Raw genomic sequence first — 49010 nt, 5'->3', positions numbered from 1 at the left:
ACGAGCAGCGGCCCCACCTGTCCCTAGAATACAAAACGCCCGATGCGGTGCACCGGGCGTCTCTTGCAAGCCAATTACGGCTAGGGTTCAGTCCCGCATAGGTGTCAACCTATTCCAGGACGGGTCATCACCTGCTACCTGCGCTACGTCATCGACCCCCACCAGCTCGCCGAATTCGAGCACTACGGCAAGCTCTGGATCCCGCTGGTGGAGAAATTCGGCGGCCAGCACCACGGCTATTTCCTGCCGTCCGAAGGCGCGAACAACATCGCGCTGGCGCTGTTCACCTTTCCCTCGCTGGCGGCGTACGAGACCTACCGCGCGCAGTCGATGCAGGACCCGGAATGCCTCGCCGCCTTCCGCTACGCGCAGGAAACGCGCTGCATCCTGAGCTACGAGCGCAGCTTCTTCCGGCCCGTTTTCGAATGATGGGTACGGAGCTTGATATTTAGTTACGTCATCTTGCAATTTTGAAGGCTGCGTGCATCCGAACCTCTTTATATTTCGTTCCGCTTGACAGAATTCAAACGCATTCAAAAAGGAGGTTCTCCATGTCCAATCCCGTTGCCAAGGGCGACGCTGCCGACAAATCGCAGGATGAACTCAGAGCGATGATCGAATCGTTCTTCCGGTTCGCCCATGTCCAAGTGCCGTGGGACGGCACCGTGAACGACAGCGTGGCCCTCGTGTTCCACCAGATGCTGTTGGAAACCGCCAAATGTTCTAAGGCCATGTCTTTCGTTCCCCGCCCCGCAGGCGGGCCGCCTTCCGTGCTGTGGCTTGCTACGCAGTTGGCGACCACAGGCTATCGGAACATCGAAAACAAATTCACCGTTTCCTGCGCCAAGAAAGTCATTGGCAATTTCCGCTCCCCTTTCGAACTGGCAGCCACGGGCATCGCGGCCCTGAGGTTCATGCCATGCGCCTGAAGCCGCTGCTTTTCTGCGCCCTGCTGCACGCATCGCTGGTAGGCTCCGCCTTCGCCGGCGAGAAGGGCATGCTGGAAAACCGCGATTGGCCGCCGTACCAGCGTTGCTCCGGATGCGTGGCCTTGCAGTACGGCTGGTTGGAACTGAAAGTCCCCCGGCATCTGGTGGGCAAGTTCTTCGTGCCGCCAGGGGGGGATCCCTTCGTCATCCTCGCGCCCACCGAGAACAACATGCCCGACGGCCTCGTGGACGGCCCCATTATTCAACTGAAGGATTTCGCCAAGCTGCAAGAGCTTTACCAAAAGCTCGGCGTGCTGGAAAAGCATGGCATCCAGACGCCGCTGGCGTTCTACGAGTTGCTGGGGCAGGCCAATTTGGGCGATCCCGTGATCGACCGGGCCCGCAAGGTCGAGGGCATTGCGAATTCGGTGCACTACGAGAAATTCTCCAAGGGCCCCTTCACCGCCATCCGCATCCAGGACATAGAGCCCAGCCGGGATCTTCTGTACATCTTCACCCCCGATCCCGAGCACTACTACATGGTGTCCGGGCGCCTGTCGCCCGCGCTGTTCAGGCAACTGATGTCGCATCTGAAATTGGTCAAGTTCTGACCCGCAGCCGTGCATGCTGCACATCCCGACGCGGGCACTGCACTCACCCAGCGAACACCAGTCGCACGCAAAGGCCTTCGCCCTGCGGCCCAGGCTCCAGCGCCAGGCGCACGCCCAGCAGTTCGGCGTAGCGCGCCACGATGGCGAGGCCCAGGCCCGCGCCCTGCCCCAGGCGCTCGCCCTCACGGCCCTGGGCCCAGCGCTGCAGCAGGTCCGTGCGCTGCGCGGCCGACAGGCCCGGGCCGTTGTCGACCACGGCCAGTACGGTCGCTTCGCGGCCATCGACCGTGGCCTCGCGCGAGATTTCCACGGTCACGCGGGGCCGCGTGCCGGCGCCCGGGCGGCCGTAGCGCAGGGCGTTGTCGATCAGGTTGCCCAGCACCCCTTCGATGAGCAGCGGCTGGCCCTGCACGACCACGGGCTGGTCCAGGCCGGTGGCGCCCAGGTCCACGCCCGCCGCATCGGCGCGGGGCAGAAAGCGCAGCACGGCGTCGCGCGCCAGCTCGTCCAGGGCCACGGGCTGGCGGGGCATGGCGCCGCGGGCCTCGTCGGCCAGGGCCAGCGCGAGCAGCTGGTCCACCAGGTGGCTGGCGCGGGCCTCGCTGTCGGCAATGCCGGCCAGCTGCTCGCGCCACACGGCGGGGTCCCTGTGGGCCAGGCCGTAGCCCGCCAGCGCGCGGATGCCCGCCAGCGGGGTGCGCAGTTCATGCGCCACGTTGCCGGCGAACTCGCGCTGCGCGCGCACCCCCTGCGCCACGCGCGCGAGCAGGTCGTTCACCGCGGCGCCCAGGTGCTGCACGTCGCGGGTGGAGGCCTCCACGGGCACGGGCGCCAGGTCGCGCGCGTCGCGGCGGTCCAGCGCCTGCTGGAACGCGGCCAGGGGCTGCAGGTCGCGCTGGATGGCGCGGCGCAGCCACACGGCCAGCGCCACCAGCAGCAGCAGTTGCGACACGCCCGAATACAGCAGCACGCTGCGCAGCATGGCGCTGCGGCTGTGCACGGTCTGCGCGGTGACGACCTCGAACGGCAGGGGCTCTCGCACATCGAGCCGCACCGCGCGCAGCGCCCGGCCATGGAACTGGATGTCGGAGAACCGGTAGGCCTCGTCGCCGCGCGGCGGCGGCACCGGCATGCCGCCGGCATTGCCCGCCAGCATGGAGCCATCGGGCCGCAGCACCGCGAAGTACACCGTCTCCACCTGGTCGAACAGCACGGCCTTGACCTCGCGCGAGGTGAGCGCGAAATCGAGCCCATCACCCTTGGCGCGCACGTTGGCGGCCACCGCGTAGGCATCGTCGAGCAGCGAGCGGTCGAACGCGCGCTGGGTGAAGGCATTGGCCAGCAGCACCGAGCCGGCCGTGCCCACCAGCCACGTGAGGCCCAGCGGCACCAGCACGTGGCGCAGCAGCCGCGCCTGCAGCGAGCGGGGCTCGCGCTGCGCAGGCGCCGGCGGGAGCGAGGGGGGATGGGTGGCGGTCATGGCGCGCCGGGCCCGCCCGCCTCGGGCTCCACCATGTAGCCCAGGCCGCGCAGCGTGCGGATGCCCGCGCCGCTGCCCTGCAGCTTCTTGCGCAGGCGGGAGATGAAGGCCTCCAGCGCGTTGTCGCCCAGCGCCTCGTCGAAGTCGGAGAGCTTGTCCGACAGGGTGCGCTTGCTCACCACGCGCCCGGGCGGCGTCATCAGCTCCCACAGCACCTCGAATTCGCGCGCGGGCAGTTCGGCCGGCGCGCCGTGCAGGGTGAAGCGGCGCGCCCGGCGGTCCAGCACCAGGGCGCCGACGGCGGCACGGTCGTCCGCGCCCAGCGTGCGCCGGGCCAGGGCCCGCAGGCGGGCCTCCACCTCGGCCAGATCGAAGGGCTTGCCCAGGTAGTCGTCGGCGCCGGCGTCCAGGCCGGCGATGCGCTCCTCGGTGCGGTCGCGCGCGGTGAGCACCAGCACCGGCGTGCGGTCGCCCCGGGCCCGCGCCGCGCGCAGCACCGTGAGGCCGCTGGCCGTTGCGCTGGCGAGGGCGCCGCCTGGCGGGCCGCCCTGCGGCAGGTTCAGGTCCAGCAGCACGGCATCGAAGGGCTGCACGCTCCAGAAGTGGTGCGCCTCGGCCACGCTGGCGGCGGCATCCACGCGGTGGCCCGCATCGGTCAGGCTGCGCAGCATCACGCCGCGCAGCACGTCATCGTCTTCCACGACCAGGATTCGCATGGGTTGGGGCTGGGTTGTTGGGCGGCTGTGCGGTGCGCCGGGGCGAGGGGTACGCAGTTTCCGCAGTCCCGAGGTCAGGTAGCGGTCAGGCACCCCCGCCGATAAACGCGGCATGAGCATACGACACCCCTGCATCCTCCTTTGCGCCCTGGCCTGCGCACTGCCGGGCTGGAGCCAGACCCGCGCCTCCGACAGCCCCGCGGCACCCGTCGCCACGGTCCCTGCCGCTGCCCCCCTGGCGCCGCAGTGGACGCTGGCGCAGGCCCTGGCCGCCGCCCGCGACAACAGCGACGTGATCCAGTCCCGCCAGGCCCTGGCCGCGGCGCGCGCCGACGTGCTGAGCGCCGACCATGCCCCCTTGCCGGTGTTCAGCTCCAAGGCCACCTCCATGGACCTGCAGCACGGCCTGGGGCCCGGCAACGTGCTCACGCGCAAGCGCATCGACAAGTCGGTGGGCATCGACTGGACCTGGGAGCGCGGCAACAAGCGCGAGCTGCGAACGCAGGCCGCCCAGCGCGCCGCCGATGCGGCCCAGGCGGATGTGGAAGACACGCAGACCCAGCAACTGCAGGCCGCACTGGCCGCCTACTACGACCTGCTGGCCGCGCAAGAGCGCGTGCGCGAAACCGCCGAGATCGAGCGCAGCGTGGCCGAGCTGGCCCGCCTGGCCGACCGCCGTGTGAAGGCGGGCGACCTGTCCGCGCAGGACGCGTCGCGCACCCGCATCGAGGCCGAGCGCGCCCGCGCCGACACGCAGGCCGCCACCCAACTGCAGGAGCAGGCCGCGCTGGCGCTGGCGCAGGTCACGGCCAGCAGCCTGGCGGTGCAGGCCGGCGGCACCGACTGGCCGGCCCTGCCCCCGGCCGCCGCCCTGGGCGCGGCCCCCGGCAGCGGCCCGCTGGACGGCGGCGGCGATCTGGGCGCCTGGGCCGAAGCCCGGGCCGACGTGCGCGCCGCCATCGCACGCGTGCAATCCGCCCAGGCGGCGCTGGACAACGCCAGTGCCCTGCGCAAGTCCGACTGGACGGTGGGTGCCTCGGTGGACCACTATCCCGGCACCTCCAACCGCCTGCTGGAAGTGCGCGTGCAGATCCCACTGCAATGGGGCTACCAGTTCCAGGGCGAGATCGGCCGCGCCCAGGCCGAGCTGACCCGCGCGCAGGACGCACTGGACAACACGCGCCGCCTGGCCCTTTTGGACCTGCAGCACCTGCAGCAGGCCGCGCTGAGCGCCGCGCGCCGCGCCGCCAGCTACGACGAAGGCGTGCTGCCGCGCGCCCGCCAGGTGGCGCAGAGCGCCGAGCTGGCGTACCGCAAGGGCGCCATGCCGCTGACCGACCTGCTGGATGCCCAGCGCACCCTGCGCGCCACGGCGCTGGAGGCGCTCTCGGCCCGTGCCGACTATGCCAAGGCCCAGGGCGCCTGGCTGCTGCGCACGCAGCCGCAAACCCTGCTGGGCAGCCTGCCCTGAACGCCCCCGCCCCAAGTCCAGCCACGCCAATCCATGCCCCGCCGTTCCCCTTCCACCTCTCGTATCGCGAAGTCCACCATGGTGCACCCTGCCCTCTCCCTACCGCGCCTGACCACCTGCGGCCTGCTTGTCCTCGCCCTGGGCGGTGGCGCGCTGCTGCAAGGCTGCAGCAAGGCCGCCGAACCCGCCGCGGCGCCGGAAGCCGCACCCCCCATCGCCCAGTCGGGGCAGCTGCGCTTTCCGCCCGGCCATCCGCAGCTGGCGCTGCTGACCGTGGCCGCCGCGCGCGCCAGCAAGGACATCGCCGTCGACCTGCCCGCACGCCTGGTGTGGAACGAGGAACGCACCCAGCGCGTGTACCCCGCGTTCGCCGGCCGCGTCACGGCCATCCGCGCCGACCTGGGCCAGTCGGTCAAGGCGGGCGCGCCGCTGGCGCTGCTGGCCTCGCCCGACTTCGGCCAGGCCCAGGCGGACACGGCCAAGGCCCGCGCCGACCAGTCGTTCGCCCAGCAGGGCCTGCGCCGCCAGCGGGAACTGTTCGAAGCCGGCATCGTGGCCCGCAAGGACCTGGAGCAGGCCGAGGCCGACGCCGCGCGCGCCCAGGCCGAAGTGGCCCGCGCCGCCGCGCGCACCAGCCTCTACGGCGGCGGCAACGCCGTGAACCAGCAGCTCGCGCTCACGGCCGGCATGGCGGGCGTGGTGGTGGAGCGCAACCTCAATCCCGGCCAGGAGGTGCGGCCCGACCAGTCCGGCCCCGGCAACCCGGCGCTGTTCGTGGTGACCGACCCCGCCTCGCTGTGGGTGCAGATCGACGCGCGCGAGGGCGACCTGGCCTCGCTGCGCCCCGGCGACAGCTTCACGCTGCAGGTGCCGGCCTACCCCGAGGCCACCTTCACCGGCCGCGTGACCGCCGCGGCCGACGCGATCGATCCCGGCACGCGCACGCTCAAGGTGCGCGGCGTGGTGCCCAATGCCGACCGGCGCCTGAAGGCCGAGATGCTGGCCACCGTGCACGTGCAGGAAAGCCGCGAGAGTGGGGTCGTCATCCCCGCCGCCGCCGTCACCCTGAATGGCACGCAGCACACCGTGTACGTGCAGCGCGAGCCCGGCGTGTTCGAGCCGCGCAAGGTGGTGCTGGGCTACGAAGGCCCGCGCGAGGTGGTCGTCTCCCGCGGGCTGGAAGCCGGCGAGAAGGTGGTGGCCGAGAACGTGCTGCTGCTGGCCCGCCAGTTCCAGGCCGCCGAGGAAGACGCGCCCGCACCGGTACCCGGCGCGCCCGCCAGCCCGGCGGGCGGCAAGGCGGAAGGGACGGCCAAGCCATGAGGCGCCTCATCCACTACGCGCTGCACCAGCCGCTGTTCATCGTGCTGGGCACGGTGCTGTTCGCCCTGGCGGGATTCATCTCGTTCAAGAACCTGTCCGTCGAGGCCTTTCCCGACGTGACGGACACCCAGGTGACGGTGATCGCCCTGTACCCGGGCCGCGCGCCCGAGGAAGTCGAAAAGCAGGTCACCCTGCCCATCGAGACGGCCCTGGCGGGCCTGCCCAATTCGATCCGCGTGTTCTCGCACACGCAGTTCGGCCTCTCGTTCAGCGTGGTCACATACGACGACGCGGCCAACACGAACATCGTGCGCCAGCAGGTGGCCGAGCGGCTGTCCAGCATCGACCTGCCGCCCGGCGTGCAGGCCGAGATCGCGCCCAACGCCACACCGGTGGGCGAGATCATGCGCTACCGCCTCAAGGGCGACGGCCTGTCGACCACCGACATCCGCACCGTGGAGGACTGGACGGTGGAGCGCGCGCTGCGCCAGGTGCCCGGCGTGGCCGACGTGGTGGCCATGGGCGGCTCGATCAAGCAGTACGAGGTGCAGCCCGACATGGACCGGCTGCGCGCGTACAAGGTCACGTTCCAGAACCTGCTGGACGCGCTGGGCCGGGGCAACGCCAACGCCGGCGGCAGCTACGTCGCGCAGGGCGCGCAGCAGTACACCATCCGCGGGCTGGGCCTGCTGCGCTCGGCCGACGACATCGGCCGCATCGTGGTGGCCTCGCGCAACGGCACGCCCGTGCTGATCCGCGACATCGGCCAGGTCAAGATCGGCGCCGTGCCGCGCCTGGGCGTGGTCGGCCAGGACCTGGACGACGACGTGGTCACCGGCATCGTCGTGATGCGCAAGGGCGAGAACCCGAGCGTGGTGCTCAAGGGCGTGAAGGACCGCATCGCCGAACTGAACGCGCGCGGCCTGCCGCCGGGCGTGCAGATCGTGCCGTTCTACGACCGCACCTGGCTCATGGACAAGACGCTCACCACCGTGTTCCACAACCTCGTGGAAGGCGCGCTGCTGGTGGCGCTGGTGCTGTACATCTTCCTGTCCAACCTGCGCGCCAGCCTGGCCGTGGTGGTGGTCATTCCGCTGGCCCTGCTCTCGACTTTCATGGGCCTCAAGATCATGGGCGTGCCGGCCAACCTGCTGAGCCTGGGCGCCATGGACTTCGGCATCATCGTGGACGGCGCGGTGATCGTGATCGAGAACATCATGCACCGCCTGGCCGAGCGCGGCGAGGACATGGACGACCGCGACCGGCGCGACACCATCATCGAGGCCGCCGGCGAAGTGGGCCGGCCCACGCTGTTTTCGATGCTCATCATCATCGCGGCGCACATCCCCATCTTCGCGCTGCAGCGCCACGAAGGCCGCATCTTCCAGCCCATGGCGCTGTCGGTCTCGGCCGCGCTCGTCGGCTCGCTGATCTTCTCGCTCACCCTGGTGCCGCTGCTGGCCTACTGGATGCTGCGCAGGAAGCTGCCGCACGGCGACAACCGCGTGGTCACCCTCGCCAAGCGCGCCTACGCCCCGGTGCTGGACTGGGCCCTGGCCCGCCGCCGCACGGTGGTGGTGATCGCGCTGGCCGTGTTCGGCCTGGCGCTGGTGGCCGCCTCGCGCCTGGGCTCGGAATTCCTGCCCGAGCTGGACGAGGGCACCACCTGGGTCAACTTCACCCTCTCGCCCAACGTCTCCACCGACGAGGCGGCGCGCGTGCTGCGCATGGCCCGCAAGGCCCTGCTGAGCGTGCCCGAGGTGCGCACCACGGTCTCCAAGGCCGGCCAGCCCGAGGACGGCACCGACCCCAAGACCATCTCCATGGCCGAGATCTTCGTGGACGTGAAGCCCGAGGACCAATGGCGCCCCGGCATGACGCGCGAGAAGATCACCGAGGAGATGGGCCGCGCGCTGTCGGCCATTCCCGGCATCGACCCCGCGTTCTCGCAGCCCATCCGCGACAACGTGCTGGAGTCGATCTCGCAGATCAAGGGCCAGATCGTCATCAAGCTCGCGGGCGACGACCTGGTGGAGATGAAGCGCATCACCGACGAGATCGCACGCGAGATCAAGCAGGTGCAGGGCGTGGCCCGCGCCGAGATCGACCGCGACGGCCAGGTGCCGCAGCTGCTGCTGGACATCGACCGCGACCGCGCCGCGCGCTACGGCCTGAACGTGGGCGACATCCAGGACGTGATCGAGGCCGCCCTCGCCGGCAAGGCCGCCACCAGCCTGTGGGAGGGCGAGCGCAAGTTCGCCGTGGCCGTGCGCCTGCCCAAGGACGAACGCGTGATCTCCAACCTGCCGCGCACCCCCATCGCCACGCCCGACGGCGGCTACGTGCAGCTGGGCGACGTGGTGCACATCCGCGAGGGCACGGGCGCCATGAACATCGCCCGCGAGGCCGGACGCCGCACCACGGCCATCGGCATCTTCATCGCGGGCCGCGACATGGGCTCGGTGGTGGCCGACATGAAGGCCCGCGTGGAAAAGAACGTCAAGATCCCGTCCAACTACCAGGTCAACTGGTCAGGCGAGTTCGAGAACCAGGAGCGCGCGATGAAGCGCCTGTCGGTGGTGGTGCCCATCTCGCTGCTGCTGATCTTCGTGCTGCTGTTCGACGCCTTCAAGTCGTTCAAGATGGCCTCGCTGATCCTCATCAACGTGCCGCTGGCGCTCATCGGCGGGTTCATCGCGCTGTGGGTGTTCGGCATCCCGCTGTCGGTGTCGGCCGCCATCGGCTTCATCGCGCTGTCGGGCCAGGCGGTGCTCAACGGCGTGGTGATGCTCTCGGTGTTCCAGCAGCTGCAGTCGGGCGGCATGGCCGTGGTCGATGCCGTGCGCCAGGGCTCCATGCAGCGCCTGCGCACGGTGCTGATGACCGCCATGCTCGCCATGCTGGGCCTCTTGCCCATGGCCCTGTCGCACGAGATCGGCTCGGAGACGCAGCGGCCCCTGGCCATCGTGGTGATCGGCGGGCTGGTGACGGCGACGCTGCTGACGCTGGTGGTGCTGCCGGCGCTGTATGTGGCGTGGTTCGGGCCGCGCAAGGGCCGTGCCGGTGAACCCTCGCCCGGCGGCGAGCCCCCCAAGGCGTTGACCTGAAAGCCCCCCGGCCCGCGCCGCCACGGCGCCGGTCGGGGAAACAGGGAACAGGAAAGGCAGGGAGAACCGGCCCTCCCGCCGGGTCAGCCCCCGGTGAGCTGCGGCCGCACCGGGCCGCTGGAGGCAGGCAGGCCCTGCAGCGCCGCACCAGCTTGCACGGACGCGTAGGCCTGCCCGTCGGCCAGATGGAACTGCTGCACCACCTGCGACAGGCGCGCGGCCTGCTCGCGCAGCGATTCGGCGGCGGCGGCGGATTGCTCCACCAGCGCGGCGTTCTGCTGCGTCATGCGGTCGATCTCGCCCACCGAGCCGTTGACCTGGCCGATGCCGGTGGTCTGCTCGGCCGAGGCGGAATTGATCTCGCCGATGATGTCCGACACGCGCTGCACGCTGTCCACGATTTCCTTCATGGCCGCGCCGGCATCCTCGACATGGCGCACGCCGCCGTCCACCGCGGTCACGCTGGAGCTGATCAGCGCCTTGATTTCCTTGGCCGCTTCGGCCGAGCGCTGGGCCAGGCTGCGCACCTCGCCGGCCACCACCGCGAAGCCGCGGCCCTGTTCGCCCGCGCGGGCCGCTTCCACGGCCGCGTTCAGCGCCAGGATGTTGGTCTGGAAGGCGATGCCGTCGATCACGCCGATGATGTCGCTGATCTTGCGGCTGGAGCTGGAGATCTCGTGCATGCTGGCCACGGCCTGCTGCACCACGCTGCCGCCGCGCGTGGCGATGCCCGAGGCGGACGACGCCAATTGGTTGGCCACCTGCGAGGACGATGCCGTCTGCTGCACCGTGGTGGTGAGCTCCGCCAGCGAGGCCACGGCCTCCTGGGCGTTGCTGGCCGTCTGCTCGGTGCGGCCGGACAGGTCCTGGTTGCCGGTGGCGATTTCGGCACTGGCGGTGGCGATGCTGCCGCTCGCATCGCGCACCTGCGAGACCAGCGCCCCCAGGCCCTGCTGCATGTCGTCCAGCGCGCGCTGCAGGTCGGCCACTTCGTCGCGGCCCTCCACCTGCACCCGCTGCGAGAGGTCGCCGCCGGCAATGGCCTGCGCCATGCGCTGGGCCTCGGCCAGCGGACGGCAGATGGACACCATGTTGAGCAAGGTCAGCGGCACCACCACCACGATGGTGATGAGCACCGCCAGCACGAACAGCCACTGGGTTTCGCCGGACACCTGCTTTTGCCGGGCGGCCACCTCGGCCACCTCGTTGCGCAGGCTGGTATCGAGCTGGACCATGAGCTTGTCGGCCTCGGCGAACTCGGCCACGGCCTTGCCGCTCATGCGGTTGGCGATGGTGGCCGTGTCGTAGCCGCCGGCCTCCAGCTGCCGCGCCACGTGCGCGAACTGTTCGCGGTAGCTGTCCAGCCGCTTGACGATGTCGCGCACCAGGGCGTTGTCCGGGTCTTCGGGGCCTTCGAGGAAGCGGGCCGCGACCTTCTTGGCGCGGTCCAGGCTGGCCAGCCAGGCCGTGTGCGCCTGCTTGACGCCCTCGGGCTTCTCGTACTGGATGATCATGTCCTTCTCGAACTGGCGGATGGCTCCCATCTCGCCGCGCAGCTCGGCCATGTAGCCCACCTCGGAGAAGGAATTCGCCATGAATTCCTCGCTCATCGCGTGGATGCGGAACATGCCCAGCATGCCTGCGCCCCCCAGCAATCCCAGCAAACCCAGCACCACGCCGATCGCACCCAGCATGCGTACCCGGATGGAAAAACCCCGCATGAGCGAAAAGAAATTCATAGTTGTCGTCCTCTAATCTCTTCGGTGACCAGCAAAAGGATGCCCACCATATGCAACCAAACGTTGCAGTGTGCCAGACCTGCCGACTTTTAACCGAATGTAACTATCAAACGCGCCAGCGCTTCAATAGCAAAGCGTTCGCCATCACACTCACCGAGCTGAGGGCCATGGCCGCGCCCGCCACCACGGGGCTCAGGTAGCCCAGTGCGGCCAGGGGAATGCCGGCCACGTTGTAGGCAAACGCCCAGAACAGGTTCTGCCGGATCTTGGCGACCGTGCGGTGCGAAATGTCCAGCGCCGCGGTCACCAGGCGGGGGTCGCCGCGCATCAGGGTGATGCCCGCGGCCTGCATGGCCACATCGGTGCCGTTGCCCATGGCCATGCCCACGTCGGCGGCGGCCAGGGCCGGCGCGTCGTTCACGCCGTCGCCCACCATGGCCACCGCGTGGCGTGCCGGGCGGTGAGCGCCCGGCCCCGCCGCGGCCTCGGACCGCAGGCGCGCCACGCATGCCGCCTTGTCGCCGGGCAGCACCTCGGCCATCACCTCGCCGGCATCCGGGTCCAGCCCCAGGCGGCGCGCCATGGCCTCGGCCGCGCCCCGGTGGTCGCCCGACACCATCACCACGCGCAGGCCGCGCGCCCGCAGCGCCGCCAGGGCCTCGCGCGCGCCGGGCTTGGGCTCGTCGCCGAAGGCCAGCAGCGCCCGCAGCACCCACGCCGGGCCGGCCGTACCCTCGCCCGTTGGCACTTCGCCCGGCGGTGCCTCGGCCACCGCCGACACGGTGGCACCGGCCGATTGCAGCGCGGCGGCGGGTGCGGCCAGGGCGCCCAGCGGCACGCCCAGTTCCTCCATCCAGCGCAGGCTGCCCACGCGAAAATGGCGCCCGGCCGCCGTGCCCTCGGTGCCCCGGCCCGGCACGGCGCTCACGGCCTGCGGCGCGGGCACACCCAAGCCGCGGCGGCGGGCCTCCTGCACCACGGCGCGGGCCAGCGGGTGTTCGCTGCCGCCCTGCACGCCGGCCACCGCCGCGAGCAACGCGTCACCGTCCTGCCCGGGCGCCACCTCGAAGGCGGTCAGCCGGGGCTGGCCCACCGTCAGCGTGCCCGTCTTGTCGAAGGCGACCGTGCCCACGCGGTGCGCGCGCTCCAGCGCCTCGGCGTCCCGGATCAGGATGCCGTGCCGGGCCGCCACGCCCGTGCCCGCCATGATGGCCGCCGGCGTCGCCAGGCCCAAAGCGCAGGGGCAGGCGATCACCAGCACCGCCACGGCGTGGATCACCGCCGCCTCGCCGCCGGCGCCCACCCAGAGCCAGCCCAGCAGCGTGGCCAGCGCGATGCCCAGCACCACCGGCACGAACACCGCCGACACCCGGTCCACCAGCCGCTGGATCGGCGCCTTGCCGGCCTGCGCGTCTTCCACCAGCCGGATGATGCGGGCCAGCACCGTCTCGGCCCCCACGGCCGACACCTGCACCACCACCCGCCCGTCGCCGTTGATCGAGCCGCCCGTGAGCGCCTCGCCCGCGGTGCGCGGCACCGGCAGCGGCTCGCCGGTCAGCATGGATTCATCCACCTGCGTGTGCCCCTCCAGCACCGTGCCGTCCACGGGAATGCGCTCGCCCGGGCGCACCACGATCCGGTCGCCGGCCATCACCTCGGCCACGGGCACGTCCACCTCGCCATCGGCACCCACCAGGTGCGCCACGTCGGGCCGCAGGGCGTGCAGCGCCCGGATGGCCGCCGTGGTCTGGCGCTTGGCCCGCGCCTCCAGCCACTTGCCCAGCAGCACCAGCGTGATCACCACGGCCGAGGCCTCGAAGTACAGGTGCGGGGCGTGGCCGGCGGGCGCGGTCAGCCACAGCCAGAGCGACAGCCCGTAGCCCGCGCTGGTGCCGATCGCCACCAGCAGGTCCATGTTGCCGGAGCGCGCCTTGAGGGCGTGCCACCCCGCCTTGTAAAAGCGCGCGCCCAGCAAGAACTGCACGGGCGTCGCCAGCAGCCACTGCAGCCATGCCGGCAGCATGCCGTGCGGGCCGAGCAGCGCGCCGAAGCGCTCCGGTAACAGGCCCAGCAGCATCGGCAGCACCAGCGGCGCCGACAGCGCCAGTCCCAGGGCCACCGGCCCGAAGCCCGCCCAGGGCGACTGGCCGCGCGCCTCGGCGTCCTGCGCCTGCGGGGCGCGGGGCTCGTAGCCCGCGTTGCGCACCGCCCGGCGCAGCTGCGCCTCCATCGCCGCGCCCCCACCGGCCACACCAGCCACATCGGCAGCACTGGCCGCATAGACCACATGGGCCCGCTCGGTCGCCAGGTTGACCGTGGCCTCCTGCACACCCGGCACCTTGCGCAGTGCGCGCTCCACGCGGCCCGAGCAGCTCGCGCAGGTCATGCCGCCGATGCCCAGGTCGAGCGTGCCCGGGGCGGAATCGGAGGGGGATGGCGGGGCGGTGGGTGTCGGGTTCATGGTGGGCACCTTAAACCTTGACGCGATGGCAAGGTCAAGCGCCCCGCGGAAAGCACGGGGCCGCTTGACTCTGCCACCATGTCAGGGTTCATGATGCTGGCACCCATTGTTCTTCCACCCTTTCCCGAACGGAGCACCCCATGCAACACCATCTCCAAGTCACCGGCATGACCTGCGGCCACTGCGAACGCGCCGTCGTCCACGCCGTCCGCCAGGTCGATCCCGACGCCACCGTGCAGGTGGATCTGGCCCAGGGCAAGGTAGTGGTCGAGAGCGACCGGGCGCGCGACGCGCTGGCCGCCGCGATCACCGAAGAGGGCTACACGGTCGCCGCATGAGCGCCACGGCCGCACCGCAGGGCGGGCCGGTGCCCATCGGCACCGCGGCCGAGCGGGCCGGGGTCTCGCCGCGCATGGTGCGCCACTACGAGGCCCTGGGCCTGCTGGCCGGCGTGGCGCGCACCGGCAGCGGCTACCGCCAGTACACCGAGGCCGACGTGCACACCCTGCGCTTCATCCGCCGCAGCCGCGACCTGGGGTTCTCGATGCAGGAGATCGCCACCCTGCTCGGCCTGTGGCAGGACAAGCGCCGCGCCAGCGCCCACGTCAAGCAGATCGCCCAAGCCCACATCGACGATCTGGCCCAGCGCATCGCCGCCATGCAGGCCATGCAGCGCACGCTGCAGTCGCTGGTGGGCTGCTGCCAGGGGGACGAGCGGCCGGACTGCCCGATCCTGGACGATCTGGCAGGTCCAACTGCAAGTTAGCTCATCTTTTGATAGCTAACTGCGCTAGGTGGATATGCGCTGAAGGCAAAACCAGGCCGAATTTTTTAGGAGCACGCAACGGCATCCCGTGGCAGACTTGCCACTTTGCTTGCAACGCCCCGCGCGCAGTCCGATGCTCACCGGTGAATGGAGGAACAAGGTCGATCCGGTGGAACGTCCTCAATCCGCAGGCATCACTCGAGGCACGCCAATGCCACTGAAATCTTCAGCCTCACCGCACCCCATCCACTGCCATGCCCACTTCCGTCGCCCAGCTTGAACAATGGTTGCTTGAACCCGAAGGCCAGCGCCTGGAGTTCAAAGAGGCCAAGCAGCGCTACGATTTTGAAAAGCTGCTCAAGTACTGCGTGGCCCTGGCCAACGAAGGCGGCGGCACCATGGTTCTGGGCGTGACGGACAAGCGGCCTCGGCGCATCGTCGGTTCGCTGGCCTTTGATGCGCCAGAGCGCACGGAGGCGGGCTTGCACCAGCGGCTAGGACATCGCATCCCGGTCGAAGAGCTCCGTCTGCCTGAGGGACGGGTGGTGATCGTGCATGTCCCTGCCCGGCTACCGGGCACGGCGTGGGAGATCGACGGCCAATACTTCAAACGCGCAGGCGACGACCTCGCAGCATTGAGCAGCCAGGAACTGCGCGACATCTTTGCCGAGACTGGCCCGGACTTTTCTGCCCAGCCCTGTCCTGGCGCCACGCTGGCGGATCTGGACTCTGAATCCATAGCGCTCTTTCGCGAGCGCTGGGCGCGCAAGAGCGGCGACATCCGCAGGCACGACTTGAGTGACCAGCAAACCCTGCGCGATGCCGAGCTGTTGGTGGATGGCGACCGTGTGAGCTATGCGGCGCTCATCCTGTTTGGCACGCGCGCGGGCCTTACACGGTGGCTGGCCCAGGCTGAGCTGGTGTTTGAATACCGCTCATCCGAAGCCGCTGGCCCGGCTGCGGACAGGGAGGAATACCGCGCAGGCTTTTTTGCTTGGCAAGACGCACTATGGAAAAAGATCAACCTGCGCAACGACCGCCAAAGCTACCAGGATGACTTCTTTCGCATGGACCTGCCCACCTTCGCTGAAGTGCCGGTGCGTGAAGCCATTTTGAACGCGGTCGCCCACCGCGACTACAGGTTGGGTGGATCGATCTTCATCCGGCAGTTTGCCAAACGCCTGGAAGTAGTGAGTCCTGGCGGTCTGCCTCCAGGCATTACTCCGGAAAACATCATCGATCAGCAATACCCACGCAATCGCCGCTTGGCAGAAGCCTTGGGACGTTGCGGCCTGATCGAGCGCTCTGGACAAGGTCTGAACCTGATGATGGAAAGCGCCGTGCGCCAGGGCAAGCCGCTGCCTAGCTTTGCGGGCACGGCCACGCATGAAGTTCGGCTGACGCTGGAGGGCGGAGTGCGCAACCCGGCGTTTGTGCGGTTCATGGAGCGGCTGGGCGAAGAGACGCTGCGCGGTTTTTCAACGCTGGACTATCTGGCACTCGAGAGGTTGGAACAAGGCCGTTCGCTCACCCCCGAAATTCAGGAGCGCCTGCCCGCGCTGGCAGAGGTCGGCGCGGTGGAAATGATGGGCCGTGGCAAAACCGCGAAATACATGCTGGCTGCCGCCTTGTATGCGACGCTGGGAAACAAAGGCACCTATACCCGCAAGCGGGGCCTGGATCACGGCACCAACAAGGCCCTGTTGCTGCAACACCTCAAAGACCAGGGGGAAGCGGGTGCACCGCTCAGCGAGTTCCGCCAAGTGTTGCCGTCGCTGCCCATGAAGGCAGTGCAGAAACTGCTCGACGAGTTACGCAATGAGGGTTTGATCGGTGTTGTTGGCCAGCGGCGGTGGGCCCGCTGGTATCTTGCAGATACGTCGGTCTTTAAGCCAACAGGCGATAAAAAAGTTAAAGCAGCCCTTTGACCGATCAGGCATTTCATATAAATCAACGACTTATAAAACCCGACATCTGTTGAGAAGACACGATAGCGGGTTAAACAACGCATGCCCATGCTGGAGAAAGCATGGCAACTTGGTCGCTTTCGCAGCAAAACCAAGGTGGTTTTGCTTGCTCACGAAGCAGGCTCACCTTGCACAGGAGACAACGATGCCGCAGCCACCCACACCCGACGCCGCCAGCCCGCCCCTCGTTTTCCACCGCGAAGGCCCGATCGCCACGCTGCAGTTCAACCGCCCCACCACGCTCAACGCCATCGACGTGCCCATGGCCCAGGCCCTGTGCGCGGCCGCGCGCAGCATCGCGGCCGATCCCGGCGTGCGGGCCGTGGTGCTGTGCGGCGCGGGCAAGGGCTTCATGGCCGGGGGCGATCTGGCCACCTTGCGCGAAGACCCTGTCCAGGGCGCCGCCGACCTGCTGGACCCGCTCAACGAGGCCGCCACCCTGCTCGCGAACATCGACGCGCCCGTCATCGCCAAGGTGCACGGCGTGGCCGCCGGGGCCGGGATGAGCCTGATGCTCCTGGCCGACTTCATCCTCGCCGCCGAGGGCACGCGCTTCAATCTGGCCTACATCAACCTGGGCACCAGCTGCGACGTGGGCGCCTCGTGGGCCCTGCCGCGCCAGGTGGGCCTGCGCCGCGCGCTGGAGATCGCCCTGCTCGGCGACACGCTCACCAGCGCCGATGCCGAGCGCCTGGGCCTGGTCAACCGGGTGGTGCCCGCCGACCAGCTCGATGCGGCGGTGGACGCACTCGCCGAGCGCCTGGCGGCCGGCCCCACGGTCGCGCTGGGCCACATGCGCCGGCTGATGCGCGCCTCGTTCGACCGCGACCTGCCCGCGCAACTGGAGGCGGAAACCCGCGCCTTCGGCGACTGCGCGCGCACGGCCGACCTGGCCGCGGGCATCGCCGCCTTCTACGCCAAGGAGAAGCCGCGCTTCGAAGGGCGATAGGCAAACCTGCGCGGCAGGGCACGACACGGCAGCGGCGGCTGACGCCCACACGCCTGCCCTGCCGGCCGCCCGGCCCTACCATTCCGTCCGATCCGCAGCGCAGCGCACCGTGCGGCACCTGATTTTCAGCACCTGTCCGTTCATTCATTCATTCCTTGAGGAGACCCCTGCCATGAACCACCGCGACGTCTTCATCGTCGGCACCGCCCGCACCGCCATCGGCACCTTCGGCGGCACGCTCAAGGACGTGCCCAACAGCCAGCTGGCCACCACGGTCACGCGCGCCGCCATCGAACGCAGCGGCCTCGCACCCGACACCGTGGGCCACGTGGTCATGGGCAACGTCATCCCGACCGACACCAAGGACGCCTACCTGGCCCGCGTGGCCGCCATCGATGCGGGCTGCCCCATCGAGACGCCGGCCTTCAACGTCAACCGCCTGTGCGGCTCCGGCCTGCAGGCCATCGTGTCGGCCGCGCAGGCCATCGTGCTGGGCGACTGCGACGTGGCCATCGGCGGCGGCAGCGAATCCATGAGCCGCGGCCCGTACTTCGACACCGCCGCGCGCTACGGCCAGCGCATGGGCGACGCCAAGAGCATCGACTACATGCTGGGCATCCTGCACGACCCCTGGCAGAAGATGCACATGGGCATCACCGCCGAGAACGTGGCCGAGCGCTACCGCATCAGCCGCGACATGCAGGACGAACTGGCCGCCGCCAGCCAGCACCGCGCCGCCGCGGCCATCGCCGCCGGGCACTTCAAGGCGCAGATCGTTCCGGTCGAGATCGCCACGCGCAAGGGCACCGTGCTGTTCGACACCGATGAGCACGTGCGCGGCAACACCACGCTCGACGTGCTGGCCGGCATGAAGCCCGCGTTCAAGAAGGATGGCGGCAGCGTCACCGCCGGCAATGCCTCGGGCATCAACGACGGCGCGGCCGCCGTGGTGCTGGTGGCCGGCGACCGCGTGGCCGCGCTGAACGCCAAGCCGCTAGCCCGCCTGGTCGGCTACGCGCACGCGGGCGTGGACCCGGCCTACATGGGCATCGGCCCCGTGCCCGCCACGCGCCAGGTGCTGCAGCGCACGGGCCTGAAGATCGAGGACATGGACGTCATCGAGGCCAACGAGGCCTTCGCCGCCCAGGCCTGCGCCGTCATCCAGGAACTCGGCCTGGACCCCGCCAAGGTCAACCCCAACGGCTCGGGCATCTCCCTGGGCCACCCCGTGGGCGCCACTGGCGCGATCATCACGACCAAGGCCGTCGCCGAGCTGCACCGCACCGGCGGGCGCTACGCGCTGGTCACGATGTGCATCGGCGGCGGGCAGGGCATCGCGGCCATCTTCGAGCGGGTTTGATTGCAACCGTTGGAAATAGCTGCGGAAAGCTACAGGATCCCTTTTAAGATCCTCTCTTTTATGTGATGACAAAAACGATGCCTTATATCTACCAAGTGTCTTGTCGCTTCAGAACACCGACAAGGTTGGCAGCAAGCATTGCGTGGCGCTACTTCAGTATTATGCGAACGTGCCACACACCAGCATTTGGAAGAAAGGTGAAACGGTATTTGGTAATGCCAATATCAAGCAAGGCACAGCCATCGCCACATTCAACAGCAAGGGCCACTACGGCAGCCTGCCCACGGGCAATCATGCGGCGTTCTTCATCTCCCAGGATGCTGGTGGCATCTGGATCATGGATCAATGGTTGAGCGATGTGAAAAAGCCCAAGGTGTCAAAACGCTACTTGACTCCCAAGCCCCAAAGCAAAAATGGAGTCTTCACTGACGCCAGCAATAACGCCGCGGCGTATTCCGTAATCGAATGACGACGACAACGATGGGATTTCTATGACGCCAGCCTGCCTCCTACGCCGCTCACCCGGCTGGTCCACGGCTTTTGCCGTGGTCATTTTCGCGGTAACAGGTATGCCAAATACAGCTGTAGCTGCTTCTACCACGCTGGAATGTCCCCCCTACAGTACAGCTCAACGAGCCACGGGCCTCTGCATCCAGCCTGCCCGCAGGCGCGGAAATCGTGCTGGACGCGAATCCCCTGCGGCTGACCGGCTACAACGTCTTCGATGGCCCTCTCATTCGTGAGGCGGCGTTGATGCCACAGTCAGATAAGCCCGGCAAAGGCGGCTCTACCGCCGTATGGACTTTCGAAGGAGATTACTCACAGGGCAAGTTCCTTTCCTGCGACTATGCTGGCGGCGTGGTGCGAATGGCGCAGCGCGTGGATGACGCGGTGAAGCGCTGTACGGTTGTATCGCGCAAGTCGGGCAAGCCGGCAGTGCTACAGGTACGTTTTCAATGCGAGTGACGCCGGGACCGCCGGTCCAGACAATCCGCCTTCTCGGCGGATTTTTTATTTGTAGAACGCTTCCACCGCGCCCTTGAGCGTGATCATCAGCGGCCGGCCCTTGCGGTCCACCGTCTTGCCCGCAGGCACCTTCACCCACCCCCCGCTCACGCAGTACTCCTCCACGTCGAAGCGCTCCTTGCCATTGAAGCGGATGCCGATGTCGTGCTCGAACACGGCGGCGACATGGTGCGGGCTGCGCGGGTCGATGGAGAGGTGGTCGGGCAGGTCGGGGCGTTGCGGAGCGTCGGTCATCAATTTTCTCTTCTGAAAACAAAATCAACAATGGAGAGCGAAATAATCGGATGGGAATTATTCCTGTGGATAGCCATCGACCAGACACTGGATCAACTGGGCGGGGTCGATATCGCCGCTGCAGCGGCCATCCTTCCAGGGCAGCCATTCCTGCCGACACGCGGTAAATTCGCAGGAGCGACCCGAGGAACATCGATCGCTTCGGTGGTATCGAGAAAAATACTGCAGCAGCGAATGCCCTTTGCTTTGCCGACCCTCACGGGGGCCAGCTTGAGAACGCTCAGACTGACTTTCACCAGGAGCCTCGGTGCCTTCGTGGGGCGCCTGGTTCCTGGCGTCGGCTGGACCGTGCTGGCATACGATGTTTTCCAGATCATCAACCAGTCGATCACGAAGTACAACGCCCTCGCGAAGAAAGAAGACCGCCTATGGTAGCCGCCGCCCCTTCCGACTTATGGAAAGACCTGGTTCAGCTGGCATCGTCTGTCGATTCCGTGGGATTAAGGAAGCTGGGAAAGCAAATCGATTACACGCCCCATACCGATCTGGTCAAAGACCTGGGCCTGACCGGCGATGACGCCTTTCATTTCATGGAAAATTTTGCTTCCAGGTTCCATGTGGCCCCAGGCGATTACCGGCCATCCGACTATTTCGGCGCAGAAGGTCTCTGGCTGCTTTCCCCTTTCAAGAAAAGCAAGCGCACCCGACCCATTACCCTGGGCATGCTCCTCCTGGCAGCAAAGGCAGGCGTGTGGGATGCACAAAGGCTTCAACAGGCGCATGAGCAAAAACAGTACGGCTGACTCGCGATCGCAAGATCGCGCAGGTGATTGATCGGCCGGTGCCCGTGGTCGTCTGGGCCCTGCCCAGCCGGGGTCAACCCCCCTCACCGCAGCATCGCGTACCCCACCCCGATCGCCGCCGCCAGCCCCACCGCATCCGCCACCAGCGCGCACGCCAGCGCATGGCGTGCATGCCGGATGCCCACGCTGCCGAAGTACACCGCCAGCACGTAGAAGGTGGTTTCCGTCGATCCCTGCACGATGGCGGCCAGGCGGCCGGCGAAGGAATCGACGCCGTGCGTCTGCATGACGTCGATCATCAGGCCCCGCGCGCCGGCGCCGGAGAGCACCTTCATCAGCCCCACGGGCAGGGCCGGCAGGAACGCGGTGTCCCAGCCCATCGCCGCCACGCCCGCGCCGATGGCGCCCAGCAGCGCGTCCATGCAGCCGGCCGCGCGGAAGACGCCGATGGCCGCGAGGATGGCGATGAGGTAGGGCACGATCTGCACCGCCACGCCGAAGCCTTCCTTGGCGCCTTCGATGAAGGCGTCGTAGACGTTCACGCGCCGCACGGCGCCCGCCAGCACGAAGAGCATGACCACGCTCAGGATGACCGCGGCCCCGGTGGTGCCGGCGATGCGCGCGGCCTGCTCGGCCGGCAACCGGGCCAGCGCGGTGACGGCCGCTGCCAGCAGCCCGGCCACGGCCAGCACGGGCAGCAGAAAGCGCGCGCGCCACAGGGGCAGGCGCTGGCACATGGCCACGGCCAGCACACCCGCCAGCAGCGACGCGAAGGTGACCAGCAGCGTCGGCAAAAAGATGTCCGCCGCGTTGAAGCCCGCGCCCAACCCCTGCTTCAGGGCCAGGCTCTGGCGGATGGCGATGACCGAAGTGGGAATGAGCGTGAGCCCCGCGGTGTTCATCACCACGAACATGATCTGCGCGTTGCTGGCGGTGTCGGGCGGGCCGGGGTTGAGGGTCTGCAGCTCGCGCATGGCCGTGAGGCCGAGCGGTGTGGCGGCGTTGTCCAGGCCCAGCAGGTTGGCCGAGAGGTTCATGGTCATCGCGCCCTGCGCCGGGTGGCCGTCGGGCACCCCAGGGAACAGCCGGCGCAGCAGCGGCGCGGCGGCGCGGGCGAGCAGTTCGATCATGCCGGCGCGCTCGCCCACGCGCAGCAGGCCCAGCCACAGCGCCATCACGCCGGCCAGGCCCAGCGAGATCTCGAAGCCCGAGCGGGCCGCATCGAACAGCGCGGCCAGCAGGGCCTGGAAGATGCCGTCCGCGCCCAGCAGCCAGCGCACGACGGCGGTGGCGAACGCCACGGTGAAGAACCCGATCCAGACCCAGTTGAGCGCCATGGCCGGGATGGTAGCCGCATGGACCCTGAGAACCTGTTCAATGTCTTTCTGGAAATCGCGTTGGCGCTCAATCGCCCGGCGTTCTCAGAGAAATCCGATCCAGCGCCCCGCCAGCACGGCCCCCAGCCACAGCGCGAGCGACACCGCGGCCTGCATGCGCACCCAGCCGCCGGCCTGCCCTTCGCGCAGGGCGCGCGCCCAGTGCCCGCCGGCATGCAGCGCCAGCGCATTCAGCAGCGCCAGCCCGATGACCGCCACCTTCACCAGGAACGCCGGATTGGCCAGGTAGTCGGCCGGCCGTGTGGCGAACAGCCACAGCCCGGTGACCAGGGCCAGCGCGATCCCCGCCGCCGCCCCGCGCGACAGGAACGGACCCAGCAGCGCCAGGGGAATGCGCCGGCCGACGGCGCCCCACAGGCGCAGGTCCAGCAGCACGGCGGCGCCCACGCCCAGGCCCAGCACGGCGATGTGCAGGGCGTTGACCACCAGGTAGGCCGTGCCGGACTGGCGCAGCCACGCGGCCGGGGCGGACGCGGCCAGGGTGTCCAGCAGGGGCGCGAGCCCGGCGAAATCCATGGGGCCTTCTAGCGTTTGGGGCTCTGGATGCGCTCGGGGTAGAGGTCGTAGGTCTTGCCGCCGACCTGGATCTGCACGGCCTTCATGCGCCGCTGGGAAGTGTCCCGGTCACGGTTGCCGATGGCGGTGATGGCATCGCCCGGCTTGGCGGAGGCCTCGGTGAAACCGGAGCGCTCGGTCTGCGACGGATTGCCCAGTTCCACGCGCCAGAGGGCGCCTTCGACGGTCTTGACCTCCAGCGTCGGGTGGGGCGGCGCGATCTGCACGCGCTGCACGGTGCCGGCCAGCTCGGACTGGGCTTCTTCCGCCCAGGACCAGCCGTGGTGCGCCTGCGCGGGGCCGGCGCACAGGGCCGCCAGGGCGACGGCGGTGCTGACAACGGAACGGGTGATGACGGTCATCGGATACCTCCAGGCAACGGTTTTCACGGGACGTGGGGAATGCGCCGGTCGGCCATCGGTCCAGGCCGGCCCTGCCGCGACAGCCATCGTGCACGCAGCGGGGCGCATCGCCAAACGATGGCCCCACGGCGATGGGGGTTCGCGCCCGCGCGGCGGCGCGCTGTCCCGGGCCGCGGTCCCGCGGGTCAGAACGGTGCGTCGTCGTCTTCGGCACCATCGGCCGCCACGGCAGCAGGGCTGCTCGAAGGCGCAGGGGTGGCAGGGTCGGCCGCCGGTGCTGCCGGGGGCGTGCCGCCCAGTTCGGTGCGGCCTTCGCCACCCAGCGCCTCGATCAGGTCGGGAATCAACTTGCTGAGTTCGCCCGTGGCGATGGCCACGTCGGTGTCGAAGCCGCCGTCATCGGCCTTGGTGCCTTCGAACACCGTGTCCAGGAACGATATCTTGCGCACCTGCAGGCCTTCGCTCAGCAAAAAGGACACGCGGTCGTCCCAGGTCATCGCGAGCTTGGTGGGCAGCTTACCGGCGGCGATGTGCTCGCGCACCTCGTCGATGTCGAGCGGATGGCGGGCATAGCGCACCACGGCCTTGGCCTCGTCGGCGCTCTTGAGCTCGCACTCGCGGTCCACGCTGAAGCCCACGGGCGGCTCCTGCGTGCTGAGCCAGTGCGACATAGCGGCCTGGGGCGAGGTCTGCGTATCGAGCAGCGCCACCGACAGGCCGGGCAGCGCCTCGACCAGCAGCGTGACGACCTCGTCGGCCCGCGACTGGCTGCTGGTGTCCAGCACCAGCCAGTGGGCCTGCGGGTCGATCCACACCCACATCGATCCCTGCTTGGTGAAGGCCATGGGCAGCAGGTCGAGCTTGGCCTCGTCCTTGAGCTCCTTGGCTTCCTTCTTGCCGGGCTTGCGGCCGGTTTCCTGCTCGATGCGCGCGGCCTTTTCCTTGACCTTGCGGTTGAGCACCGAGCCGGGCAGCATCTTGGACTCGACCATGAAGCGCAGCACCCACTGCCCGCCCACGGATTCGGCCATGGGGCCGTGCGCGTCGCCCCGCGGCGGCACCCAGCCCAGCGATTTTTCCTGCGTGGCGCCGCACTCCACGAACGGCGTCTTGGCCAGCGCCTCCTCCACCTGCGGCAGGTCCACCTGCCACTGCGGCGCGATGCGGTACACGATCATGTTCTTGAACACGGAAATCCTTCAGCTCTGACGTTCATTGGCACACCCTGGGGCGCACGCCCGGGGGCGCGGCGCGGTGCAGCGGGGTGCCATTGTCGGGGGTGCGGTCGGCGCCGGGCCCGCGGCCTAGCGTGGCGTTCACCGGCATGGCACCCCATTTGCTATGGATTCAATAGCTGCACAGGCAATCGATACGCCGGCATGGGGCCATTCCCATCCCCCGTTGCACGGACAGGGCAACCAACCCTTGTCACAACTTTACACAGCCACACGAACGCCTCACGCCGGCGTTACACAGGGGGAAGACACTGGCTCTCAACCGCTGCAACGGTCGTTGCGGCGGACCCACTCGCCCCCTGGGGCAAGAAAGGAACCACCATGTCCATCTTCTTCCAACGACGCATCGCCGGCGCTGCCGCCGCCACCGCCCTGCTGGCCGCCCTGGCCGCACCCGCCTTCGCGCAGACCCCTCCCCCCGCCCCGTCCGCTCCGCCCGCCGCCGGCCCGTCGCAGGACGGCCCGCGCCACCGCATGCCCAGCCCCGAGCAGCGCAAGGCGCACATGGAGCAGCGCGCCAACGCCCTGCAGCAAAAGCTGCAGCTCACCCCGGCCCAGCAGCCCGCCTGGGACACCTTCAAGGCCGCGATGCAGCCGCAGGAGCGCGGCGCGCGGCTCGACCCCAAGGGCCTCGACCAGCTGACCACGCCCGAGCGCATCGACCGCATGCGGGCCATGCGTGCCCAGCACAGCGCGGAGGCCGACCGCCGCGACGAAGCCACCAAGGCGTTCTACGCCACGCTGACCCCGGCGCAGCAAAAGACCTTCGACCAGGAAAGCCGCCGCATGCACCGCCACCCCGGCATGGGCGGCCCGCGCGATGGTGAGCGCGGCAAGGACGGACGCCACGGCGGCCCGCGCGGCGAACGCCCGGCCGTGCCGCCGGTGCCCGCACCTGCGCCGCAGTAAGCGATCGGTCCGGGGGGTTTGCGCACAGTCTGGACATCCCTGCATACCCCCCGGTCAGATCCCGACCGATCAGTACGGTTGAGGCGACTGCCTACAACGCACCCCCCGATGGGCGGCATACAGTGGGTTACACACGTTGTGCAAACCCACAGTCATTCCATCGAGGGAATTTCCATGCCGATCACCCACCTCCTGCGTTCCCGCGCCCCGCTGCGCGGGAACGCTTTTTTCCTGGCGCTGGCCTGCGTCGCCGGCGCGGGCGCCGTTCACGCCCAGCCTTCGGGCACCAGCCCGTCCGTCTACGTGCAGGGCGGCTGGGCAGAACACCAGACCGATTCCGCCGCCGTGGGCGTGACGCTGCCCTGGAACTGGCAGAGCGAGCTGTGGGGCCATGAAGTGCGCGGCTACTGGGACATTTCCGCCAGCCGCTGGTCGTACAACGGGGTCAACGGCTCGGGCGACCTGACCGTGGTCGGCTTCACGCCCACCTTCCGCCTGCGCCCGGACAACGGCCGCGCCAACTGGTTCTGGGAAGGGGGCGTCGGCATCACTTATGCCGACCGCAAGTACCACACCCCCGACAAGGAGTTCAGCACCCGCTACAACTTCGGCTCCCACCTGGGCGTGGGCTACAGCCTGGGCGCGCAGCGCCAGCACGAGATCGTGCTGCGGGTGCAGCACCTGTCCAACGCGGGCATCAAGAAGCCCAACCCGGGCGAGAACTTCGTGCAGCTGCGCTACGCGTACCACTTCTGATCCCTGCCTGCTTCATCCATGCCAACAAGGGCCCTTCGGGGCCCTTTTTCTTTGGCCGATGCCGATCCGGGGCGCATTGTGGACAAGCCTGGGGACATTTCCAGAGCAACCCATGGGTTATCCACAGAAGGCGCCAATGCGCCGAAGTTGTTGTCGCCCGGCATGCCGGTTCACCCGGTCAGCGCCACAGGGTTTACGGCCATCCAAGTGCTTGGCAGCGTTGAGGAAATCGGCCTTGTCCACAGAAACGGGGCTCCTCTACTACTACTGCTATGTATTGATAGAACCTTTAATGGAATAACAAGGAACCTCCGGGCCGCCGAAAACCGACCGCCGCGCTCCTTGTCCGACGTCACCCGGGCCCGGCGCAAAACGAAGGCATCCCGCCCGCCGTGGGAAAAGAAAAAGGGAAGGGAAAGAAAAAGAAGAAAGGGACGAACCCTCGCCGTCAGATCGACGGGCTGCGCCCGATCCATGGTCGGCAGGTGTCTGACTTGGCATCGCCTGGAAGGGGGCCGCTTTCGCGCCAACGGGTGAAAAAGGGTGGCCACGGGAACAAGCCTGTGGATATTTCCCGCACAACCGGCCACTTGTCCACAGCGAAGGGCGATGCGCCGGTTTTGTCCCCGCCGACGCGACAGCGGGAGCCGGGTACCGCCCACAAGGTTCACGGCATCGCAAGTCCGTTGATCCGCAACGGAAAAACGCAGTTGTCCACAGAGGGAGGCCGTGCTTACTACGACTACTATGGATTGATAAAGACATTAAGGAGAAGACAGAAAAAAACCGTCGCCCGCGGACCGCACCGGATGGCGAGGGGTTCTGGCAGGACGAGACGCGTGTGGCACAGCAAGGCGTCAGAGGCCTTCGGCACGGAGCAGGCAGGGGGAGGGGTACCCGACCGTATGGAAGGCCGCCCAGCCGCCCGGCAGAGGCCTGCCAGAGGCTTTCAGAGGGAAAAGATCAGACGGGCGCGTTCCGCAGGAAGCGCTCGAGCACGTCGGCCGGCAGCGGCCGGCTGAAGAAATAGCCCTGGTACAGCTGGCAGCCCGCCTGGGCCAGGCGGTTGCGCTGGGCGCCGGTCTCGACGCCTTCGGCGATGACGTTCAGGCCCAGGCTGCGCGAGAGCGCGATGATGGTATCCACGATGGCCGCATCATTGGGATCGCTGAGCAGGTCGCGCACGAAGCTCTGGTCGATCTTGAGTTGGTCCAGCGGCATGCGCTTGAGGTAGCTCAGGGAGGAGTAGCCGGTGCCGAAATCGTCCAGCGAGAAACCCACCCCATGGGCGCGCAGCGCCGACATGGTGGCGATGGTGGTCTCCATGTCGTCCACGAAGAGGCTTTCGGTCAGCTCCAGCTTGAGCTGGTCGGCCGGCGCCCCGGTGAACACCAGCGCACGCACCACGTCGTCCACGAAGCCCGCGTGGTGGAACTGGCGCGAGCTCACGTTCACCGCCATGGTGAGGTGCGACAGGGAGGGCTCGTCCTGCCAGCTGGCCAGCAAGGTGCAGGCGGTGTGCAGCACCCAGCGGCCCAGGGGCAGCACGAGGCCGGTTTCCTCGGCCAGCGGGATGAAATCGCCGGGCGGCACCATGCCCCGCTTGGCGTGCGGCCAGCGCACCAGCGCCTCCACCCCGACCACGCGGTTCATCGTGTCCACCTGGGGCTGGTAGTGCAGCAGGAATTCCTCGCGGGCGATCGCCGTGCGCAGGTCGTCTTCCAGTGCGGCCCGGGCCGTCACCACGGCCTGCATGCCGGGGTCGAAAAAGCGCAGGGTGTTGCGGCCGGCGGTCTTGGCCTGGTACATGGCCAGGTCCGCCTGCTTGAGCAGCTCGCCCACGGTGGACTGGCCGTCGGTGAACGGGGCGACGCCGATGCTGGGCGTGCTGCGGTACTGGTAGCCGTCCAGGGCATAGGGGGCGCTCAGCACCGACAGGATCTTCTCGCCCACCACGCGGGCGCTCACGGCCAGCTCGTCGGGCCGGGGGCTGAGCGCCTCGATCATCACCACGAACTCGTCGCCGCCCAGCCGCGCCACGGTATCGACGGTGCGCACGCAGGTGTTCAGGCGCTGCGCCACCTGCTGCAGCAGCAGGTCGCCCTTGTCGTGGCCCAGCGTGTCGTTCAGCGTCTTGAAGTTGTCCAGGTCGATGAACAGCAGCGCCCCGCCCTGGCGCTGGCGCTGCGCCGTGGCCAGGGCCTGGTGCATGCGGTCCATGAGCAGCATGCGGTTGGGCAGGCCGGTGAGCGAGTCGAAGAACGCCAGGCGCTGGATCTCGCGCTCGGTGGCCTTGCGGTGGCCGATGTCGGTGTGGATGGCCAGGATGGATTCGGGCTGGCCGCCCTCGTCGCGCACCAGGGTCCAGCGGCCTTCCACGTCGATCGCATGCCCGTCCTGGTGGAACTGCACGATCTCGCCCGTCCACTCGCCCTGGGCCAGGGTGGTTTCGGTGGCGCGCAGGAATTCGGTGGCGTTCTGGTAGAGCAGCGTGTCGATGGTGCGGCCCAGCACCTGCGCCTGCGACCAGCCGTACATGCGCTCGGCGCCCTGGTTCCAGAACGTGATGCGGTGCTCCAGGTCGCGCACGATGATGGCGTCGCGGGCCTTGTCCAGCAGCGAGGCCTGGCGCCGGATGTGGGCGTCCGATGCCTGGCGGGCCATTTCGGCGGTGGCGCGCGCCGCGAAGATGCGCAAGGTCGAGGAAACCAGCGCCGGCCGCTCCAGCGGCTCGCGGAAGATCACGAAGATCAGCCCGATGGGCCGCCCCTCGGCGTCGCGCAGCTGCTGGCCCACGTAGCTTTGGGCGCCCAGCGCCGCGACGGGTGAGCGCGGGTACAGCTCGCAGACGCCGGATGTGACCACGTATTCCGCCTCGGTCGCCAGCCGCAGGCTGGGCGTGCCCTCCAGCGAATACTCGGCATTGGGCTGCACCACGCCATCCTGCACGCGCGAGAGCGTGATGGCGCGCGGCGGCTGTCCCTCCACCGGCGGCAGCAGCCGCGTCACGCAGCCGGCCTGTGCGCCCAGCGCATCCGCCATGTTGCTGGCCAGCTGCTTGAAGAATTCGGTCCCGGTGCTGGCCGAGATGGCAGCGGCGGCCTTGAGTACCACGCTCTGCAGGCGCTGCTGGTCCTGGCGGGTGCGCAGGCTCTCGATGCCGAAGGCCAGGTCGTTGGCCAGCTGCTGCAGCAGTTCGGTCTCCTCGGAGCCGATCTCCAGCACTTCGGGCGGGTAGAGGTACAGCAGGCCGAACGAGCGCTCGGCGTTGCGCAGCGGCAGGCTGATCACCGAATGCAGGCCTTGCCGCAGCATGCGCTCGGTCCAGCTGGCGAACGTCGGGTCGAGCCGGATGTCGCGCACGATCACCGGGCGGCCGCTGCGCACCGCCAGCCCGGCCGGGCCCTGGCCGCCCGGCTGGTCGGCCGACCAGCTCAGCTGCAGTGTTTCCGCATAGTGGTCGCTGTGGTGGCCGCTCCAGGCCACGGGCTCGATGCTCTGGCGCGCATCGTCGCGCACCATGCCGACCCAGGCCATCCGGTAGCCGCCCACGTCCGTGGCGATGCGGCAGACCTCGCGCAGCAGGTCGGCCTCGGAGGTCGCGCGCACCAGCGATTCGTTGCAGGCGGCCAGCAGCCGCTGGATGCTGCCCACCCGCGCCAGCTCCCGTTCGAGGCGCATGCGCTGCGTGACGTCGGTGGCCAGCACCTGGCGTGCGGGCACGCCGTTGAATTCGATGCCCCCGGCATACACCTCGGTGTCGATCACCGTGCCGTCCTTCTTGCGGTGGCGCCGGTGCACGGCGTCACGCCGGGCATTGTGGGGAATGGTGTGCGCTTCCCGTATGCGGGCTTCGCGGTTGTCCTGGGGCCACAGGTCAGGCGTGGTCATGCACAGCAGTTCCGCCTCGCTGTACCCGTACTGGCGCACCATGGCCCGGTTGACGGCCAGGATGCGCAGGGTGCCCAGCTCGTACACCCACATGGGCTGCGGGTGCGCATCGAACAGCAGGCGGTATTGCTGCTCTGACGCGTGCAGCTGCGCGGCATAGCGCCGCAGCTGCACCACGGCGCCCAGCGACTCGGCCAGGATCTGCACGTGCGCCAGGTGGCGCTGCGAGAACGACGCCAGCGGGTCGCCATTGACCTTGAGCATGCCCACCACCGCGTCGCCCGCGCGCACCGGCGCCGCGATGAAGGCCACCGGCCCCGGCTCGCACAGGGCGGCCGAGGGCATGGCCTGCGCGACGGCCGGCTGGCTGCAGACGGTCTCGCCCGCGTCGATGCGGTGCCACAGCTCGTAGCCTTCCAGCGGGCGCACGTCGTTCAGCGGCACGGCGCGCATGCCGGTGCTGGCCTGCACCCGGGCTTTGTCGCCTTCGCGCATCACCACCATCGCACCGCCGGCATCGGACAGTTCCATCGCGGTGCGGGCCACCAGCTGCAGCACCTCGTCCATGGACAGTTCGAGCGACGAAATCTTCTGCTGCACGCGCACCAGCTCGGCGTGGGTGCGGGCCTCGTCCTTGGCCTGCAGCGCGCTGTCCTTTTGCGCGCTGATGTCGGTCATGCCGCCCACCATGCGGATCGCATGGCCCTCGGCGTCGCGGATCACGAAGCCGCGGTCCTGCACCCAGGCGTAGCTGCCGTCGTAGCGGCGAAAGCGGTATTCCTCGGCCCAGTGCTTGGCCGTGCCCTCGATCGCCGCGTGGATGCTCTCCAGCACCGCGTCGCTGTCTTCCGGGTGCAGGCGCAGCGTCCACGACGTGCTGTCGTGCGGCAGGGTCTGCATGGGCACACCGAACAGCGTCTGCATGCCCTCGTTCCACCACATGGAGTCGTCGTGCAGGTTCCAGTCCCAGATGGCGTCGGCCGTGGCGCGCGCCACCAGGTGAAAGCGCTCGTCGCTGGCGGCCCGCTCGGTGGCCATGCGCGCCTGGTTGCGCTGGCTGCGGCGCAACTCCAGCAGGGCGATGGCCTGCCCGGCCACCGCGCGCAACGATTCGAGCTGGGGTGGTTGCAGCACGCACGGCTCGGTGGACATCACCACCACGGCGCCCAGCACCCATTTCTCCGCGGTGATCAGCGGCATGCAGGCCACGGCGCGCACGCGCGGCCCGGCGATCACCAGCGGATGGCGGCGCAGCGTGGAATGGGCGTGGGTGTCCTGCACCTGCACCACCCGGCCGTCCACCGCCAGGGCGCACAGCGGGTGGGCCGCATCCAGCGACTGCAGTTCGATGCCGGTGCTGGCCTTGAACCACTCGCGCCCCTGGTCGATGAAACCGATCGCCGCCATGGGCATGCCGCACAGGCGGGCGGCCAGCCGGGTCAGCTGATCGAACGCCTCTTCCGCCGGGGTGTCCAGCACTGCGCAGGCGCGCAGCGCCTCCAGGCGTTTGCCCACGGGAGCGGCCTTGGGCGGCACGCTCAGAAGGCCAGCGGACGGGAAAGTGGCCGTTGGCATGGGTCGGTAGGCGACAACACCTGCATGGGATTCGGGCGGATCGGGATCTGCGGCGGCAAATGACTACAAAAAGTAACGGTCAATGCTACACCGGCACCGCGACGGCCGGTGTTGCTTCCTGGCCCTATCGGGTCCGGCGCCGTTCGCGCACCGCCTGCGCCAGGCCCTGCAGCACCGGCACCGTCTGCGCCATGCTGATGCAGGCGTCGGTCACCGACACGCCGTGCGCCAGGGGCTGGCCGGCGACGATGTCCTGCCGGCCTTCCTGCAGGTGGCTCTCGATCATCAGGCCCACGATGCGATGGTCGCCCCCGGCCACCTGCCCGGCGACGTCGGCCGCCACGTCGATCTGGCGGCTGTGCTGCTTGCTGCTGTTGGCATGCGACACGTCGACCATCACCTGCGCGCGCAGCCCCGCCGCCTGCAGCAGCTGGCAGGCCGCGTCCACGGACGGCGCCGCGTAGTTGGGCTGCTTGCCGCCGCGCAGGATCACGTGGCAGTCGTTGTTGCCGCGCGTTTCGAAGATGGCGGACTGGCCCATCTTGGTCATGCCCATGAAGGCATGCGGCGCCTGGGCCGCCAGGATGGCGTCGCTGGCCACCTTCACGCCGCCGTCGGTGCCGTTCTTGAAGCCCACCGGGCACGACAGGCCGCTGGCCAGCTGCCGGTGGCTCTGGCTTTCGGTGGTGCGCGCCCCGATCGCGCCCCAGCTCACCAGGTCGCTGATGAACTGCGGGCTGAGCAGGTCGAGGAATTCGGTGCCCACCGGCAGGCCCAGCGCCAGGATGTCCAGGAGCAGCGCGCGGGCCATCTCCAGCCCCTCGTTGATGGCGAAGCTGCCGTCCAGGTGCGGGTCGTTGATGTAGCCCTTCCAGCCGACGGTGGTGCGGGGCTTCTCGAAATACACGCGCATCACGACCAGCAGGTCCTGCGACAGCGCATCGGCCTGCGTTTTGAGCTGGCGGGCGTATTCCATGGCCTGCCCGTGGTCGTGGATCGAGCAGGGCCCCACCACCACGACCAGCCGGTCGTCCTGGCCGTGCAGCACGCGCGAGATCGCCGCGCGGCTGGTCTCGACCAGCTGCAGCGCGCCGGGCGGCGTGGGCAGCCATTCCTGCAGCAGCGCAGGCGTGATCAGCGGGCGCACGGCCTTGATGCGCGTGTCGTCGATGCGCGTCGTGTCGTGGGTGGAGAGCGGGGTGGCGGTGCGGTGCACGTGGGGGGTGGGTGGGGTCGTCATGGCGGCGATTGTCGCGCGCCGCCCGCCGCTGCCCCTCGGCCCCGCTCAGGGCCGGCGGAAGGCGGTTTTCTGCCGCGACCAGTAGCGCGAATCGAGCCGGTCCATCCGCACCTCGCCGCCGGTGGAGGGCGCGTGCACGAAGCGGCCCTCGCCCACGTAGATGCCCGCATGCGTCGGCCGGCCCGCGCCGAACACCACCAGGTCGCCCGTGCGCAGGTCGCCGCTGTCCACCGGCAGCCCGAAGTCGCTCAACTGCGCCACGGTGCGCGGCGGGGCGATGCCCGCGCGGCTCTTGTACACATAGCCGATGAGGCCGCTGCAGTCGAATCCGCCCTCGGGCGTGTTGCCGCCATAGCGGTACGGCGTGCCCACCAGCCCCAGCGCATGGATGGCGATGTCGCTCGACTGGTCGGGCGACAGCTGCGAATACGTCACGCTGGCGCGCGGCGAACGCGGCTGCGGCGTGGTGCCGCAGCCGGCCAGCAGCAAGGCGGCGGACAACAGTGCAAGGCAGAGGGAGGCACGCATGCGCCGAGGGTAACGGATGTACTGCGGCACCATGCGCGCGAGTGTGGATGTCAGCGGGGCGATGCGTCCGCCGGTGCCGCCGGCGCCGCCGGCGCCGCGCCCACCTTGTGCAGCAGGTGTTCCGCCAGCGTTTCGTACAGCGGGCGCACCAGCATGCGCGACACCAGGCTGGCCAGCATGGCCGAGGCCATCAGGCTCAGCACCATGGCATGGCCGTCCACCATCTCCATCACGATGATGAAGGCCGTGAGCGGCGCCTGCGTGACCGCCGCCAGGAAGGCCGCCATGCCCATGGCGATCAGGGCCGGGGCGATGTCCGCGCCGGTCAGCAGCGAGATGTTGTGCCCCACCCCCGCGCCGATCGACAGCGCCGGCGCGAAGAAGCCGCCGGGCACGCCGCACCAGGCCGTGAGCCAGGTGGCGATGAATTTCAGCGTGACATAGAACGCCGGGACATCGGCCTGCCCCGCCAGCATGTGCTTGACCGCCTCGGAGCCGGCGCCGAAGGTGGCGCCGCCCGTGACCAGGCCGATCACCGCCACCGCCAGCCCGCCCGCCGCCGCGAAGCGCACCGGGAACCGGGCGCGCCACTGGTTGAGCCGGCCCGGCGCACCGGTGAGCGAGGCGGTGATGAGCTTGGCGAACAGGCCGCCAAGCACGCCGCACACCAGGGCCACGCCCAGGCCGGGCAGCAGCGCGTCCCAGCCCAGGCGGGGCACGCGGATCACCCCGAAATACGTCAGGTTGCCGAAGAACGACACGCCCATCAGCCCGGCCAGCACGATGGCCGCGATGATGAGCCCGCTGCTGCGCGATTCGAGCTTGCGCGACAGCTCCTCGATCGCAAACACCACGCCCGCCAGCGGCGCATTGAACGCCGCGGCGATGCCGGCGGCCCCGCCCGCCACCAGCAATGCATGGCTGGTGATGCCCGAGCGCGGCCCGAGCCAGCGCTGCGCGTGCTGCATCACGCCCGCCGCGACCTGCACCGACGGGCCCTCGCGGCCCATGGAAAGCCCGGCCAGAAAGCCCGCGCTGCCCAGCAGCACCTTGCCCAGCGACATGCGCAGCGAGACGAAGTAGCCGCGCTGGCCGGGCGGCAGGCCCGGCTCCAGCGCCGCCATCACCTGCGGAATGCCCGAGCCTGCCGCCCCGGGGACGAAGCGGCGCGTGGCCCACACGATGGCGGCCGTGAGCGCCGGGGTCCACAGCAGCACGGCCCAGCCGCCCTGCCAGTGCAGCACCTGCTCGAAACGTGCGAACGCCCATTCCCCCAGGACCGTGAACGCCACCACGAAAAGCCCGGCCGCCGCGGCGTAGGCCAGCACGATCGCGCGCTCCACCCACCGCCAGCCGTCCGCGAACTCCTGCCGCAGGTTGTGAAGAAAGTCGGGTTCGCGATGCATGGGAAATGGCCAGGGCAGGCGGTGGAACAAGGCGTTTTGATTGTGGCACGGGCTTGTCGCACGGCCGGTCCGCTCACGGGGCGAATCGGGCACAATCGACGGCTCCCCGCGGCCCCTGACAGGCCGCGCAGGCCGTAGTGCCTTCTCTCCACCATTCTCTACAGGCCCTTACACCATGGCATCCGTCAACAAAGTCATCATCGTGGGCAATCTCGGGCGCGATCCCGAAATGCGCACATTCCCCAGCGGCGACCAGGTCGCCAACGTCACCATCGCCACCACCGACCGCTGGCGCGACAAGAACACCGGCGAGAACAAGGAAGCCACCGAGTGGCACCGCGTGGTGTTCAACGGCCGCCTGGCCGAAATCGTCGGCCAGTACCTGCGCAAGGGCTCGCAGGTCTATGTGGAAGGCAGCCTGCGCACCCGCAAGTGGACCGACCAGGCCGGCCAGGAAAAATTCACCACCGAAATCCGCGCCGACACCATGCAGATGCTGGGCAGCCGCCAGGGCATGGGCGGCGGCCAGGGCGGCGGTGGCGGCTACGAAGACAGCGGCTATGGCGGCGGTGGCAACGACGGCGGCTACGACAACAGCGCCCCGCCCGCTCCGGCACGCCGCCCGGCACCGGCACCGGTGCAGCGCCCTGCCGCGCCCTCACCGCGCCCGGCACCGGCGCCCGCCGCCCAGGCCCCGCGCGCGGCCTCGGGCTTCGACGACATGGACGACGACATTCCGTTCTGAAGCCGTCGCGCCGTCGTGGCCCATGAAAGGCCTGTCTTCGCAAGGAGACAGGCCTTTTTCGCACCTTTTTCGCGCGGGGTGCCGGGCCACCGATGGGCTGCTTTCTTCAGGCGGCTTCCTTGCCAGCGCCTTCCTTTTCGTCGCCGGCCGGCTCCGTTTTCCACAGGCCCCGCACGTTCATCGCCGCCAGGCAGCACTGCAGCGCCATGAGCGCCCAGGCGCGGGTGTGCCATCCCCAGGCCAGCCACAGCACGTTGCTGCCGAGAAAGACCCAGAAGCCGGCATTGCGCCGCGCCGGGTGCGTGGAGGCGACCAGCCAGGCCGCCAGCACCGACGCCGCGAATGCCGGCCATTGCAAAAGGCCGAGCCAGTCGTCCATCGCGGTCAGGCGCCCACGGCCTGCAGCAGCTTCTGGTTGAACGCCGGGATGTCGTCGGGCTTGCGGCTGCTGACCCATTGCCCCTCGACGTGCACGGTTTCGTCCACCCAGGTGGCGCCGGCGTTGCGCAGGTCGGTGGCCAGGCTGGGCCAGCTGGTCAGGGTCTTGCCGCGCACCAGGCCGGCGTCCACCAGCAGCCAGGCGCCATGGCAGATCACGGCGATGGGCTTGCCGGCCTGGTCGATGGCCTGCACGAAGGCCTGGGCCTTCGCGTCCGTGCGCAGGGTGTCGGCGTTGAGCACGCCGCCGGGCAGCAGCACGGCATCGAAGCGCGCGGGATCGGCCTGGTCGAGGGTGCCGTCCACAGCGAAGGTGTCGGCCTTCTCGTCGTGGTTGAAACCCTGCACCTGGCCGGCTTTGGGGGCAATGATCTGGGTGGCGATGCCGGCCTTTTGCAGCGCGTCGCGCGGGCCGGTCAGTTCGACCTGCTCGAAGCCGTCGGTCACGAGGATGGCAACGATGCGCGCGCGGTTGGGGGAAGGGGATGCGGTCATGGGAAGGGATCCTTTCAAAGCCCACCAATCTAGGGGCCGTGCGGCCCCGGGCGTGTCGGCCAAACGCCATCGCGGGGCAGGACATCGGCCCGCATGGCGGGCCCCGCGCGATGCGGTGCAGCGCCTTCAGCCGCGCCCGCGCCAGCGCTCGATGCCCTCGAACGCCGCCATGCCGGCCAGCAGGGCGCCAACGAACCATGCGCCCTCCGGCAGCCCCATGCCCAGCAAAACCAAGGCCGGGCCGGGGCAGATGCCGGCCAGTCCCCAGCCGATGCCGAACAGCACGCTGCCGCCCACCAGCCGCGCGTCGATGCCGTGCGCGGCGGGCCAGTGCAGCGGCGTGCCGCGCAGTGTGCTGCCCCGGCGGCGCGCGAGCGCAAACGCCGCCACGGCCACGCCCACGGCGCCGGCCATCACCAGGGCGAGCGAGGGGTCCCACGGCCCCGTGACGTCCAGGAACGCCAGCACCTTGGCCGGATCGGCCATGCCGGACACGAGCAGCCCTAGCCCGAAGACCAGGCCGGCAACAAAAGCGATCCAAACGGCCATGGCGCGCTCCTTGCGGTCAGCCCAGGTGCCGCAGCACGAAGACCGTGCCGATGCCGGCGGCCATGAAGACCAGCGTGGCCACCAGCGAGCGCACCGACAGGCGCGCCAGTCCGCACACGCCGTGGCCGCTGGTGCACCCCGCCCCGTAGCGCGTGCCCACGCCCACCAGCAGGCCCGCGGCGATGAGCAGGCCCGGGCCCGCGCCGATGCGCACCGCCGGCAGCGGCGCGGCCAGCGCGTAGGCCAGTGGCGCCGCGATCAGGCCGGCCAGGAAGGCCGCGCGCCAGGCCCGGTCCCCGCGCCGGGGCCGCAGCAGGCCGCCGGCCACGCCGCTGATGCCGGCGATGCGCCCCGCCAGCAGGAAAAAGCCCCCGGCCGCCAGGCCGATGAGCGCGCCGCCCGCCAACGCGGTGCCGGGTGTGAAGGCGTTCCAGTCGATGGCCATGGGGTTCACTCCTTGGGGCAGTACAGGCGGTACAGCACCGCCAGGATGTCGAGCAGCGCGGCATCGGCCACGCGGTAATGGATGTTCTTGCCCTCGCGCCGGGTCTCCACCACGCCCTGGGTGCGCAGCACGCCCAATTGCTGCGACAGCGTGGGCTGCTGGATGCCCAGGCGCGCCTGCAGGTCGCCCACGCACTGTTCGCCCTGCGACAGCTGGCACAGCAGCAGCAGCCGGTCTTCGTTGGCCAGGGCCTTCAGTGCCGAGACGGCCTGGCTGGCAGCCTGGCGCAGGCGTTCGGGGTCGATGGGGGTGGGGTCCATGGGAAGATCGATGCAAAAGCCGTCACAAGGCCACCGAAAAGTCGGCGTTGGATTCAATATATCAAATAACATAATATCTGTGGAAAGATTGTTGTCCGCTGAACCGTTCGAAAGGCCGCCCGCCATGCCCCGCACCACTTCCCTGCAGTCGTTCTTCGATCCCGCCACGGGCACGGTGACCCACCTCGTGTGGGATCTGGCGACGCGGTGCGCGGCCATCGTCGATCCGGTGCTCGACTTCGATGCCGCCGCGGGCCGCACCGCCACCCGCTCGGCCGATGCGGTGCTGGCCTGCGTGCGCGAGCGGGGGCTCACGGTGCAGTGGATCCTGGAGACCCACGTGCATGCCGACCACCTGTCGGCCGCGCCGTACCTGAAGGCGCAGGCGGGGGGCCGCATCGCGGTGGGCGAGCACATCCGCGCGGTGCAGGCCGCTTTCGGCCGGCTCTTTCCCGCCGAGACCGGCGCCGCGGACGGCAGCCCGTTCGACCATCTGGTGCGCGATGGCGAGACGCTGCGGCTGGGCGACACGCCCGTCACGGCCCTGTGGGTGCCGGGGCACACGCCGGCCGACATGGCCTACCTCGTGGACGGCGCGGCCTTCGTGGGCGACACGCTCTTCATGCCCGACGTGGGCACGGCGCGGGCGGACTTTCCCGGGGGCGATGCGGCCACGCTCTACCGCTCCATCCAGCGGCTGCTGGCGCTGCCGGGCGACACGCGCCTGTTCGTGTGCCACGACTACCCACCGGCCGGGCGCGCGCCGCAATGGGAGACCACGGTGCAGGCGCAGCGCGAACACAACATCCACGTGGGCGGCGGCGTGGCCGAGGCGGATTTCGTCGCCCTGCGCCGCGCGCGCGACGCCACGCTGGACGCGCCGGCGCTGCTGCTGCCCTCCCTGCAGGTCAACGTGCGCGCCGGGCAGCTGCCGCCCCCCGAGGCGAACGGCATCGCCTACCTGCGCATTCCGCTGAACGCGTTCGGGACGCCGCCGGCCGCCTGAGCACCGACGCCGGGCCGTGCGGGATCGCTCCTACCCGGTAACAGGTGCCGGGCCCACTGCCCCGGCGCCGGCACGGGGCGAAGCTGTGGGCATCCGGCGCACCGTTTCACGGACCGCGTCCCCACCGACCGACCCAAGGAGCCTGCCATGCGCACCCCCATCGTTCCCGACACCGCCATCGACCCCACCGACGATCCCACGGCCGAAATGCCGGAAGGCGACGACATCAACGACCACCTGGAAGCCGAGCAGGACGTTTCGGACGGCATCGAGGACATCTCGGTGCAGGCCTTCGACGACCCGCGCAGCGGCGGCCCGCTGAACTTCGACGACGGCACCGACATGGCCCACCCCCGCGGCAAGACCGGCCGCGACGGCGGCACCTGGGAGGCTGAGGGCAGCGACAGCGGCGACCTGGAGCCACCGGCCGAGATGCTCTCCGACCGCAACGGCCCGAGCGACCCGGACGCCAAGCGCACCGGCTGACGCGGCGCGGGAGCGCAACAAAAAACCAGAAGGGGCGCCCGTGCGCCCCTTTCTGTTTTGCTATTAAAAATATAGCGATATGCCCTAGTGGAACATGCGGCGGCGGCCCAAAAAGCTTCAAGCGCCTGGCGTCTAGGCCGCCGCCGGTTCCACGGCCCCCTCAGTGCACCACCATCAGGTGGAAGGGCCACACGTATGCCTGCAGCGTCACGTACAGCCCCACCAGGCAGGCCAGCGCGATCGAGTGGAAGAACACGTAGCGCAGGATGTCGCCCTCGTGGTTGAACCAGCGGGTGGCCGTCGATGCGACCACGATCGACTGCGCATCGATCATCTTGCCCATCACCCCGCCCGAGCTGTTGGCCGCGCCCATGAGGTTGGGCGACAGGCCCAACTGCTCGGCGGCGACCTTCTGCATGCCGCCGAACAGCACGTTCGAGGCCGTGTCTGAGCCGGTGAGCGCCACGCCCAGCCAGCCCATCAGCGTGCCGAAGAACGGGTAGAACACGCCCGTGTTGGCGAACGCCAGCCCCAGCGTGGTGTCGGTGCCCGAATAGCGCGTGAGCGTGCCCAGGGCCAGCATGAGCACGATGGTCAGCAGCGAAAAGCGCACCAGCCACACCGTCTTGAAGAACGTGCGTGCGATGGCGACCGGGTTGTATTTCATGAAGGACGCGCTCACCACCGCCGACAGCAGGATGGCGGTGCCGGTGGCCGACAGCAGATTCAGCGTGTACACCGCGCCCTCCTTGGTGGGTGTGGGCACCACGGGCGGCACCTTCTCGATCAGGTTGTGCAGGCCGGCCATGGGGAAGGCGGGCGCGAACAGGCCGTTGAGCCACGCCTTGACCGGCGGCAGGCCCCAGATGAACACGAACACCGACAGGATGACCCAGGGCGTCCAGGCGGCCACCAGCGCGGCGCGGCTGTGCGCGGTGACGGGCTGGGGCGGCTTGGCCTCCGAGGCGCTCACGTCGCGCCCGCGCAGCGAGGCCGAAGTCCACACCGTCCTGGGCTTCCACACGCGCAGGAACGCCACCAGCGAAGCCATTGAGACGATGGCGGCGATGATGTCCACCAGCTCGGGGCCGATGAAGTTGGACACCAGGTACTGGGGCACGGCGAAGGACACCGCCGTCACGAGGATGGCGGGCCAGATCTCCCACATGCCCTTGCGGCCCGCGAAGGCCCAGATCAGCCAGAACGGCACCAGCAGCGAGAAGAACGGCAGCTGCCGCCCCACCATCGCCGTCACCTCCATCAGGTCGTAGCCGTGCACCTTGGCCAGCGTGATGACCGGGGTGCCCAGCGCCCCGAACGCCACCGGCGCCGTGTTGGCGATGAGCGACAGGCCCGAGGCGGCCAGCGGCGAGAAGCCCAGCCCGATCAGGATGGCCGCCGTCACCGCCACCGGGGTGCCGAAGCCCGCGGCGCCCTCGAAGAACGCGCCGAAGCTGAAGGCGATCAGCAGCAGCTGGATGCGCCGGTCGCCGGTGATGCCCGAGAGCGAATCCTGCAGCACCTTGAAGCTGCCGTTCTGCTCGGTCAGCTGGTGCAGGAAGATGATGTTCAGCACGATCCAGCCGATGGGCAGCAGGCCGGTGAAGCCGCCGTAGAGCGCCGCCCGCCCGGCCATGTCGGCCGGCATGCCGTAGGCGAAGATGGCCACCAGCAGCGCCGCGACCAGGCCCAACCCGGCCGCGATGTGCGCCTTGATGTGGAAGAAGCCCAGCGCGGCGAGCATCACGACCACCGGGATCGCGGCCAGCGCGGTGGAGATGATCATGTTGCCGAACGGGTCGTAGATTTGCTGCCAGGTCATGGGTTTGTCTCCGGTGTTCTATCGGTGTGCGGACCGCGGGGCCCCGTGCCGCGGCCCTCTGCCGGGGCCTGCGCTGGCCCAATGTAGAAATTTGCGGCGGGCGCAGCGTGAAAAACCTTCGCTGGCCGCGTGAAGGCTTTTCAAAACGCGTCAGTTCCGTGTCAGCCGCTGCGCCCGCAGGGGCTGTGCCCCGCCGCCCCGGACCGCCCGGCGGCCGTCAGGGGCCGTCGTGCAGCGCCTGGCGCAGCCAGTCGACGAAGGCCGCGCACTCCCAGCGCTCGAGCGCGCCGGCCTTCCAGCACAGGAAATAGTCGTGCGGCGACGGCAGGCTGTCGCGCGACAGGCGCACGAGCTGGCCGCTCTCCAGCCAGGGCTGGCCCGCGCGCAGGCGCAGCAGCGCCACGCCGAAGCCGGCCACCGCCGCGTCCCAGGCCATGCCCAGGTCGTTGAACTGGCTGCCCACCACCGGCTCGGGCTGGGCGATGCCCACGGCCTTGAACCAGGTGCGCCAGGGCTCCAGCGCGCAGCGGATGAAGCGCACGCGCGCCGCCGCCTCGTCCGTCGCCAGGCCGTCCAAAGGGCCGGTCTCGGCCAGGTATTCGGGGCTGCACACCGGCGTGATCCGGTCGGCGAAGAGCTGCACCGATTCGCGGTCGGGAAAGTGCCCGGTGCCGAAGCGCACCTCCACGTCGGCCTCCTCGGCCATCATGTGGTGCACCGGCAGCGACACCTGCAGCTGCAATTCGATGTCGGGATAGGCATGGCGGAACTGCGCGATGCGCGGCAGCAGCATCTGGCGCGCGAAGGTCGGCGTCACGCCCAGGCGCAGGCGCGTCGCCTGGCCCACGCCCAGGGTGCCGGGCACGTGCTGCAGCGCGGCGATGGCCTCGCGCACCCGCTCCAGGTAGGCGGCGCCGGCGGGCGTCAGGCTGAAATCGCCGCGCGCGAAGAGCTTGACGGCCAGCAGCGTCTCCATCTGGCGGATGCGGTGGCTCACCGCGCTTGGCGTCACGCTCATCTCCTCGGCCGCGTGCGTCACGCTGCGCAGCCGCGCCAGCGCCTCGAACGCCAGCAGGCCCTGGATCGGCGGAATGCGCGGCAGGGCCATGCGTGCGGCGGGCCCGTCAGGCGACGGTGGTGGCCGACGCGATCACGCCGCCCCCCAGGCACACCTCGCCGTCGTACAGCACGGCGGACTGGCCCGGGGTGACGGCCCACTGCGCATCCGGAAATTCCAGCGCGAAGCCGCCGTCCGCCAGTGGCTCGATGCGGCAGGGCGCATCGGCCTGCCGGTAGCGCGTCTTGGCCGCCAGCAGGCCGGCGGCGGGCGGCGCGCCGGCCACCCAGCTCGCATCGCCCGCCTGCAGCGTGTGCGACTGCAGCCAGGGGTGGTCATGGCCCTGCACCACGCGCAGCACGTTCTTGTCCAGGTCCTTGCGCGCGACGAACCAGGGGGCGTGGTCCCCGCTGCCCCGCTGCGCGCCCTTTTCCTTCACGCCGCCGATGCCCAGGCCTTGGCGCTGGCCCAGCGTGTAGAAGCTCAGGCCCTGGTGGCGGCCCAGCGTGCGCCCGCGCTCGTCCTGGATCGGCCCCGCCGCATGGGCGATGTAGCGGTTCAGGAACTCGCGGAAAGGCCGCTCCCCGATGAAGCAGATGCCGGTGGAGTCCTTCTTCTTGGCATTGGGCAGGCCGATCTCTTCGGCGATGCGGCGCACCTCGGTCTTGTGCAGCTCGCCCACGGGAAACAGCGTCTTCGATAGCTGCGCCTGGTTCAGGCGGTGCAGGAAATAGCTCTGGTCCTTGGACGGGTCCAGGCCCTTGAGCAGTTCGAACAGGCCGCTCGCCGCGTTCTGCCGCACCCGCGCGTAATGGCCGGTCGCGATCTTCTCGGCGCCCAGGCGCATGGCGTGATCCAGGAAGGCCTTGAACTTGATCTCGGCGTTGCACAGCACGTCGGGGTTGGGCGTGCGGCCGGCCTGGTACTCGCGCAGGAACTCGGCGAACACGCGGTCCTTGTACTCGGCGGCGAAGTTCACGTGCTCGATCTCGATGCCGATCACGTCGGCCACGGCGGCCGCATCCACGAAGTCGATGTTGGAGGAGCAGTATTCGCTGTCGTCGTCGTCTTCCCAGTTCTTCATGAAGATGCCGACGACCTCATGGCCCATGGCTTTCAGCAGATGGGCGGTGACCGCGGAATCCACGCCGCCGGACAGGCCGACGACGACGCGGTGCTTGGGGGTTGCTGTCATGGCCGGGATTGTATTTTTTATGCCGCCGCGGCCGGGGGCGTGCCGGCAGAACGCTCCAGGACCGGCAGGGCATGTTGCAAGGCCCTGTGCCGGCATGAGAGGGGTTTCATGCAAAAAGTGCAACCGAGAACCGATTTCAGAGCCTTGCAGACAGACCAACAGGGCTTTGAAACAGGTTTCGGTGCATCGGAAAGTGCGAAAACTCCAGGTAACGTAATTAATTGTTTATATTGGCGTCCGGCAACGGGAAGCCGGTCGTGGTGACGCGGTGTCACGGTGGGGCCAGCCCCCTGTCGACGGGTGATGCCCTACGCAGCGAATGGGCCGATGTAGGCTGTCGGCGTCGCTAGCGCATACTGAAATATTGCTATCAAAGAAAGAGCGATTTAGGCAATCAAAACGCCGGAATGATGGGGATTTCATACAAAAAACCAGAAACTGCTCTCGGAGTGGAGAAAATCCGAGCGCCGTTGCGAGCGGGAACCGATTTCAAAGCCTTGCTGGTTAGACCATCCATGGCTTTGAAATCGGGTTTCGATCAAACGGGAAATGTGTAAAGTTGAAAATTTCTTGACCATGTCATCGAGATATCTTTAATGTTCTAAAAGGTTTAATTGAATTAGCTATGACAATTTATAAGTTGATGTATTTTTTCGCATCTGGTTTAATTTTTCTGTTGATATGTGCGCCTAATTTTGACAAATTCAGAAATGAAAAATCTCTTTTTTCAAATCTAATAAAAATGATAAGACAAGGGACCCCGGGAGCAATCTTAATAATGGTTGCTTTTACCAACCTTATGATTTCTACGTTGTTGTTTCTTTTTTAAATTCAATTAGAGGATGAAATGTCGTTTTTGGATATCATTGCGGTAGTTCCCACAGTTGGCGATAATGGTGGTGCAATCGTAGATGCCTTTGCTGGTGAGGCTGTAGGGAGCGTTGGGGGTCCTGGACTTGCAGCTGGCAATATAGTGGCGGCCATTTCTTCTCCATTTATTGGTCTAGCAGTAAGCGGGCAACTCTCAGGTTTATTGACCGGATTTACACTGATTAAAATTTCAGCCGAATTAAGTCATGATGTATCGCCGGGAGATATAGGCCTTGGAGATATTATTCAAGTGGTGGCAGGGACAGTTACTGTAACAGCAGCAGTTGCGGCAGTTGCAACAGGCACGGCAGCAGCCGCGCCCCTTTTAGGGGTGCTAGGTTTAACTGCCGCTATAGCGCAACTGGTTGCAAATCAAAATGGATATACGGCAAATAGTGTTTTGAATGCTATATCTTTGGGCACAAATACGGACTATCTCGCCGCAAAAAGCTGGGCTCCATCCCGCGACCCCCTGGTCCTGGACCTGGACGGAGACGGCATCGAAGCCGTCGGCATCGACCCTGCCCGCCCCATCCTCTTCGACCACGATGGCGACGGCACGCGCAACGCCACCGGCTGGATCGCGGGCGACGACGGCTTCGTCGTGCTGGACCGCAACGGCAACGGGGTCATCGATTCCGGGCGCGAACTGTTCGGCGACCAGACCTTGAAACCCGTGGGCAGCGATGGCCGGGGGCAGACCCATGCCAACGGCTACGAAGCCCTGGCGGCAGAGGATGGCAACGGCGACAAGGTGATCGACGCCAACGATGCGGTGTATTCGCAACTGCGCGTCTGGAAGGACGCCAACCAGGATGGGGTTTCCCAAGCCGGAGAGCTGCACACCCTGGCCGACCTGGGCATCGCCCGCATCGGCGTGGCGGGCACCGCCAGCAATGTGAATCTGGGCAACGGCAACACCCAGCCCTTCAGCGGCAGCTTCACCCGCACCAACGGCACCACCGGCGTGAGCGGCGTGGCCGAGGTCACCGGCAGCCTGCTGCTGGCCTCCAATAACTTCTACCGCGAGTTCTCTGATGACCCCGCCGTCACGGCCACAGCCGGGGCCTTGCCCCAGATGGGCGGCAGCGGATGGGTGCGTGATTTGCGCGAGGCAATGAGCTTGGCCGGCGGGGCCGCGCAGTCCACGCCGACTTGCTATCAAAAAAAGAGCGCGACAGGCAATCGATACGCCGGCATGAGAGGGATTTCATGCAAAAAGCAAACGAGAGCCCATTTCAAAGCCTTGCAGGCAGGCCAACAGGGCTTTGAAATGGGTTTCCATGCAACGGAAGGAATGTAAACTCAAAAGTAACGTAATTAATTGTTTGCATTGGCGTCCAGAAATGGGAAGCTGGTCATGGTGACGCGGTGTCACGGTGGGTCCAGCCCCCCCCCTGCCGATGGGTGATGCCTTGCGCAGCGAACTGGGGCGATGCGGGCTGTCGGCGTCGCTGGCGCTCTATGCTGAAAATTGCTATCGAAAGAAGAGCGCTACAGGTAATCGATACGCCGGCATGAGAGGGATTTCATGCAAAAGACCCAAAAACGTCTCTCGGAGTTGAGAAAATCCAGGCGCCTTGCGAGCGGGAACCGATTTCAAAGCCTTGCAGGCTGACCAGCCAGAGCTTTGAAATCGGGATTTCGATAAAAACGGAAAGGAAGGTGAATCTTGAATGATTTCTCAACGTTGCTTCAACATGAAAGGGAGTTCGAGTAATGGATATGGCTGCAAAGAAAAGCAAGGTGCCGCGCAACGAGCAATAGATCACTGCTGATATGACTTGCGTGTTATGGCGCTTTACCGCATAAATATTTCCACTCTGAATTTCAATTCAATGATGAAACATATTGCATTTATATTTTCCTACACTCCTTTGATGGCTCATGCCAAATCATATCCGGCCTTGGCAGGCTTGATGCTTGTGACCATTACTGCATTGGCAGTGTTTTCTGTGATTTTGGGAATTTTTTGCATAATCACCAAGATTTTTATCTTAAAAGGATTTTCTCTTGATGAGAAATGGTTTTCCTACAATACCAAAACCGCTCTGCATGAATCTCGTATGGAGAAAATGACTAAGCCCGATCGATTTCTCAGAAAATTATATGCAACCTTATACTATGCCGCGACTGTTAGTTCAACTTTAGCAGTTTTGGGCCTTTTTGTTTCTTTTTTTGGGAGTTTTAAATAATGGCTGGAATTGTGATTGGACTGGGTGAGGTTTTTGATGCTTCTCAACAGTTTGCAAATGGATTTCAAGAATTGCAATCAAACCCTGTAGACGGTTTGGTTGCATTGCTTCAAGTGGGCACTACCTTGATAAATACTATTCAGGGAAACCCTCTGTTAGGGCAAGTTATTGGAGCCTCTTTGAATATATTTGCATTGGAGCGCGAATTTCACAAGCTCGACGCCGAATTGCGAAAACCAACAAATGAATTAGACTATCAAAAAATATCAGAATCAATTGTTGGAGTTATTGGGGGTGTAGGAGGCATTATGGCCGCGATGCCTTTTCCACCTGTTAAAGTGGCTGGGATAGCCATATCTCTCTTGGCAGCAGCGGCAAAAGAATATCAATCGGGAAACATAGGAAAATTGATTCAGGACGTTGGTGCCGCATTTGACAAGATAAATTGGGATGAAATTCGGAGCGAAATTAACGACCTGTTCAATTCAGCCCGAGGCTGGACCGCCCCCCGCGACCCCCTGGTCCTGGACCTGGACGGAGACGGCATCGAAGCCGTCGGCATCGACCCCGCCCGCCCCATCCTGTTCGACCACGATGGCGACGGCACGCGCAACGCCACCGGCTGGATCGCGGGCGACGACGGCTTCGTCGTGCTGGACCGCAACGGCAACGGGGTCATCGACTCCGGGCGCGAACTGTTCGGCGACCAGACGCTGAAACCCGTGGACAGCTACGGCCAAACGCTCGCCTACGCCAATGGCTACGAAGCCCTGGCCGCAGAGGACGGCAACGGCGACAAGGTGATCGACGCCAACGATGCGGTGTATTCGCAGCTGCGCATCTGGAAGGACATCAACCAGGATGGGATTTCCCAAGCAGGCGAGATGCACACCCTGGCCGATTTGGGCATCGCCAGCATCGGCGTGGCAGGCACTGCCAGCAATGTGAATCTGGGCAACGGCAATACCCAGCCCTTCAGCGGCAGTTTCACCCGCACCAACGGCACCACCGGCCTCAGTGGCGTGGCCGAGGTCACCGGCAGCCTGTTGCTGGCCTCCAATAATTTCTACCGCGAGTTTTCCGACGACCCAGCTGTCACGGCTGCGGCTGGTGCCTTGCCCCAGATGGGGGGCAGCGGCTGGGTGCGCGATCTGCGCGAGGCCATGAGCTTGCCCGGCGAGGCGGCGCAGAGCCTGCAAACCCAGGTGGCTGCCTTTGCAGCAGGCGCCACCCGAGATGCCCAGTTGGCGCTCGTGGACGATCTTCTGACGCAATGGGCCGATACCTCGGGCAAGCGGGTGACCGACATTGGTTTTTACTACCTGGTGTATAGCGAAGGCGGCTTGGTGACGGGACCTCGGGACCCGATGTTTGGGGCGTCGCAGTCTACGTTGAGCATCTCGACGGATGACAAACAGCTTTCGGCGGCAGAGAGTCAGGCCGTGCTCAGGAAACTGAACGTGCTGGAGGTCTTCAACGGCACCAAGTTCATTCAGATTTCAAGCACGAACAGCTCCGGTGGTGGCGGTGGCGGCGGCGGCTTGGGGGCCCCAGGCAGTGGCGGTGGCGTGGGCGCTGCGGCAGACCCCGTCAGTCGCTATGCAGCCACTCTGTCCGCCCCGCAGGCCGTCTTGCTCAACCAAAGCTATGACGAACTGCGCGAAAGCGTCTATGGCGCGCTGGTCGTGCAAACGCGCCTCAAGCCCTACCTGGACAGTGTGGCGATCACCATTGACGACCAAGGCGTCGGCTTCGACACCAGCGGGCTGTCTGCCATGCTGGATGCCCGCAAGGCGGGCAGCGAGCGTGAGGGGCTGATCGATCTGGCGGAGTTGAACCGCTACCAGGGCAAGCTGCTCACCGCCGTGGGATTCGATGGGCTGGGCATGCTGTCGCAGTGGGTCGAGGCCCTGCCGGCCGGTGATGCGTTGCGTGGGGAGTTGAGCGGGCTGGGCGTGATCCTGTCCGGTGCGGCCGAAGGATCGGCACGCAGCGATATCTATCTGGGCGGCGCGGGCGACGATGCCTTCGCGGCGGGCGCGGGTGACGACCAACTGGATGGCGGCGCTGGCAATGACACGCTGCGCGGCGGTGACGGCAACGACGTGTTGATGGGCCGCGAGGGCGCAGACGCTCTGCATGGGGATGCGGGCGACGATCAGTTGCATGGCGGCTCGGGCAACGACAACCTGTGGGGCGGTGCCGGCAACGACACGCTGCTGGGTGGGGATGGCGATGACGGGTTGTACGGTGATGCGGGCGACGATGTCATCGACGGCGGCGCGGGCCGGGACTGGCTGGAAGGCGGCACGGGCTCCAACACCTACCGCTTCGGCCGGGGCGACGGTCAGGACACCATTGCGTTCAAGAGCGGTGTTCGCGACGGCCAGCCCGGCGTGCTGCAGTTCAAGGACGGCGTGACCGCCGCTGACCTGGGGCTGCGCCAGGTCCACGACACCGTGCACGGCGGTTATTCGCTGGAGGTGTCGATCAACGGCACGGCCGACAAGGTGACCATCCAGGGGTTCTTCTATGGCGACGATCCCGACTCGCCCTACAGCTCGGTGCAGCGGTTCCAGTTCGCCGACGGC

General features: G+C 67.8%; 44 protein-coding genes. 23 read left to right on the top strand and 21 right to left on the bottom strand.

Features of this window, described 5'->3' with window-relative positions; translation table 11 throughout:
- Positions 1-111: 111 nt before the first annotated feature.
- The 3 genes from AVKW3434_RS23830 (at position 112) to AVKW3434_RS23820 (ending at position 1540) form a co-directional block, all read left to right on the top strand.
- Positions 112-429 carry an NIPSNAP family protein gene (locus AVKW3434_RS23830; protein WP_284407816.1) on the top strand — a complete coding sequence of 106 codons (318 nt, stop codon included), beginning with the start codon at positions 112-114 and terminating at the stop codon, positions 427-429.
- Between the two features lie 122 nt (positions 430-551).
- On the top strand, positions 552-929 hold the full coding sequence (locus tag AVKW3434_RS23825) for a hypothetical protein (protein ID WP_284407815.1): 378 nt from the start codon (positions 552-554) through the stop codon (positions 927-929).
- Positions 920-1540: a hypothetical protein gene (locus tag AVKW3434_RS23820; protein WP_284407814.1), complete on the top strand. Its 621-nt coding sequence runs from the start codon at positions 920-922 to the stop codon at positions 1538-1540. The genes AVKW3434_RS23825 and AVKW3434_RS23820 overlap by 10 nt, the downstream gene beginning before the upstream one ends.
- Positions 1541-1583: 43 nt before the next feature.
- Here AVKW3434_RS23820 and AVKW3434_RS23815 read toward each other — a convergent pair whose 3' ends face one another.
- Both AVKW3434_RS23815 and AVKW3434_RS23810 read right to left on the bottom strand, forming a co-directional pair.
- A complete protein-coding gene (locus AVKW3434_RS23815) occupies positions 1584-3020 on the bottom strand; it encodes a sensor histidine kinase (protein WP_284407813.1) in 1437 nt (478 codons plus the stop codon).
- On the bottom strand, positions 3017-3736 hold the full coding sequence (locus AVKW3434_RS23810; RefSeq protein ID WP_284407812.1) for a response regulator transcription factor: 720 nt from the start codon (positions 3734-3736) through the stop codon (positions 3017-3019). The genes AVKW3434_RS23815 and AVKW3434_RS23810 overlap by 4 nt, the downstream gene beginning before the upstream one ends.
- A 112-nt stretch (positions 3737-3848) precedes the next feature.
- Here AVKW3434_RS23810 and AVKW3434_RS23805 point away from each other — a divergent pair, with 112 nt between their 5' ends.
- From AVKW3434_RS23805 to AVKW3434_RS23795, 3 genes are all read left to right on the top strand, one after another.
- Complete coding sequence (locus AVKW3434_RS23805; RefSeq protein ID WP_284407811.1) at positions 3849-5207, top strand: TolC family protein; 1359 nt, start codon at positions 3849-3851, stop codon at positions 5205-5207.
- 78 nt (positions 5208-5285) lie between these two features.
- Complete coding sequence (locus AVKW3434_RS23800) at positions 5286-6530, top strand: efflux RND transporter periplasmic adaptor subunit (protein WP_502869171.1); 1245 nt, start codon at positions 5286-5288, stop codon at positions 6528-6530.
- Entirely contained in the window at positions 6527-9637 is a 3111-nt protein-coding gene (locus AVKW3434_RS23795) for an efflux RND transporter permease subunit (protein ID WP_284407809.1), read from the top strand. The genes AVKW3434_RS23800 and AVKW3434_RS23795 overlap by 4 nt, the downstream gene beginning before the upstream one ends.
- An 83-nt stretch (positions 9638-9720) precedes the next feature.
- Here AVKW3434_RS23795 and AVKW3434_RS23790 read toward each other — a convergent pair whose 3' ends face one another.
- Positions 9721-11376 carry a methyl-accepting chemotaxis protein gene (locus AVKW3434_RS23790; protein WP_284407808.1) on the bottom strand — a complete coding sequence of 552 codons (1656 nt, stop codon included), beginning with the start codon at positions 11374-11376 and terminating at the stop codon, positions 9721-9723.
- A 106-nt stretch (positions 11377-11482) separates the two neighbouring features.
- Entirely contained in the window at positions 11483-13837 is a 2355-nt protein-coding gene (locus tag AVKW3434_RS23785; protein ID WP_284407807.1) for a heavy metal translocating P-type ATPase, read from the bottom strand.
- 140 nt (positions 13838-13977) lie between these two features.
- Between AVKW3434_RS23785 and AVKW3434_RS23780 the strand changes: the two genes are divergently transcribed.
- The 7 genes from AVKW3434_RS23780 (at position 13978) to AVKW3434_RS23750 (ending at position 19845) form a co-directional block, all read left to right on the top strand.
- Complete coding sequence (locus AVKW3434_RS23780) at positions 13978-14175, top strand: heavy-metal-associated domain-containing protein (protein ID WP_272566301.1); 198 nt, start codon at positions 13978-13980, stop codon at positions 14173-14175.
- Entirely contained in the window at positions 14172-14603 is a 432-nt protein-coding gene (gene cueR, locus AVKW3434_RS23775) for a Cu(I)-responsive transcriptional regulator (protein WP_284407806.1), read from the top strand. Before AVKW3434_RS23780 ends, cueR begins: the two co-directional genes overlap by 4 nt.
- A 254-nt stretch (positions 14604-14857) precedes the next feature.
- Positions 14858-16531 (top strand): RNA/DNA-binding domain-containing protein, encoded by a 1674-nt coding sequence (locus AVKW3434_RS23770; RefSeq protein ID WP_284407805.1) that lies wholly within the window; start codon positions 14858-14860, stop codon positions 16529-16531.
- A 184-nt stretch (positions 16532-16715) separates the two neighbouring features.
- The gene (locus AVKW3434_RS23765) at positions 16716-17519 is read left to right on the top strand and encodes an enoyl-CoA hydratase/isomerase family protein (protein ID WP_284407804.1); all 804 of its coding nucleotides are present in this window, start codon (positions 16716-16718) and stop codon (positions 17517-17519) included.
- 172 nt (positions 17520-17691) lie between these two features.
- Complete coding sequence (locus tag AVKW3434_RS23760) at positions 17692-18879, top strand: acetyl-CoA C-acyltransferase family protein (RefSeq protein ID WP_284407803.1); 1188 nt, start codon at positions 17692-17694, stop codon at positions 18877-18879.
- Positions 18880-18979: 100 nt separating this feature from the next.
- Positions 18980-19348, top strand: a complete 369-nt coding sequence (locus AVKW3434_RS23755; protein WP_284407802.1) for a BPSL0067 family protein — start codon at positions 18980-18982, stop codon at positions 19346-19348.
- Positions 19349-19557: 209 nt separating this feature from the next.
- On the top strand, positions 19558-19845 hold the full coding sequence (locus AVKW3434_RS23750; RefSeq protein ID WP_284407801.1) for an STY0301 family protein: 288 nt from the start codon (positions 19558-19560) through the stop codon (positions 19843-19845).
- 45 nt (positions 19846-19890) lie between these two features.
- Here AVKW3434_RS23750 and AVKW3434_RS23745 read toward each other — a convergent pair whose 3' ends face one another.
- A complete protein-coding gene (locus tag AVKW3434_RS23745) occupies positions 19891-20139 on the bottom strand; it encodes a DUF3297 family protein (RefSeq protein ID WP_284397321.1) in 249 nt (82 codons plus the stop codon).
- Positions 20140-20169: 30 nt separating this feature from the next.
- On the opposite strand from AVKW3434_RS23745, the gene AVKW3434_RS23740 reads away from it, so the two are divergent.
- Complete coding sequence (locus AVKW3434_RS23740; RefSeq protein ID WP_284407800.1) at positions 20170-20574, top strand: STM2901 family protein; 405 nt, start codon at positions 20170-20172, stop codon at positions 20572-20574.
- Positions 20568-20942: a DUF1493 family protein gene (locus AVKW3434_RS23735; protein ID WP_284407799.1), complete on the top strand. Its 375-nt coding sequence runs from the start codon at positions 20568-20570 to the stop codon at positions 20940-20942. The genes AVKW3434_RS23740 and AVKW3434_RS23735 overlap by 7 nt, the downstream gene beginning before the upstream one ends.
- 83 nt (positions 20943-21025) lie before the next feature.
- Here the strand turns inward: AVKW3434_RS23735 and AVKW3434_RS23730 are convergent, their stop codons facing one another.
- The 4 genes from AVKW3434_RS23730 to AVKW3434_RS23715 all read right to left on the bottom strand — a co-directional run bounded on the left by AVKW3434_RS23730 (position 21026) and on the right by AVKW3434_RS23715 (position 24446).
- Positions 21026-22279, bottom strand: a complete 1254-nt coding sequence (locus AVKW3434_RS23730; protein ID WP_284407798.1) for a spore maturation protein — start codon at positions 22277-22279, stop codon at positions 21026-21028.
- Between the two features lie 84 nt (positions 22280-22363).
- Positions 22364-22855, bottom strand: a complete 492-nt coding sequence (locus AVKW3434_RS23725) for a DUF2214 domain-containing protein (protein WP_284407797.1) — start codon at positions 22853-22855, stop codon at positions 22364-22366.
- A gap of 8 nt (positions 22856-22863) precedes the next feature.
- Positions 22864-23256, bottom strand: coding sequence for a DUF6152 family protein (locus AVKW3434_RS23720; RefSeq protein ID WP_284407796.1), 393 nt, complete (start codon positions 23254-23256; stop codon positions 22864-22866).
- A gap of 185 nt (positions 23257-23441) precedes the next feature.
- Complete coding sequence (locus AVKW3434_RS23715; RefSeq protein ID WP_284407795.1) at positions 23442-24446, bottom strand: recombination-associated protein RdgC; 1005 nt, start codon at positions 24444-24446, stop codon at positions 23442-23444.
- 366 nt (positions 24447-24812) lie between these two features.
- Between AVKW3434_RS23715 and AVKW3434_RS23710 the strand changes: the two genes are divergently transcribed.
- Together AVKW3434_RS23710 and AVKW3434_RS23705 are read left to right on the top strand one after the other, a co-directional pair.
- A complete protein-coding gene (locus AVKW3434_RS23710) occupies positions 24813-25400 on the top strand; it encodes a Spy/CpxP family protein refolding chaperone (RefSeq protein WP_284397335.1) in 588 nt (195 codons plus the stop codon).
- 174 nt (positions 25401-25574) lie between these two features.
- Positions 25575-26156, top strand: coding sequence for an acyloxyacyl hydrolase (locus AVKW3434_RS23705; RefSeq protein ID WP_284407794.1), 582 nt, complete (start codon positions 25575-25577; stop codon positions 26154-26156).
- A 963-nt stretch (positions 26157-27119) separates the two neighbouring features.
- Here AVKW3434_RS23705 and AVKW3434_RS23700 read toward each other — a convergent pair.
- From AVKW3434_RS23700 to AVKW3434_RS23685, 4 genes are all read right to left on the bottom strand, one after another.
- Positions 27120-31622: an EAL domain-containing protein gene (locus AVKW3434_RS23700; protein WP_284407793.1), complete on the bottom strand. Its 4503-nt coding sequence runs from the start codon at positions 31620-31622 to the stop codon at positions 27120-27122.
- A 124-nt stretch (positions 31623-31746) separates the two neighbouring features.
- Positions 31747-32862, bottom strand: a complete 1116-nt coding sequence (locus tag AVKW3434_RS23695; protein ID WP_284407792.1) for a 3-deoxy-7-phosphoheptulonate synthase — start codon at positions 32860-32862, stop codon at positions 31747-31749.
- A gap of 45 nt (positions 32863-32907) precedes the next feature.
- A complete protein-coding gene (locus AVKW3434_RS23690; protein ID WP_284407791.1) occupies positions 32908-33390 on the bottom strand; it encodes a C40 family peptidase in 483 nt (160 codons plus the stop codon).
- 50 nt (positions 33391-33440) lie between these two features.
- Complete coding sequence (locus tag AVKW3434_RS23685; protein ID WP_284407790.1) at positions 33441-34796, bottom strand: chloride channel protein; 1356 nt, start codon at positions 34794-34796, stop codon at positions 33441-33443.
- A 175-nt stretch (positions 34797-34971) separates the two neighbouring features.
- Here AVKW3434_RS23685 and ssb point away from each other — a divergent pair, with 175 nt between their 5' ends.
- On the top strand, positions 34972-35541 hold the full coding sequence (gene ssb, locus AVKW3434_RS23680) for a single-stranded DNA-binding protein (protein ID WP_284407789.1): 570 nt from the start codon (positions 34972-34974) through the stop codon (positions 35539-35541).
- A gap of 106 nt (positions 35542-35647) precedes the next feature.
- Here ssb and AVKW3434_RS23675 read toward each other — a convergent pair whose 3' ends face one another.
- From AVKW3434_RS23675 to AVKW3434_RS23655, 5 genes are all read right to left on the bottom strand, one after another.
- The gene (locus AVKW3434_RS23675) at positions 35648-35920 is read right to left on the bottom strand and encodes a hypothetical protein (protein WP_284407788.1); all 273 of its coding nucleotides are present in this window, start codon (positions 35918-35920) and stop codon (positions 35648-35650) included.
- A 5-nt stretch (positions 35921-35925) separates the two neighbouring features.
- The gene (locus tag AVKW3434_RS23670) at positions 35926-36474 is read right to left on the bottom strand and encodes a type 1 glutamine amidotransferase domain-containing protein (RefSeq protein ID WP_284407787.1); all 549 of its coding nucleotides are present in this window, start codon (positions 36472-36474) and stop codon (positions 35926-35928) included.
- Positions 36475-36600: 126 nt separating this feature from the next.
- Positions 36601-37023 carry a DUF6691 family protein gene (locus AVKW3434_RS23665; protein ID WP_284407786.1) on the bottom strand — a complete coding sequence of 141 codons (423 nt, stop codon included), beginning with the start codon at positions 37021-37023 and terminating at the stop codon, positions 36601-36603.
- Positions 37024-37039: 16 nt separating this feature from the next.
- On the bottom strand, positions 37040-37468 hold the full coding sequence (locus AVKW3434_RS23660) for a YeeE/YedE family protein (RefSeq protein ID WP_284407785.1): 429 nt from the start codon (positions 37466-37468) through the stop codon (positions 37040-37042).
- A 5-nt stretch (positions 37469-37473) separates the two neighbouring features.
- Positions 37474-37788: an ArsR/SmtB family transcription factor gene (locus AVKW3434_RS23655; protein WP_284407783.1), complete on the bottom strand. Its 315-nt coding sequence runs from the start codon at positions 37786-37788 to the stop codon at positions 37474-37476.
- 124 nt (positions 37789-37912) lie between these two features.
- Between AVKW3434_RS23655 and AVKW3434_RS23650 the strand changes: the two genes are divergently transcribed.
- Both AVKW3434_RS23650 and AVKW3434_RS23645 read left to right on the top strand, forming a co-directional pair.
- Complete coding sequence (locus AVKW3434_RS23650) at positions 37913-38794, top strand: MBL fold metallo-hydrolase (RefSeq protein ID WP_284407782.1); 882 nt, start codon at positions 37913-37915, stop codon at positions 38792-38794.
- A gap of 147 nt (positions 38795-38941) precedes the next feature.
- Positions 38942-39280, top strand: coding sequence for a serine/threonine protein kinase (locus tag AVKW3434_RS23645; protein WP_284397368.1), 339 nt, complete (start codon positions 38942-38944; stop codon positions 39278-39280).
- A gap of 160 nt (positions 39281-39440) precedes the next feature.
- Here the strand turns inward: AVKW3434_RS23645 and AVKW3434_RS23640 are convergent, their stop codons facing one another.
- The 3 genes from AVKW3434_RS23640 to mnmA all read right to left on the bottom strand — a co-directional run bounded on the left by AVKW3434_RS23640 (position 39441) and on the right by mnmA (position 43354).
- Positions 39441-41102: an L-lactate permease gene (locus tag AVKW3434_RS23640; protein WP_284407781.1), complete on the bottom strand. Its 1662-nt coding sequence runs from the start codon at positions 41100-41102 to the stop codon at positions 39441-39443.
- A gap of 217 nt (positions 41103-41319) precedes the next feature.
- Complete coding sequence (locus AVKW3434_RS23635) at positions 41320-42210, bottom strand: LysR substrate-binding domain-containing protein (RefSeq protein ID WP_284407780.1); 891 nt, start codon at positions 42208-42210, stop codon at positions 41320-41322.
- 16 nt (positions 42211-42226) lie between these two features.
- Positions 42227-43354: a tRNA 2-thiouridine(34) synthase MnmA gene (gene mnmA / locus AVKW3434_RS23630; RefSeq protein ID WP_284407779.1), complete on the bottom strand. Its 1128-nt coding sequence runs from the start codon at positions 43352-43354 to the stop codon at positions 42227-42229.
- An 847-nt stretch (positions 43355-44201) separates the two neighbouring features.
- On the opposite strand from mnmA, the gene AVKW3434_RS23625 reads away from it, so the two are divergent.
- The 3 genes from AVKW3434_RS23625 to AVKW3434_RS23615 form a co-directional block, all read left to right on the top strand.
- The gene (locus AVKW3434_RS23625) at positions 44202-45527 is read left to right on the top strand and encodes an SPM autocatalytic domain-containing protein (protein WP_284407778.1); all 1326 of its coding nucleotides are present in this window, start codon (positions 44202-44204) and stop codon (positions 45525-45527) included.
- 577 nt (positions 45528-46104) lie between these two features.
- Complete coding sequence (locus AVKW3434_RS23620) at positions 46105-46419, top strand: hypothetical protein (RefSeq protein ID WP_284407777.1); 315 nt, start codon at positions 46105-46107, stop codon at positions 46417-46419.
- A gap of 407 nt (positions 46420-46826) precedes the next feature.
- Positions 46827-49010 (top strand): calcium-binding protein (locus tag AVKW3434_RS23615; protein ID WP_284407776.1); only part of this gene is annotated, 2184 nt, incomplete at its 3' end.

Origin of the sequence: Acidovorax sp. SUPP3434 (assembly GCF_030159015.1) — a bacterium.
In the GTDB taxonomy this organism is placed as follows: domain Bacteria; phylum Pseudomonadota; class Gammaproteobacteria; order Burkholderiales; family Burkholderiaceae_C; genus Paracidovorax.
Note: the sequence above shows the minus strand (reverse complement) of the source record. Positions and strands in the feature narration are given on the sequence as shown.

Coding starts and splice junctions, on each gene's coding strand:
- AVKW3434_RS23825 (WP_284407815.1), top strand. CDS start 552: ATGTCCAATCCCGTTGCCAAGGGCGACGCTGCCGACAAATCGCAGGAT.
- AVKW3434_RS23820 (WP_284407814.1), top strand. CDS start 920: ATGCGCCTGAAGCCGCTGCTTTTCTGCGCCCTGCTGCACGCATCGCTG.
- AVKW3434_RS23815 (WP_284407813.1), bottom strand. CDS start 3,020: ATGACCGCCACCCATCCCCCCTCGCTCCCGCCGGCGCCTGCGCAGCGC.
- AVKW3434_RS23810 (WP_284407812.1), bottom strand. CDS start 3,736: ATGCGAATCCTGGTCGTGGAAGACGATGACGTGCTGCGCGGCGTGATG.
- AVKW3434_RS23805 (WP_284407811.1), top strand. CDS start 3,849: ATGAGCATACGACACCCCTGCATCCTCCTTTGCGCCCTGGCCTGCGCA.
- AVKW3434_RS23800 (WP_502869171.1), top strand. CDS start 5,286: ATGGTGCACCCTGCCCTCTCCCTACCGCGCCTGACCACCTGCGGCCTG.
- AVKW3434_RS23795 (WP_284407809.1), top strand. CDS start 6,527: ATGAGGCGCCTCATCCACTACGCGCTGCACCAGCCGCTGTTCATCGTG.
- AVKW3434_RS23790 (WP_284407808.1), bottom strand. CDS start 11,376: ATGAATTTCTTTTCGCTCATGCGGGGTTTTTCCATCCGGGTACGCATG.
- AVKW3434_RS23785 (WP_284407807.1), bottom strand. CDS start 13,837: ATGAACCCGACACCCACCGCCCCGCCATCCCCCTCCGATTCCGCCCCG.
- AVKW3434_RS23780 (WP_272566301.1), top strand. CDS start 13,978: ATGCAACACCATCTCCAAGTCACCGGCATGACCTGCGGCCACTGCGAA.
- cueR (WP_284407806.1), top strand. CDS start 14,172: ATGAGCGCCACGGCCGCACCGCAGGGCGGGCCGGTGCCCATCGGCACC.
- AVKW3434_RS23770 (WP_284407805.1), top strand. CDS start 14,858: ATGCCCACTTCCGTCGCCCAGCTTGAACAATGGTTGCTTGAACCCGAA.
- AVKW3434_RS23765 (WP_284407804.1), top strand. CDS start 16,716: ATGCCGCAGCCACCCACACCCGACGCCGCCAGCCCGCCCCTCGTTTTC.
- AVKW3434_RS23760 (WP_284407803.1), top strand. CDS start 17,692: ATGAACCACCGCGACGTCTTCATCGTCGGCACCGCCCGCACCGCCATC.
- AVKW3434_RS23745 (WP_284397321.1), bottom strand. CDS start 20,139: ATGACCGACGCTCCGCAACGCCCCGACCTGCCCGACCACCTCTCCATC.
- AVKW3434_RS23740 (WP_284407800.1), top strand. CDS start 20,170: ATGGAGAGCGAAATAATCGGATGGGAATTATTCCTGTGGATAGCCATC.
- AVKW3434_RS23735 (WP_284407799.1), top strand. CDS start 20,568: ATGGTAGCCGCCGCCCCTTCCGACTTATGGAAAGACCTGGTTCAGCTG.
- AVKW3434_RS23730 (WP_284407798.1), bottom strand. CDS start 22,279: ATGGCGCTCAACTGGGTCTGGATCGGGTTCTTCACCGTGGCGTTCGCC.
- AVKW3434_RS23725 (WP_284407797.1), bottom strand. CDS start 22,855: ATGGATTTCGCCGGGCTCGCGCCCCTGCTGGACACCCTGGCCGCGTCC.
- AVKW3434_RS23720 (WP_284407796.1), bottom strand. CDS start 23,256: ATGACCGTCATCACCCGTTCCGTTGTCAGCACCGCCGTCGCCCTGGCG.
- AVKW3434_RS23710 (WP_284397335.1), top strand. CDS start 24,813: ATGTCCATCTTCTTCCAACGACGCATCGCCGGCGCTGCCGCCGCCACC.
- AVKW3434_RS23705 (WP_284407794.1), top strand. CDS start 25,575: ATGCCGATCACCCACCTCCTGCGTTCCCGCGCCCCGCTGCGCGGGAAC.
- AVKW3434_RS23700 (WP_284407793.1), bottom strand. CDS start 31,622: ATGCCAACGGCCACTTTCCCGTCCGCTGGCCTTCTGAGCGTGCCGCCC.
- AVKW3434_RS23695 (WP_284407792.1), bottom strand. CDS start 32,862: ATGACGACCCCACCCACCCCCCACGTGCACCGCACCGCCACCCCGCTC.
- AVKW3434_RS23690 (WP_284407791.1), bottom strand. CDS start 33,390: ATGCGTGCCTCCCTCTGCCTTGCACTGTTGTCCGCCGCCTTGCTGCTG.
- AVKW3434_RS23685 (WP_284407790.1), bottom strand. CDS start 34,796: ATGCATCGCGAACCCGACTTTCTTCACAACCTGCGGCAGGAGTTCGCG.
- ssb (WP_284407789.1), top strand. CDS start 34,972: ATGGCATCCGTCAACAAAGTCATCATCGTGGGCAATCTCGGGCGCGAT.
- AVKW3434_RS23675 (WP_284407788.1), bottom strand. CDS start 35,920: ATGGACGACTGGCTCGGCCTTTTGCAATGGCCGGCATTCGCGGCGTCG.
- AVKW3434_RS23670 (WP_284407787.1), bottom strand. CDS start 36,474: ATGACCGCATCCCCTTCCCCCAACCGCGCGCGCATCGTTGCCATCCTC.
- AVKW3434_RS23665 (WP_284407786.1), bottom strand. CDS start 37,023: ATGGCCGTTTGGATCGCTTTTGTTGCCGGCCTGGTCTTCGGGCTAGGG.
- AVKW3434_RS23660 (WP_284407785.1), bottom strand. CDS start 37,468: ATGGCCATCGACTGGAACGCCTTCACACCCGGCACCGCGTTGGCGGGC.
- AVKW3434_RS23655 (WP_284407783.1), bottom strand. CDS start 37,788: ATGGACCCCACCCCCATCGACCCCGAACGCCTGCGCCAGGCTGCCAGC.
- AVKW3434_RS23650 (WP_284407782.1), top strand. CDS start 37,913: ATGCCCCGCACCACTTCCCTGCAGTCGTTCTTCGATCCCGCCACGGGC.
- AVKW3434_RS23645 (WP_284397368.1), top strand. CDS start 38,942: ATGCGCACCCCCATCGTTCCCGACACCGCCATCGACCCCACCGACGAT.
- AVKW3434_RS23640 (WP_284407781.1), bottom strand. CDS start 41,102: ATGACCTGGCAGCAAATCTACGACCCGTTCGGCAACATGATCATCTCC.
- AVKW3434_RS23635 (WP_284407780.1), bottom strand. CDS start 42,210: ATGGCCCTGCCGCGCATTCCGCCGATCCAGGGCCTGCTGGCGTTCGAG.
- mnmA (WP_284407779.1), bottom strand. CDS start 43,354: ATGACAGCAACCCCCAAGCACCGCGTCGTCGTCGGCCTGTCCGGCGGC.
- AVKW3434_RS23625 (WP_284407778.1), top strand. CDS start 44,202: ATGTCGTTTTTGGATATCATTGCGGTAGTTCCCACAGTTGGCGATAAT.
- AVKW3434_RS23620 (WP_284407777.1), top strand. CDS start 46,105: ATGGCTCATGCCAAATCATATCCGGCCTTGGCAGGCTTGATGCTTGTG.